Origin of the sequence: Clostridium sp. YIM B02569 (genome assembly GCF_022320765.1) — a bacterium.
GTDB classification, from domain to species: Bacteria; Bacillota; Clostridia; order Clostridiales; family Clostridiaceae; genus Clostridium; species Clostridium beijerinckii.
Map to the genome: position 1 here is coordinate 57,672 of NZ_JAKJJX010000008.1, position 57,671 is coordinate 115,342.

The 57,671-nt window shown below is 30.1% G+C and carries 46 protein-coding genes and 1 other RNA gene (1 of these 47 only partly in view); 4 read left to right on the forward strand and 43 right to left on the reverse strand.

Annotation, left to right across the window (positions count from 1 at the left end; all coding sequences use genetic code 11):
* From L3B96_RS09030 to L3B96_RS09055, 6 genes are all read right to left on the reverse strand, one after another.
* Positions 1-1,162, reverse strand: the 5' end (the start) of a protein-coding gene (locus L3B96_RS09030; RefSeq protein WP_238860453.1) for a glycogen/starch/alpha-glucan phosphorylase. The gene continues 1,199 nt to the left of window position 1, outside the view; 1,162 of the gene's 2,361 nt are visible here — the first part of the coding sequence; it begins with the start codon at positions 1,160-1,162; its stop codon lies beyond the left edge, outside the window.
* Between the two features lie 2 nt (positions 1,163-1,164).
* Positions 1,165-2,652: a 4-alpha-glucanotransferase gene (gene malQ / locus L3B96_RS09035; RefSeq protein ID WP_238860456.1), complete on the reverse strand. Its 1,488-nt coding sequence runs from the start codon at positions 2,650-2,652 to the stop codon at positions 1,165-1,167.
* 93 nt (positions 2,653-2,745) lie between these two features.
* Entirely contained in the window at positions 2,746-3,762 is a 1,017-nt protein-coding gene (locus tag L3B96_RS09040) for a LacI family DNA-binding transcriptional regulator (protein WP_238860457.1), read from the reverse strand.
* A gap of 410 nt (positions 3,763-4,172) precedes the next feature.
* Positions 4,173-5,117 (reverse strand): helix-turn-helix domain-containing protein, encoded by a 945-nt coding sequence (locus tag L3B96_RS09045; RefSeq protein ID WP_238860459.1) that lies wholly within the window; start codon positions 5,115-5,117, stop codon positions 4,173-4,175.
* Positions 5,118-5,147: 30 nt separating this feature from the next.
* Positions 5,148-6,257, reverse strand: a complete 1,110-nt coding sequence (gene ugpC, locus L3B96_RS09050; protein ID WP_011968204.1) for a sn-glycerol-3-phosphate ABC transporter ATP-binding protein UgpC — start codon at positions 6,255-6,257, stop codon at positions 5,148-5,150.
* A 270-nt stretch (positions 6,258-6,527) separates the two neighbouring features.
* Entirely contained in the window at positions 6,528-7,295 is a 768-nt protein-coding gene (locus L3B96_RS09055; protein WP_238860461.1) for a transglutaminase-like domain-containing protein, read from the reverse strand.
* Positions 7,296-7,732: 437 nt separating this feature from the next.
* Between L3B96_RS09055 and L3B96_RS09060 the strand changes: the two genes are divergently transcribed.
* The gene (locus tag L3B96_RS09060) at positions 7,733-8,485 is read left to right on the forward strand and encodes a gamma-glutamyl-gamma-aminobutyrate hydrolase family protein (protein WP_023973994.1); all 753 of its coding nucleotides are present in this window, start codon (positions 7,733-7,735) and stop codon (positions 8,483-8,485) included.
* Positions 8,486-8,626: 141 nt separating this feature from the next.
* Here L3B96_RS09060 and L3B96_RS09065 read toward each other — a convergent pair whose 3' ends face one another.
* The 14 genes from L3B96_RS09065 to L3B96_RS09130 form a co-directional block, all read right to left on the reverse strand.
* Positions 8,627-10,345 (reverse strand): S8 family peptidase, encoded by a 1,719-nt coding sequence (locus L3B96_RS09065; protein WP_238860463.1) that lies wholly within the window; start codon positions 10,343-10,345, stop codon positions 8,627-8,629.
* Entirely contained in the window at positions 10,342-12,192 is a 1,851-nt protein-coding gene (locus tag L3B96_RS09070) for a S8 family peptidase (protein ID WP_238860465.1), read from the reverse strand. The genes L3B96_RS09065 and L3B96_RS09070 overlap by 4 nt, the downstream gene beginning before the upstream one ends.
* Before the next feature lie 226 nt (positions 12,193-12,418).
* Positions 12,419-13,990, reverse strand: coding sequence for a glycoside hydrolase family 43 protein (locus L3B96_RS09075; RefSeq protein ID WP_238860467.1), 1,572 nt, complete (start codon positions 13,988-13,990; stop codon positions 12,419-12,421).
* A gap of 20 nt (positions 13,991-14,010) precedes the next feature.
* The gene (locus tag L3B96_RS09080) at positions 14,011-15,273 is read right to left on the reverse strand and encodes a response regulator (RefSeq protein WP_238860469.1); all 1,263 of its coding nucleotides are present in this window, start codon (positions 15,271-15,273) and stop codon (positions 14,011-14,013) included.
* Positions 15,266-17,071, reverse strand: a complete 1,806-nt coding sequence (locus tag L3B96_RS09085) for a sensor histidine kinase (RefSeq protein ID WP_238860471.1) — start codon at positions 17,069-17,071, stop codon at positions 15,266-15,268. Before L3B96_RS09085 ends, L3B96_RS09080 begins: the two co-directional genes overlap by 8 nt.
* A gap of 139 nt (positions 17,072-17,210) precedes the next feature.
* Complete coding sequence (locus L3B96_RS09090; protein ID WP_238860473.1) at positions 17,211-18,539, reverse strand: sugar ABC transporter substrate-binding protein; 1,329 nt, start codon at positions 18,537-18,539, stop codon at positions 17,211-17,213.
* A gap of 196 nt (positions 18,540-18,735) precedes the next feature.
* Positions 18,736-20,127, reverse strand: a complete 1,392-nt coding sequence (locus L3B96_RS09095; RefSeq protein ID WP_238860475.1) for an MFS transporter — start codon at positions 20,125-20,127, stop codon at positions 18,736-18,738.
* A 631-nt stretch (positions 20,128-20,758) separates the two neighbouring features.
* An RNA gene (gene rnpB, locus L3B96_RS09100) (RNase P RNA component class A) lies at positions 20,759-21,106 on the reverse strand.
* 70 nt (positions 21,107-21,176) lie between these two features.
* A complete protein-coding gene (locus L3B96_RS09105) occupies positions 21,177-21,482 on the reverse strand; it encodes a hypothetical protein (protein WP_011968199.1) in 306 nt (101 codons plus the stop codon).
* 156 nt (positions 21,483-21,638) lie between these two features.
* The gene (locus tag L3B96_RS09110) at positions 21,639-22,430 is read right to left on the reverse strand and encodes a Nif3-like dinuclear metal center hexameric protein (RefSeq protein WP_238860477.1); all 792 of its coding nucleotides are present in this window, start codon (positions 22,428-22,430) and stop codon (positions 21,639-21,641) included.
* An 11-nt stretch (positions 22,431-22,441) separates the two neighbouring features.
* Positions 22,442-23,134: a class I SAM-dependent methyltransferase gene (locus L3B96_RS09115; RefSeq protein WP_011968197.1), complete on the reverse strand. Its 693-nt coding sequence runs from the start codon at positions 23,132-23,134 to the stop codon at positions 22,442-22,444.
* 230 nt (positions 23,135-23,364) lie between these two features.
* Positions 23,365-24,495 carry an RNA polymerase sigma factor RpoD gene (gene rpoD, locus L3B96_RS09120; RefSeq protein ID WP_011968196.1) on the reverse strand — a complete coding sequence of 377 codons (1,131 nt, stop codon included), beginning with the start codon at positions 24,493-24,495 and terminating at the stop codon, positions 23,365-23,367.
* A 5-nt stretch (positions 24,496-24,500) separates the two neighbouring features.
* Entirely contained in the window at positions 24,501-26,291 is a 1,791-nt protein-coding gene (dnaG, locus tag L3B96_RS09125) for a DNA primase (protein ID WP_011968195.1), read from the reverse strand.
* Between the two features lie 274 nt (positions 26,292-26,565).
* The gene (locus L3B96_RS09130; RefSeq protein ID WP_017211787.1) at positions 26,566-27,591 is read right to left on the reverse strand and encodes a deoxyguanosinetriphosphate triphosphohydrolase; all 1,026 of its coding nucleotides are present in this window, start codon (positions 27,589-27,591) and stop codon (positions 26,566-26,568) included.
* A 329-nt stretch (positions 27,592-27,920) separates the two neighbouring features.
* On the opposite strand from L3B96_RS09130, the gene L3B96_RS09135 reads away from it, so the two are divergent.
* On the forward strand, positions 27,921-28,988 hold the full coding sequence (locus L3B96_RS09135) for a CotS family spore coat protein (RefSeq protein ID WP_011968193.1): 1,068 nt from the start codon (positions 27,921-27,923) through the stop codon (positions 28,986-28,988).
* 105 nt (positions 28,989-29,093) lie between these two features.
* Here L3B96_RS09135 and L3B96_RS09140 read toward each other — a convergent pair whose 3' ends face one another.
* Complete coding sequence (locus tag L3B96_RS09140; RefSeq protein ID WP_238860478.1) at positions 29,094-29,798, reverse strand: hypothetical protein; 705 nt, start codon at positions 29,796-29,798, stop codon at positions 29,094-29,096.
* 2 nt (positions 29,799-29,800) lie between these two features.
* A complete protein-coding gene (locus tag L3B96_RS09145; protein WP_238860481.1) occupies positions 29,801-31,147 on the reverse strand; it encodes a glycosyl hydrolase family 28 protein in 1,347 nt (448 codons plus the stop codon).
* A 381-nt stretch (positions 31,148-31,528) separates the two neighbouring features.
* Between L3B96_RS09145 and L3B96_RS09150 the strand changes: the two genes are divergently transcribed.
* Entirely contained in the window at positions 31,529-32,443 is a 915-nt protein-coding gene (locus tag L3B96_RS09150; RefSeq protein ID WP_238860483.1) for an AraC family transcriptional regulator, read from the forward strand.
* Between the two features lie 354 nt (positions 32,444-32,797).
* On the opposite strand, the gene L3B96_RS09155 is transcribed toward L3B96_RS09150, so the two are convergent.
* Entirely contained in the window at positions 32,798-33,781 is a 984-nt protein-coding gene (locus L3B96_RS09155; protein ID WP_238860485.1) for an aldo/keto reductase, read from the reverse strand.
* Between the two features lie 146 nt (positions 33,782-33,927).
* On the opposite strand from L3B96_RS09155, the gene L3B96_RS09160 reads away from it, so the two are divergent.
* Positions 33,928-34,539 (forward strand): TetR/AcrR family transcriptional regulator, encoded by a 612-nt coding sequence (locus tag L3B96_RS09160; protein ID WP_238860487.1) that lies wholly within the window; start codon positions 33,928-33,930, stop codon positions 34,537-34,539.
* Positions 34,540-35,018: 479 nt separating this feature from the next.
* On the opposite strand, the gene ppdK is transcribed toward L3B96_RS09160, so the two are convergent.
* From ppdK to dnaK, 20 genes are all read right to left on the reverse strand, one after another.
* Positions 35,019-37,646, reverse strand: coding sequence for a pyruvate, phosphate dikinase (gene ppdK / locus L3B96_RS09165; protein ID WP_023974002.1), 2,628 nt, complete (start codon positions 37,644-37,646; stop codon positions 35,019-35,021).
* 242 nt (positions 37,647-37,888) lie between these two features.
* Complete coding sequence (locus L3B96_RS09170) at positions 37,889-38,527, reverse strand: helix-turn-helix transcriptional regulator (RefSeq protein ID WP_011968191.1); 639 nt, start codon at positions 38,525-38,527, stop codon at positions 37,889-37,891.
* Between the two features lie 199 nt (positions 38,528-38,726).
* Positions 38,727-39,356 (reverse strand): DUF4342 domain-containing protein, encoded by a 630-nt coding sequence (locus L3B96_RS09175; protein ID WP_017211783.1) that lies wholly within the window; start codon positions 39,354-39,356, stop codon positions 38,727-38,729.
* A gap of 6 nt (positions 39,357-39,362) precedes the next feature.
* The gene (recO, locus tag L3B96_RS09180) at positions 39,363-40,112 is read right to left on the reverse strand and encodes a DNA repair protein RecO (RefSeq protein ID WP_238860489.1); all 750 of its coding nucleotides are present in this window, start codon (positions 40,110-40,112) and stop codon (positions 39,363-39,365) included.
* 64 nt (positions 40,113-40,176) lie between these two features.
* Positions 40,177-41,073, reverse strand: a complete 897-nt coding sequence (gene era / locus L3B96_RS09185; protein ID WP_238860491.1) for a GTPase Era — start codon at positions 41,071-41,073, stop codon at positions 40,177-40,179.
* 255 nt (positions 41,074-41,328) lie between these two features.
* Positions 41,329-42,030, reverse strand: coding sequence for a diacylglycerol kinase (locus L3B96_RS09190; protein ID WP_011968187.1), 702 nt, complete (start codon positions 42,028-42,030; stop codon positions 41,329-41,331).
* Between the two features lie 35 nt (positions 42,031-42,065).
* Positions 42,066-42,569 carry an rRNA maturation RNase YbeY gene (ybeY, locus tag L3B96_RS09195; RefSeq protein WP_238860493.1) on the reverse strand — a complete coding sequence of 168 codons (504 nt, stop codon included), beginning with the start codon at positions 42,567-42,569 and terminating at the stop codon, positions 42,066-42,068.
* An 8-nt stretch (positions 42,570-42,577) separates the two neighbouring features.
* A complete protein-coding gene (locus L3B96_RS09200; protein ID WP_238860495.1) occupies positions 42,578-44,680 on the reverse strand; it encodes an HD family phosphohydrolase in 2,103 nt (700 codons plus the stop codon).
* A gap of 60 nt (positions 44,681-44,740) precedes the next feature.
* On the reverse strand, positions 44,741-45,868 hold the full coding sequence (yqfD, locus tag L3B96_RS09205) for a sporulation protein YqfD (RefSeq protein WP_011968184.1): 1,128 nt from the start codon (positions 45,866-45,868) through the stop codon (positions 44,741-44,743).
* A gap of 6 nt (positions 45,869-45,874) precedes the next feature.
* Positions 45,875-46,153, reverse strand: coding sequence for a sporulation protein YqfC (yqfC, locus tag L3B96_RS09210; protein ID WP_011968183.1), 279 nt, complete (start codon positions 46,151-46,153; stop codon positions 45,875-45,877).
* 288 nt (positions 46,154-46,441) lie between these two features.
* Complete coding sequence (locus L3B96_RS09215; RefSeq protein WP_011968182.1) at positions 46,442-46,894, reverse strand: GatB/YqeY domain-containing protein; 453 nt, start codon at positions 46,892-46,894, stop codon at positions 46,442-46,444.
* Between the two features lie 30 nt (positions 46,895-46,924).
* Positions 46,925-47,101 (reverse strand): 30S ribosomal protein S21, encoded by a 177-nt coding sequence (gene rpsU, locus L3B96_RS09220; protein ID WP_008429643.1) that lies wholly within the window; start codon positions 47,099-47,101, stop codon positions 46,925-46,927.
* A gap of 142 nt (positions 47,102-47,243) precedes the next feature.
* Complete coding sequence (locus L3B96_RS09225; RefSeq protein WP_011968181.1) at positions 47,244-47,588, reverse strand: histidine triad nucleotide-binding protein; 345 nt, start codon at positions 47,586-47,588, stop codon at positions 47,244-47,246.
* Positions 47,589-47,737: 149 nt separating this feature from the next.
* Positions 47,738-49,141, reverse strand: coding sequence for a tRNA (N(6)-L-threonylcarbamoyladenosine(37)-C(2))-methylthiotransferase MtaB (gene mtaB, locus L3B96_RS09230; RefSeq protein ID WP_238860497.1), 1,404 nt, complete (start codon positions 49,139-49,141; stop codon positions 47,738-47,740).
* Entirely contained in the window at positions 49,141-49,908 is a 768-nt protein-coding gene (locus L3B96_RS09235) for a 16S rRNA (uracil(1498)-N(3))-methyltransferase (protein WP_077831054.1), read from the reverse strand. Before L3B96_RS09235 ends, mtaB begins: the two co-directional genes overlap by 1 nt.
* Before the next feature lie 206 nt (positions 49,909-50,114).
* The gene (gene prmA / locus L3B96_RS09240) at positions 50,115-51,059 is read right to left on the reverse strand and encodes a 50S ribosomal protein L11 methyltransferase (RefSeq protein ID WP_238860499.1); all 945 of its coding nucleotides are present in this window, start codon (positions 51,057-51,059) and stop codon (positions 50,115-50,117) included.
* A gap of 686 nt (positions 51,060-51,745) precedes the next feature.
* The gene (trmB, locus tag L3B96_RS09245; RefSeq protein ID WP_238860501.1) at positions 51,746-52,405 is read right to left on the reverse strand and encodes a tRNA (guanosine(46)-N7)-methyltransferase TrmB; all 660 of its coding nucleotides are present in this window, start codon (positions 52,403-52,405) and stop codon (positions 51,746-51,748) included.
* Positions 52,406-52,823: 418 nt separating this feature from the next.
* Positions 52,824-54,374: a nitrite/sulfite reductase gene (locus tag L3B96_RS09250; protein WP_238860503.1), complete on the reverse strand. Its 1,551-nt coding sequence runs from the start codon at positions 54,372-54,374 to the stop codon at positions 52,824-52,826.
* A gap of 160 nt (positions 54,375-54,534) precedes the next feature.
* On the reverse strand, positions 54,535-55,668 hold the full coding sequence (dnaJ, locus tag L3B96_RS09255; RefSeq protein WP_238860504.1) for a molecular chaperone DnaJ: 1,134 nt from the start codon (positions 55,666-55,668) through the stop codon (positions 54,535-54,537).
* A gap of 110 nt (positions 55,669-55,778) precedes the next feature.
* Positions 55,779-57,623, reverse strand: coding sequence for a molecular chaperone DnaK (dnaK, locus tag L3B96_RS09260; RefSeq protein ID WP_238860506.1), 1,845 nt, complete (start codon positions 57,621-57,623; stop codon positions 55,779-55,781).
* Positions 57,624-57,671: the final 48 nt, after the last annotated feature.

Sequence of the window (57,671 nt, forward strand, 5' to 3'; positions counted from 1 at the left end):
TTGCAATAATTCTAAAATTCCATATTGCGCCTTCGTCATATCCTTTTTGTCTTAGCTCATTCATTAATGCTTCATCAACTTGATATGCAATTTGAAGTATTCTTGGGAATAATCTTTCTATTAATCTTATATCCCACTTTTCTAGTGCCTCAGCAAGTATTGTATGATTTGTATATCCAAAAAATTCTTTAGCTATTGATAACGCTTCCGAAAATTCTACATACTCTTCATCAACCAATATTCTTATAAATTCAAGGATTGATATTGTTGGGTGAGTATCATTTAATTGTGCTACATTGTATTTTACAAATTCAGAAAAATCTGCTCCAAATTTAGCCTTATGTTTTTTTAGTATATCTTTCATAGACGCACTTGAGAAGAAATATTGTTGCCTAAGCCTTAATATCTTTCCTGCCTCTGCTGTATCATTTGGATATAATACTCTTGATATATCCTCTGCTTTATTTCTTGCTGATACAGCTTCAATATATTGTTGGTTATTGAATAGATTGAAGTCAAATTCTCTTAAAGCCTCACATTGCCATAATCTTAAAGTATTTATATTTTTAGTTCCATAACCAATTATAGGTACATCATAAGGAACTGCTTTTACTGTCATATCTGAATATCTAATTATTTGAATTTCATCATCTTTTCTAACACTCCATGAATCCCCATACTTTAACCATGTATCTTCACATTCAGTTTGAAACCCATTTTCAATGTTTTGTTTAAATAACCCATTGCTATATCTTATTCCATATCCAACTAAGGGCATGTTTAATGTCGCTGCAGATTCCACAAAACATGCTGCAAGTCTTCCAAGCCCACCATTACCAAGTCCTGCATCTTCTTCTATTTCTTCGATTCTATTTAAGTCTATATTTAACTCTTTTAAAACATCCTTAACTTCATCGTATAAACCTAAATTCATTAAATTATTACCTAGAGCTCTTCCCATTAAATATTCTGCTGATAAATAATATGCCATTCTTCCTTTGTTATAAGTTTCACTTGTTTCATTCCAATTATCAATTATCTCCTCCAAAATAGTTAATGAAAGCGCATTAAAAATTTCATAATCCTGAGCATCCTTCAACTTTACTGCATGTTTTACTTTTAAATATCTTTCTATACCATCTCTTATTCTTTGTTTATCCACACTTACTCACACCTTCCATAAATTCTAGTTAATCTATATATTTTATTTGCTAACTCATTAGTAAAAACACCGTCTTTTGCTCTCCATGTCCAATTTTCTCCAATAGTAGACGGTAAATTTATTCTAGTTTCATTTCCAAGATTTAAGAAGTCTTGCATAAGTGCAATAGATGTATCTGCAACACTGCTCCATATTCCTCTTATAAATCCCCAATTATACCCTTCTTTTTCTGTAAGATTTAAATATTCAACTGCATTCTCAACTTCATTCTTACTTCCTGTCGTTTGAATCCAACCTTTTATAGTATCATTATCATGAGTCCCAGTATATGCCACGCAATTTCTTTCATAATTATGCGGTAGATATGGATTTTCACAATCACCTGAAAAGGCAAATGCTAATACTTTCATACCTGGAAAACCAGTCTCTATTCTAAATTTTATAGTATCTTCAGTTAATAGACCTAGATCCTCAGCTATAATCTCTATATCTCCAAGTTCTTTTCTTATTGCATTAAATAATTTCATTTCTGGTCCTTTTACCCATTCTCCATTTACAGCTGTTCTCTCTCCATAAGGTATAGACCAGTATGCCTCAAAGCCTCTGAAATGATCGATTCTTATTACATCATAAAGCTTTAAGCTCTGCATGATTCTATTTATCCACCATTTATAGTTTTCTCCTTCTAAATACTCCCAATTATAAATAGGATTTCCCCAAAGCTGCCCAGTTGAAGAAAATGCGTCAGGTGGGCAGCCTGAAATTTTTATTGGAGTTAACGTTTCTTCATCTACTAAAAATACTTTTGGATTACTCCACAAATCTGCGCTATCCTCTGCAACATATATGGGTATATCACCTATAATTTTAATTCCCAATTCATTAACATAATTTTTCAAGTTTGTCCATTGTTTAAAAAATTCGTATTGGACAAATTTCCAGTATTGAATTTCATCTTTAAGTTCTTCTTTATAGTTCTTTAAAACATCATTTTTCCTTAATTTAATATCAGCATCCCATGTTTGAAAACTTTTTAGGTCAAACTTATTCTTTAAGGCCATAAATGTAGCATAGTCATCAAGCCACATATCTTCTTCTTTTTCAAAATTCTTAAAATCCTCAGATTGTTTCTGCTTAAAATTTTCATATGCCAATTTTAATACTTTCAATTTTTCTTTAAATAACAATTCATAATTTATACGCTCTGGATTATCACCAAAATTTATTTCATCATAATCGGACTTTCTTATCAAATTTTCAGACTCTAAAATATCAAAATCAATAAAATAAGGATTTCCAGCAAATGCCGAAAATGACTGGTATGGTGAATCCCCATAACTAGTCTGTCCTAAGGGAAGTATCTGCCAAAAACTTTGACCCGCTTTCTTCAAAAAATCCGCAAATTCATATGCCTCTTTTCCAAATGTTCCAATTCCATATCTACCTGGCAAAGATGCAATATGCATAATGATTCCACTACCTCTTTTCATTCTCATTCCTCCACCCTCTAGGAATATATATAATAACTTAAAGTATTATATATATTATTTTCCTTTTCAATATTCTTTAGATATCAATAACCATTACTTTAACAAATCGAAGCATGAATCCCTCTCAATTAACTTAGTTTCTAATAATATGTGTTGGTTTTCTTTTTTTTCATTAATCTGAGATATCAATAAATTTATACTCATAGTTGCCATTAGCTTGTCCGGTTGTTTTACTGTTGTTATACTAGGATTATAATATTCACTTTCATCCATGCCATCAAATCCGATTATTGATATATCCTCAGGAATTTTTAACCCACTATCAAGAATTGCTTTAGCAGCACCTATAGCCATAATATCTGAAAGAGCAAAAAATGCAGTGATATCATTTCTTCTTTTTAATAATTCCAGTGTTTCATTATATGCGCCTCTGCTTGAATATTCACCAACAATAATTAACTCATCATCAATTTTTATTTTACTTTTTTCTAATGCTTCCCTATATCCTTGCATTCTTAATATGCTTACGCCTATATCATCAGCTTCTCCTAAAATTAATGCTATTTTTTTATGACCTTTTTCTATCAGATATGAGGTTGCATCATATGAACTTTTAACATTATCTATACCAACCGATGAATAATATTCCTTGCCTTGTTTTGAAACAGTATTGACAGAAGTTAGTACTATAGGGACATTTATTTCTTTAAAACAGTCATCTGTAATATCAGCAAAATTACCGCCTAAGCAGATAATTCCTTGTAATTTCTTTTCTTTTATAAAAGCTATTAAAGTTTCAACCTCTTGGTCATTCTTATAATCATTTTGATGCAATATCATTGTATATCCATTTTCATTTATTATATTTCCTATGACATTAATCATTTGAGAAAAAAATGGATTGAATACGCCTTTTACTAAAACTCCTATATTTTTTGTGTTTTGTTGTTTTAGTATTCTAGCACTATTATTAGGTATATAATTGCTTTCTTTTATTACTTCCAAAATCTTTTGTCTTGTACTTTCTTTAACATCAGGATGATTATTTAATACTCTTGAAACAGTGCTGACTCCAACCTGTGCTAATTTTGCTATATCCTTTATATTCATATTTATCTCCTGCATCACTATTAAATTATAATAGTTCGGTATCGTTACCTTAATTTCCTGTTAATTCAAAAATCTTGATTAAATAGATATTTAAGCACACAATATTATATTCGTTTTATTCGTAATCATGTTTATATAACAATTCAGTTATTTAATTAACTTTAATAACATTTTAACAAACGCGGAATATTTATACAATAAATTCCTGAAATTATATTATATTTTCTTAATTTTCTATTTATGATTACATAATGGCTGTCTTATTAAGTATTTTTTTGTAATTACGATACTTATAAACCAACAATTTTTTTATTTATTCTTACTTGTTTATATTTATATAACTAAAAATAAAAAATCTTATCTGAAGATTACTTTTAACGATCTTCAGATAAGATTTCTAGCTATATCTATTAAATTTTATTCTTTTGAATCCAAATAAAGAAGGCTATCTTGAATAATGCAGCATCATTAAATTTCCTTATATCGTAACCTGTGTATTTTTGTATCTTATCTAATCTATAAATTAGAGTATTTCGGTGAACATACAATCCTTTTGAAGCTTCACTTAAATTTAAGTCCGATTTAAAGAAAACCTCTATAGTTTTTAACATATCTTCATCTAACTTCGAAAAACTTTCATTAAAGTTATTTAGTATTTTTTCCTTAATATCCTGATTTAAATTATCCATAACTTCTTCAAATAAAAGGCTGTTACATCCAAATACCATTTGAGATACATTATACTTTTTAGCTAAATTAATTTTATACATATTTTCATTATATAACTTGTTCAATAATTCATAATCCCCAATATGACAATAACTTATATAACACTTTTCGTAAAGTGAGAAGTATATTGTTTCACTTATACTAGATACATGCTCCTTTATATCTTCAAAAATTCCAATTAAAATGATTGTATCTTCAAATATAAGAATGGTTACATCATTATTATTATAAACATTTTTTAACGCCTCTAATGCCTCTGTTACTTTTTCTTTTAAATTTAAAGTAATTAAAAATGTTTCTTCTTTTATTGGCGGCATAATTTCCTTAATCTTTTCCTTAGATATACTTAAGCCTTGTAATAACTCAGAAACTATTTTTTCTTTTTTGTTATAACTATCTTTATACCTATCTTTGATACAAAATACTAATATTCTTATGAAATCCTTGCGGTCCCCTTCTGTTTTTATTTTGAAACTTTTGGGTCCAATAAAAAATGTATCTTCAAGTATATTTTCGCTAAAAGAATTAGGATTAGCCTTAAATATAATTTCATCGTCCACATAAACTTCAAATGGTATTTCACAATCTTCATATATTTCTTGTAAATATTTCACTAATCCCTTCATTCCCTCACCTCAATTGTCACTAATTTAATACTAGCAAATTCTCAACTCTGTTTCTTTATCAAAAACATGAATATTTTCATGTTCTACATATAATTTAATCTTGTCTTTAGGTTCTGCTTTAGTACTTCCATCAACTCTTGCAGTCATATTATTATTTCCTGACTTAAAGTAAATGTAACTTTCAGCACCCATACGTTCAACAACTTCTACATCTCCAGTTAAAGTTGCTGCAGGGTTATTTTCAATTATTTGAGCATTATCATCTAAATGCTCAGGTCTTATACCAAATACTACTTCCTTATTAACATATCCTTTTTCTTTTAATACTTTAGCTTTTTCTTCTGGCAATAATATATTATTTTCATCAAATTTACAATATAACTTTCCTTCCTTTTCACTTACAATACCATTTATTAAATTCATTTGAGGACTTCCTATAAAGCTTGCAACAAATAAATTATTTGGCGTATTGTATATGTTAAGAGGAGTATCAACTTGTTGTATTACACCGTCCTTCATTACAACAATTCTAGTTCCCATTGTCAAAGCTTCAACCTGATCATGAGTAACGTATATAAATGTTGTTCCTAAACTTTGATAAAGCTTTGATATTTCTGTTCTCATTTGAACTCTTAATTTTGCATCAAGATTTGATAAAGGCTCATCCATTAAGAATACCTTTGGTTCTCTAACAATAGCACGTCCTAATGCAACTCTTTGTCTTTGACCTCCTGATAAAGCCTTTGGCTTTCTGTCTAGCAAATGTTCAATATCTAATCTCTTTGCTGCTTCTCTAACTTTCTTATCTATTTCATCTTTAGGTGCTTTTCTTAACTTCAAAGCAAATGCCATGTTATCATACACTGTCATATGTGGATATAATGCATAGTTTTGGAAAACCATTGCTATATCTCTTTCTTTTGGTTCTACATCATTAACTAATTTTCCACCTATATATAATTCACCTTTAGATATTTCTTCAAGTCCTGCAATCATTCTTAAAGTTGTAGATTTACCACAACCTGATGGCCCTACAAAAACTATAAATTCTTTATCTTCAATTTCTAGATTGAAATCTTTTACTGCAGTTACATCCCCTTCATAAATTTTATAAATATGTCTTAGTGACAAATCTGCCATATTTATTTCCTCCCTTTTCTGCTTTAATTATCTCAATTTATATTTTATTTAATGTTTTCTGTATATTCATTTTACTATATGTAATCCTTTATATTCTATATTGAGAATTTACAAAACTCTCTTGTCTTTTTTGTGAAATAATATAAAAGGATAATAAAAAAGCATATACTAATCAAAACTAGATATATGCTTTGCTTATAATATTTTAATGTTTATATACAACACTTCGATTAAGGAGTAAGATTATGTTACAATCCCTTAAATAAAAGCTTATTTATAATATCCATTAAATGATTTAGGATATTTTTCTCTATCCCAAGTATAATTATTTTCAATTAAAGTACTATCTCCAACTAAAAAGTACTTATTCTTATAACTTGAATCATTGTTAGTAACATCTATATGATACCAATTACCTTGAATTTTTACAGCATTCCATGAATGAGAAACATCCTTAATTTTCCCGACTACAATTCTATTTTCTATTCCTGCATAGTTAAACATTCTATAAGCAGTCATTGCATACCCCTGGCATACAGCTAATGAGGTGGTCAATGCAGAATAAACACTTGTAGATTTTAGAGTATAATCATATTCGTATCTATTTATAATATACTCATTTATAGCCTGTACTTTTTCTAACTCTGACATATCCTTATTAATTAAAGAATTAGTAATTCTCTTTAATTCATTATCTACATAATTTTCCTGTTCCTTAGTTGTCAGATATTTTACATCTAAAGTTGTCTCTATACCATTTTCAGTCACCTTTGCTTTAGGCTTTATCTCTAGCCAAGATCTCTCTAAGTAATCATCTTTTGAATATGCATCCTTAATACAATTACTTATATTCTCTTCAAATTCCGACCTTGCCCCTGTATATAAAATAGTAAAATCAGTATCTCTATTTTCGAGATGATTATAAATATGATTTTCCATACTCTTCATATTATTAACTTCATCATACGCAAATGCAGTTACAGTTATAGCTTGTATAATAACGACTGCTATCATTATTGTTTTGAAAAACTTTTCCATAATTAATATGTTCCCCCATGTCATTTCAACACTTTCAATTTCATCATATGTAGACCAAACTCGCTTGCGACTCTGACGCTTGAGATTTTTTACTCATCTGCCTTTTTAAGCATATGTGAGAGAAATCTGCCACGCGAATATATTTTCCTTTTGAACGTAAATTTTAAATCAATCTTTTTCATAATTTATACTCACAAAAGGCACAATATTAGCAGATTGTCTAATACCATGACTTTCTAGAGAGTAACAAATAAGTTATCATTACTTCTATTGTACTTACTTTATTCATTTTGTAAATATAAATTAATACTTTATTTATATTTTGTTTATAAATTGTTGACTTTTCCCTATTTTTCTTCCATTTATGCACAATTGACAATCTTTATTTATACATATATATTATAAGTTATATATATGCTAAGGGAGGTATACAAATTATGAACAAACCAATTATAGGCATAAATTCAAACAGAGTTATTAAACATGAAACTCAATATTCGCACTCAGTTGTAGAATCACTTGGCAATGATTATGTTGAATCCGTAATTAAAGCAGGCGGTGTTCCAATTATACTTCCTATTCTTTCTGATGAAGAATCCATTAGAAGACAAGTCGAACTACTTGACGGCATCGTTCTTTCTGGTGGAATAGATATAAATCCTTTATTATATAATGAAGAACCATCGCCTAAATTAGGTTATATTTACCCTGATAAAGATGAGTTTGATCTTGCACTTGTAAAAATAGCTTATGAACTTAATAAACCTATTTTAGCAATTTGTAGAGGTCATCAAATTCTAAATGTAGCTTTTGGCGGCACATTATATCAAGATTTATCTGATATGAGTGGTTGTTATATAAAACATCATCAACAAACAAAAGATGGAGCGGCTAGCCATACTTTAGAAATTATTGAGGGCTCAATTTTATATGAGATCTTGGGAAATACTGCACTAATTAATTCCTTTCATCATCAAGCAATTAAAGATTTAGCTCCTGGTTTTAAAGTTACGGCTTACTCTAAGGATAAAGTGATTGAGGCTATTGAGAGTTGTGAGAAAAATTTTGTTGTTGGTGTGCAATTTCATCCTGAAATTATGACTGCTTATAACGATAAAAATATGCTTAAACTTTTTGAAGCTTTTATAAATGCTTCATATAAAAATAATTCATTAGATCATAAAAAATAATTTAAAATCCCTAAATTCAAGTTGCCTTATGCAATTAAATCTTTGTATACTTGCCTTTCATAAGATTTACTTTAGGGATTCTAAATTATCTAAAATATAAAAGAATGTGCCTATATTATACTATAAATATGGAGTTGCAATTTATCGCATATTTTGAAACATTTTCAGCACATTAAGTATTCCATACCCCCATACTGGATTGGGGTATAAATCTCCACTTCTTTGAACTGCACCTCTTTGAATATATGTTTTTATCGTTTGCGAATATATATTAGGGTCATTTCCTTCTACAATTCCCCATTGAAATAACATAGCGCAGGCCCCTGCTAATATAGCCGCTGATACACTTGTTCCATTAACAATAGCCGTTTGATTATTAGGCGCTACAGTTAATGCATTTATCCCTCCTGCAGCCACATCAATTCTATTAAGATAGTCCTCTAAAAATGCTATTCCGGAATAATCTAGAACATTATTATTTAGCTGATTATACGCTGCAGCAGTAATTGTGTATTCAGAACACGCTGGATTACTTATAGTTCCATATGGATCTGAAGAAATAAACCTAGTTCCTCCAATACTAACTCCTTCTTGAGGTATCCATGCATTAAATCTGCCATTTAGAATTGACTGTCCTGTCAGGGTAAAACGCCAAATTCCTTCTGTTATATTTAATAACCTTACTCTCATTAATTGATCACCTGTGTATTCTTCTGGAACATAGTAATTTACTACCATTGAAGTGGTTTCAAATACAAACGAATAAGTTTCTATAGCCGTTATCTCTGCATTTATAGTTCCAGTACTCTCTCCTGATGGTGATATTATATTTAATGTCATTATATTAGGTGATTCAATCCAAATATCAACTATTATATTTTTTTGCTCTGGCGATATATATAGCTGTATTGTTCTAGATTCATTAACTTGAGATATAGTACCTGATGTATGAGTTCCACTTGCGCCTTGGTTTCCTGAGCCATTAACTATTGCAATTCCACTACTTTGAGACATAAAATCCATATATTGTTCTAAAAAGCCATTTCCTTTATGTCCTCCTAAATTACTTTCTAAGGGCATATATATAACCATAGGCTTATTATTTTCTAGTGAGTATCTATTTAAAAATTCTAGTGCTGAAAAAACAGATAACATGCTGTATATAGGTATTTGTATATTATACCGTCTTTTATAAGCAATATTTTCAAGAAGCTTTATCACTACAAAATCACATTCTGGAACCATCCCCTTTAAATTAGGATTTTTTCCAACCGATCCAATTATCCCAGCCATATTTGTTCCATGACCTATTTCATCTTTGGTCGGAACTATATCATAAGGAGATTGTCCAGACCTAAAAGCATCAATTGCTTGTTGTATTGTACTTCTATTGTAGACACTTCCGAACGGAACTCCATTCTCTCCAATTTGCTGCCCTGAATTTATAGTTTGATCCCAAATATACTCTATTTTGGTCTGCCCATTTTCTCTTATAAATTCATCATTTAAATAATCAATGCCTGAATCTATAATCGCTACATTTACGCCTCTCCCTGTAAGTCTTAATGGTAATTCTAATTGCAAAAAATTAGCTTGGGATGCTTCAATTGGTGAAACTTCTTCTAGCGTAAATATATCTGGAAAAGCCCTATATATTACTGTAGAAAAAACCGGAATAGCTGTACCTGTATCAAGCTCTACAGGTGAAGATAATATGGCATATTGATTATCAATTATAGTTGCATAATACCCTGGCTGTTTCGAAACTTCATCCTCAATATTACCTTCGTATTGGACTATATAATGATAGTAATTTGCATCAGAAAAAATATTTATCGGAGCTCTAAAACCTTCCTTCATATAAATTTTCCATCTCCCGCCTTTGGAATTCTTATAAATAATTTATTTATATAATACTCGTCAAACTCATGATCTTCATTTGTATATCTTTTATCAGTGATATTCATTCGAAATCTTTGGTTGCTATTTCTATATAAACCACTAATTATATTGAAAATACCTAGCAAATCAAAATCACCATATCCTGTTTCTCTGCTAGGATATCTATTAGCCGAATTTCTGTTAGCCCCATACATTATGTATGTTCTAATCTTTTTAGTATACATAGTAGGATCATTACGGTCTACAATCCCCCATTGTAATAAAAGTGCACACGCCCCAGTCACTACTGCTGTAGCAGCTGAACTGCCTGAAAATGTTGTCACTCCTCCTCCAACTTTTGTTGTCAATATATTTACACCTATAGTTGAAATATCTGGATTAATCAATCCATTAGTATTAAACCCTTTACCAGAAGCTGCAATTAGTGCATTATTATTTCCATAATAAGATACTGTAATGACATTAACAGCTGTTGACGGTATTGTTAGAGTAGTAAATGGATCCGATTCAAGAAATATTGTATTTTCTGGCAAAGTACTTTTGGGAGGCAGCCATATGTCATACCTACCATTTGTTATATATTCACCTATCAAATTGAAAGTCCATGTTCCTGGTTTTATATTACTAAACGTAAGACTTATTACTTGATGTCCTGTGAAATGTTCTGGTGAATAGAATCTTACTAACATATCTGTATTTAAAAAAACAAATCTAACTGGTTGAACTTTATTTATTTTAGATTGTATAACTGCTGATGCTTCACCTGTCGGAGAAATTACATTTACTGATGCGATATTAGGTCTTCGTATCCATATATAAATCGGAAGGTATTTTATTTCCCTTGGTATTCTTAGTTCTATTACTTTTGTATCACCTACATTCCTTATATATCCCGATACATGACCTTGAGAATCCCCCTCATTTCCCACTCCATTTACTACACACAATCCTCTACTATTTCCAATAGATGTTATATATCTTGAAATTAAGTTGTTACCATCATGACTACCTTCAGTACTTCCAACACCTACATAGATAACCATTGGTTGCTTACGTTCTACTGCAACTCTTCTCAAGTATTCTACTCCTGCTACAATTTCAGATGCATTATATACGGGAGTATACGGAACTCCATTTTCTTGCAATTGTCTTTTAAAATTAGTGGATTCAAAAAGCTTAACAATAACAAAATCACTTGCATTTGCAATTCCTTGAAATTCAGTATTGTATCCCCTTGCTCCTATAATCCCCGCAACTTTTGTTCCATGCCCAACTTCATCTCTGGAAGGAACTATTTGATACGGATCTCCATTATTTCTTTTAGCTGCAATAGCACTATTAATTTGATCATTCGAATAAGTTTGTCCTATATATACAGCGTCACTAGTATTACTTTGAACGGATTGATCCCATATACTTATTATTCTTGATGTATCATCTTCTCTTATAAACTCATCATTTAAATAATCTATACCTGTATCGACTATTCCTATTAGCACTCCCCTCCCATTCAAATCTAAAAAGGGATTTATCTTTATGTTATTTATATTATCTACAGATGATGGTGAGATATCTTGTAATACATAAATTGTCCTAAAATCATAAAATACAATTGCTGGAACATCATTTAGGAGCCTATCAAAATCATTATTTCGTACAGATATTACTCCGATATTGCCTGTAATTATATCCCCACAAGCATAAGATAACTTATCTATTTGTTCTTTGAAATTCCCTCTATACTCAATCAAATAATTTGCCGAATTGGGATCATAATATAAATTACAGTCACGTAAATCAGACATATCTAACTCCTAATATTACTTGCATTAATATTATATATATTTTTATATTGTTTATTTGATGATTGAAATTATTTGTTCATCTCTAAATTAATAATTGTGATATTCCTTAATATTTAAATTAAATTTTTCATCCTCTTATAATTTCTAATAAAGTAATCAAAAAAAGCAACAAACATTATAATGCTTATTGCTTAAAATACTTTTAATTATATATTATTCTGAAAACTTAGTCCAAACCTTTATATTCAAACCAGTCAACATCCACATAAATACCGTTTCCCAATAAGTCCTGACAGCTAACTCCTATCATTGCCCCTGTAAAACCATTTCCATTAACATGTTCATCTGATAAAATCCTCATGTCAAGGATATAATCTAATTCAAAATATTTCTCTCCATCTATAGAATATGAGAATCTAAGTTTATCTCTATTTACACAGGCTTTTATGTAAAACCTAGAATTATCTTCAGGAAGCGAAATACATGGTGTCTCTATAACATCCCTATTATTTAATGTTGTAATTGAAATGCTTAGTCCTAATAATTCATCTCTACTTATTTTACAATAATGATAATTGTCATAATTATAGTAGCATACTAAGCCTGCCATATGATGATGACTTTCTGGATTGAACTCTAAACATACTTTACATTCATAAGAAAAATTTTGCTGTCTCCTTGCAATAAAGCTTTGATTAAATTTAGATGATAAAGAATTTCCACCTCTTATTCTTAAATATCCCTTTCGTTCAGTTAGACTCATATTAGAGCTTTTAAAAGATTTTCTTAATGTTAGAAAATCTAAAGTAATTTCCTCTCTATCAAAATCTTCTCTTACAATTTCAAGATTTTCCTCTATCCTTCTTAAATTAGTTTTAAAATTACTCATTGGTAAGTTTCCATTACTTCCATCAATCTTAAACCAGCCATCATCTGTATATTTAATATTTTGAATAGCAGTTTCTCTTCCTAAAATACTATAACCATCAACTGGCCTAGAACATAAATGGGCCATGTACCAATTACCGTTATAATCCTGAACAAGTTGTCCATGCCCTGCTCTTTGAATTGGATAGTCAACATCTGTTTTTGATGTAAGCATAGGATTATTAGGATCTATTTCATAAGCTCCTGTTAATTTCTTAGATCTAGCAATAGTTACACAATGTCCAAACTCAGTTCCCCCCTCTGCAACTGTTAAATAGTAATATCCATTATATTTAATTATGTTAGGGCCTTCTGTAGTTCCTATTTCGCTTCCATTAAATATTTTATGAATTGGACCAATTAACTTTTCTTTTTCACTATCATATTCCTGGAGTACAATTCCACTAAATCTTACCTTATCTATCCTATGATCAACCGTCATGTTAACAATCCATTTCCTGCCGTCTTCATCATGAAATAGAGATGGATCAAAACCTGAACAATTTAAAAATACAGGTTTACTCCAAGGACCCTTAATATCCGTTGATATTACCATAAAATTGTGAGTATCTTTAAATCTTGACCTATTAGTATAAACAATGGTATATATCAAATAAAATATACCATTACTATAGGTAAGGTTTGGTGCCCAAATTCCACATGCAGAATCAATGCCAGTTAAATCAAGAGCTTTCTCATCCGATAACGCATTAGAAATAACATTCCAATGTTCAAGATCTCTTGAATGATAAATACTCACTCCTGGAAACCATTCAAATGTTGATGTTGCAATATAGAAATCTTCATTAACTCTAAGAATAGATGGATCCGGATTAAACCCCTTGATTACAGGATTATTAACTATATTCATTTTTTCTTCCTTCTTTCTATCTACTTTCCACTAACTCTTTGCCTATACTCTGTAGGTGATACGCCCGCATTTCTTTTAAATAATACACTAAAATACTGAGAATTTACGTATCCTATCTCCTCAGATATTTCATATGTTTTCATATCCGTAGTCATCAATAAATACTTTGCCCTCTCAATCCTTATCTTTATAATGTAATCTGAAATATTAATGCCTTTTTCTTTCTTAAACATTGCACTGATATATGCGGGCGTTAGATGCACGTCTTTCGATATACTATCTAAACTTATATCTTTTTCCCAATAGTGTTTTTTAATGTATTCTACTATTTGTTCTACTGTTTTTTTATTGGCAGACCCAGAAACACTATCATTGCTGCTTACAATCACAGTCCTTTTATCTCTATCAAAATATTGATTCATTTGATATAAAGACATTATATAATTTGCTTCATCGTATGATTTGCTTATACCTTCCAATCCGTTATATATACTACCAACTGAGGCTTTCAAATTACATTGCCACTCTTTTTCTTTATGTTTTAGTAGGTTTTCTAATATTTTGATAAATTTATCAAATGAATCATCTGCTTCTTTGGGAAGGTTAGATATAATAAATAATTTTTGCTCCGTTTTACAGAAATAAAAATCTATTTCTAAGCCTAAAATTCTAATTTCTCTTTCAAAAAAATTATATCCTTCGGCAATACTTCTTATATGCTTGCTTTGAGTTAAGTTTCTGTTTGAAATACACGTAACAAAAAAGTTATCATATAAAAATTTTATATTACTATTAAGAAGATTCTGATATATTTCCTCAGACTTTTCATCATAAAATAATAAATCTCTCAATATTTTGTTTTCCAATAATATTTCACTTTGCTTTACTCTTTCGGCTTGGTTTAATGAAGCAGTATATTCATTTCCAGCCCTCAAAACAGCCTCTAATATTTTTTCATTCTCTTCGTATTTCATAACATATTGGCTTACTTTATAGTTTAATGCTTTTTTCGCATACTCAAACTCATCGAATGCAGTTAATAATACCACTTTTATCTTAGGATATAGCTCATAAATATGCTGGATTAACTCCATTCCATCCATGAAAGGCATCTTAATATCTGATAATATAACCTCTGGCATACATGTTTCTATCTTCTCCAAGCACTCTTTCCCATTTGCCGCAGTCCCAACTATTTTGACATCATTTAATTCCCAATCTATATTTTTTTGAATACCCTCTCTTATAATCTCTTCATCTTCAACAATAAAAAGCCTACACATATTTTTCTTCTCCTTTTTGTCCTGCTTCTATAGGAATTTCTATAATAACCTGTGTAAATTCATTTTTTATACTAAAAAAGTTCATTCTTGCTTTACTTCCAAAATACAATTTTAAGCGATTATTTACATTTCTTAGTCCAAAACTTTTTAATTGCTGATCATTTCTATTATTAATTGTTTTAATTAAATTGTCTAACTCCTGTTCACTCATTCCTAATCCATCATCATATATTTCAAATATCATTTTATCATCTTTCTTATTTCCGGATAAAATGATTGTACCAAGACCTTCTTTTCCCTTAATCCCATGATATATAGCATTTTCGATAATCGGTTGAAGAGTAAGAATTAACATTTTCTCATTCATAATGTCTTCGCTAATATTAATATAAAATTCAAATTCTTTATCATATCTCATTTGTTGAATTTTAAGATAATTTCTAATGTGTTCAATCTCTTCACTTACATAAATGATATCTCTTCCCCCGCTAAGACCTATCATATAAAATTTAGATAAAGCGGCGCACATTTCACTTGCCTTATCATTTCTCCCCATATCAATTAAGTGCTTAATTGAGCCAAGAGTATTATATAAAAAATGAGGTTTGATTTGTGACTGCATTATCAAAAGTTCCAATTTTGACTTTTGTTTTTCTTCTTGCATTACTTTTCTTAAAAGTTCAAGAACTGATTCTTTAAATCTCTCTAAGCCTTTTGATAATGTTCCCAACTCATTTTCTGTATCTATCTCAAACTTAACATTTATATTTCCAAATTCAAATTCTTTAACCTTATTTGAGAGAATCTCTATCGGCTTTGATACTCCTCTAGCTAATAGAGTGGAAATATACAATAAAACAATTGACAATATTCCTATAAATGCTATTAAAATTACTTTCAAGTTATTTGCTTCACTGACTAAGTCTTTTTTAGGAACAACACCAATTACCTTCCATAAATTATCTTCAGAACTACTATATATTGATACTTTCTCTTTTCCTATTTTCGTATCATTAATACTGCCTTTTTCAATATCACTTTTAATTCTAGCTATATCATTATCTTCTATATTAAATGTTTTTATTGTGCTATTAACTATTGCTTTCCCATCTGGACTCATAACTACTACATATCCATTTGGGCTAATATTAACCTTATCTAACAATTCCTTAAAATACTCTGTCTTAAGATTATAAATTAATATTGCTTTATTTTTTGAATCCTTAGTACCAAATTTTTTTACAATAGAGATAACATTTCTTGATGACTTTGAAGAAAAAACTTTATCCTCATGACTCTCAATCCATCCATATCCAGTTTCTGAGTAAATATCTCTATTAAACCATTCATTAAAATCTATGCCTATATTAACTGGCGTATCTCCTTTGTACATGCTTACCTCTACTCCAGTATTTGTTACAAAATATATAGAATCAATCATGTCATTAATACTGTAGTAAACAGATTCCATTTGATTATAGCAATCTAATATATCCATATATTTTCTTGATTTATCTTCCTCAGTATAGCGGTTCATGAATAGGTTTCCAACTGATACACTATCACTTTCAGCTACCATTTGCGAAAAGGGTATATTTATCTTCTCATTTACAGAGATAGCTGTTTGATTCACTGAGTTTTCAAGTAAAAAAGATGAATTTTTTTCAATTTGTTTTATTTGAAAAAGGTATGAAAAAATTCCAATTAATATAGCTGATATCAAAATGACTGGAATGTATATTAAGTTTAGCTGTTGCTTAATTGGCCTTCTCCACAAATTTTCAAACAATCTTCGCATACCTAATTTCTCCTCGAAAATGATATTTATATCTACCTAAAATTTTGTTAATGTAATTTATGATTATCGTGAGTCACCTCTATACACAAATGTTACCCAGAACTTTTATATAAATTTATATTTTTAATATTACAATCTGTTATTTCTTTACTGAATTATCGTAATCTCTTTTTGCTTTTTCAAGCAAAGCTGCCCACTGATCAAGCATCTCTTTTGCTGTCATTTGTTTAGACATCACTTTCTGAATTACTGAGTCCATTTGAGATTCTATGCTAGAATAATTTGCTAAATAGTATGGTGTATCAGTAAATCTAACTTCCTTAGACTCTTGCAAATCAACACCTATAGACATATATTGCGTATATTTAAAAAAGCTATTTTTAGTGGCCTCTATATTTGCCGGAATTTCACCATATAACTTACAATACTCAGTATTTATATCTTTATCTAAATATAATTTCATTACTTTCCATACTGCATCTTTATTTTCTGATTTAGATGACATCGATAGTCCTAAAGGCATTAGCTTTGGATGAACTATATATCCTTTAGATGAAACTGGGAATTTTGCTGCTTCAAATTTCGAGGTGTCATTATCAAATGCAGACATCATAGATTTCCCAGATCCCAAATTATGAATAACTATACCTGCTTTACTTGACTGGAATGAATTTGCCAATTCCGTCCAGCTCTTCGTCAAATCATCTTGTGCTGTAAATTTGTTATAGCACTCAAGATATTTCTCTGCAAATTCTAAGTTCTTAGGATTATTAATTGTTGCCTTACCGTCTTCTGTAAAATAATTGGTTATACCAGAATACGAATACATAAGCATTTCTAAAGTATTCGCACTTCCTGCCCCTCCACGAATAGCTAATCCATATCTATTTTTATTTTTGTCAGTTAACTTTTCAACGGTATTAAAAAATTCATCCCAATTAGTCGGTACATTTAATCCTTCCTCTTTAAGCCAATCTGATCTTACCCATAGGTTCCAAGTTTGTGAACTATATGGAAGTGCAAAAAGACCTCTACCTGATGGATCATATGATTTTGTAGCTTTAATCAAATCCTCATTAATCTTATCTTTATCTTCCCATTTATCAAAATAACTAGTTAAATCTTCATAGTAACCATTTGTTAATAGTGACGATCTAAAATCATTGGTTATATCAGGTGCTTTTCCTGATGCAATTGCAACATCTACTTTTTGTCTATACGCTGATAAGTCACCTGGTATCCCAAGAAAATCTAACTGTATATCTGGATATGTTTCACTAACCTTTTTCTGAAATTCCTTAAAAAAGACTTCTCTTTCCGGTGTTACAGATGCCGCCCAGAAAGTTACTACTGTTTTCTTTCTTAAACCTTCCCGTGAAATATCTTGCGACGTTGATTTATTACACCCTGATAAAATTAAGGTCGTACTGATAATTAATATTAGAACAATTGGTAAGAATTTTTTCATACGATTGACCTCCAAATTACCAAATATTTATTCCAGTATAACTTGATACTTATTCAAATAAACAAATATTTCTCACAAATACATATTTATAATACACTGATTAGGCTAGCGAAACAATATTCTAATACTATTTAAAAATAGTATTTATAATAATAAATTTTGTTCATTTAATCTTTTTTCTATAAATAAATTATTCTTATTCATAAATCAATTCTTTTTCCAGTTCAGCTGCATTTCTTTCTCTTAACTCTTTAGAAATTCTTGCATAAGTTTCTTTATCTAAGTTATAGAATCTCATACAAACAATTGATATACTATATAAACATATAGGAATGATTGCTGTTGCAATAAGAATACCATGAAGAGCTGTTTGTGTTTGAGCTTGCTTTGCAACATATCCACTCATGGATAAAACTATACCTGGGATCATTCCACCAAGAGCATTACCACATTTAAAGAAAAAACATACAAGTGAATATATCATTCCACCTAAACGTTTATTGGTTTTCCATTCGCCATATTCAATAGTTTCAGGAATTAATGCCCACATAAATGCACTAATCATACCGTTTCCAACTGAAGCAATTCCACGTGAAATAAATATTGTAACAAGCCAATTACTTGGTGATAAAAATAATCCAAGCATTCCAATAATATCAGTAGCTATTGATAATGTCATAAGTTGCTTTTTAGTTAATTTTCTACTTAACCAAGGTATAAACGGAATAATTAATAATGCTGGAAAAGTGCCGACCGCTGAATACCATTTAACAAGCTCTGGTTTACCTACATAATAAGTTATATAATAGATTCCAGTTGCACTTACAACAGATTTTACTCCATATATAACAAAGAAAAATACGCTTAAAACTACTAATGGACTATTAACTTTAAATTGCTCAAAGATATCACTAAATTTTATTTTGGTATGTGATGCAGGAACTTGTACTCTTTCTTCAACAGACTTAAAACAGATTAGTAATAAAATTCCTCCAACAATAGCTATTATAGCCATAGTCAATTGCCAACTTTGTCCAATGCTCATTGTTTTTGAGAATTGGCCTGCTAATAATGGCACACAAAATGCAACGACAACTTGTCCTATGTTTGCTAAAAATGTTCTATAAGTAGTTATGCTAACAGATTCATGTTGATCTCTAGTCATTGCTGAAGTTAAAGCTCCATATGGAACATTAACAAAGGTGTAGCAGACAGATAGAGCAATGTATGTTGCATAAGCATATATCATTTTTCCACCTTCACTTAGCTGTGGTGTGCTAAAACATAATATAGCTAAGATTGCGAAAGGTACTGCACCATATAATAGAAACGGTCTAAACTTACCATATTTAGTATTTGTCTTATCGATAATCATTCCTACAAGTGGATCAGAAACAGCATCCAAAATACGAACTATAAAAAACATAAATGCCGCTGCACTTGATGTTAATCCAAAAACATCAGTATAAAAGAACAGTAAATAACTAGATATGCTCGCATATACAAGATTGCATGCAAAATCTCCAAAACCATATCCGATTTTTTCTCTTGTAGAAATACTTGTATCTATCTTTTTAGTTTGATTCATAAAATTACCTCCTAGTATTTTAGATGTAACCTACAATTCCTGTAATGAAAATCAGTTTTTCTCTACTCTCCTTACAAAATATATTTAAACTAGTATTTCATATAATTTGTATATCGGTTACATTTCAATTATCTGTTATTTAACAACAATAATAAATAAACTATTTCCTGTTTGTTGTTTGTTATTTTATGTTCTTCTAATCTTTACCGAGCGAATTAAAATTTAATTAACATCACCTTGCATATGAATTTACACTAATTTTAAAAAAATAAAAACTTCGCTAAAATCTCATTTGATTTTTAGCAAAGTTTCTTTTAAATATTTTATTTCTACTTTGAAACTACAGGTTCAAAAAGTTTAATTCATTGAATTTTCCCTTAAACTATACGATAATACAAGCCAGATATTATCATAAAAATCATTATATTGTTTATAACCTATATAAAAACCTTAATTCAATGAACAACATGAGAGTCTATTTCTAAACTCTAGTTTTTTAGCTATCAAGATTATACATATTATAAAAAATCAACATCATTAAATATCTTCATGTAAATTAACACAAAAAAATAGCCGTCGGAAGAATATCGGAAGAAATTAACCTTCCATTCTCTCAACTGCCTATTTTACATATGCGAGATAAGCCATAAGCCGAGTTCTGTATTAAGCAATCATCTATCTAGGCCTACTGTTGCCAGTAAGCTCAAGCGACGCACCCGGAGGCGGGACGGGCAGCCCCTTAATTGCCTCCCTATTCGGTCTTGCTCCAAGTGGGGTTTACATAGCCGTGAAGTCTCCATCACGCTGGTGAGCTCTTACCATCACCTTTCCACCCTTACCTAAGTAAACTTAGGCGGTATATCTCTGTTGCACTTTCCTTCAAGTCGCCTTGACTGGACGTTATCCAGCACCCTGCCCTATGGAGCTCGGACTTTCCTCTCCTAGATCTAAGTCTAGCAGCGATTGCACGTCTCACTCGCAAAATCTATATTAACATATATCTTTTTAAGATGCAAATATATTTTTTATACAACATTTCTAAATTATAGTTATATTAAAAAAAATATTATTGTTAATAATAGTATTACTATTATTCCATATAAACTTACGCCACAGAATAGAAGCGTTAATAATATAAGTCCACCAACAATTAATTTAGGATAAAGTAAAAATAAAAGAGGATTCTTGCTAGGAAAAAATGGTGGAAATCTACCATTCCATCCACCATATTTACTTCTTCTGCTTCCTCCCCTAAAAAAATTTCGTATTGTTTTCTTACTATGTTTAAAGAAATTTTTCAAGTCATCTTTTAAATCTTCACTATTTTTATTATTAAAATCATGATCTTTCCCCATAATTCACCGCACAATTATTATTACACTATTAGTATATGCACCTATTCATTTTTTTAGTAAACTCTTTTTCAATTAATTATATGCATTAGAACTTAACATTTAAATAATTTAGTGCAGTTATGACTTTAATATAAAGTTTTACTAAATATTAATTTATTAAACAAACTCATAAGGATCTTCACTTTTTTTTGAAGCAATGAACTCTACATCTTTAAATTTTTCCTTTAAAAAATCCAATGTTTTTAAAAACACAAGGTACTCTGTTGAGAAATGTCCTGCATCTATTATGCTTATACCTAATTCTTTGAAATCCGATGCAAAATGATATGTTGTGTCCCCTGTTATTATACAGTCTGCACCAAGATCTTTTGCTTTATAAAAGAAATCTTGTCCACTGCCATTAATTATAGCTATTGTCCTTGCTTTATTTTTTCCCCTAACAATCCTCATATTTTTTATATTTAAATTTTTTTTAATAATTTCTATAAGATCATTCAACATTATTTCTTCGTCTAATTTAACTAGTCTTCCAATTCCGCCATCTTTATAATTATTAGATTCATTAGGTTCAATAATTTCTTGTGACTCAAATCCTAGCATTCTAACTATAGTTTCGTTAATTCCGCCTTTAGCACTATCTAAATTGGTATGGCAAGAGTATAAAGCTATATCTTCTTTAATTAGATTTATCAACTTGTTCCCCAATAAATCTCCTTTAACTATACTCTTAGGTCTTTTGAATAGCAGTGGGTGATGAGTTATTATTAACTCACATCTTAAATCCGCTGCCTCCTCAATCACTTCATTTGTGCAATCTAAAGATAATAAAACCTTGTTTATAGTCTTATCTTCATCTCCAACCATTAGGCCAACATTATCATACGATTCCATTAAAAATTTTGGTGCAAATTTTTCTATTTCTTTTCCTATATCCTTTACTTTGACCATAATCTCACCGCCTAAAAACTTTTTAGTAGCTTCTTTAACTTCTCATTTTTTTCTATTAATTCATTTCTTCTCGAAATTGCATGTTCAGTATTATCTTTAATAAAATCTATTACCTTTTCATTTTTTTCAATTTTACTTTCTATGTATGATTTAAATAGTGGTGATTTTTTATTTAATATAAATGGACTTATTTCATAAAATATATTCTCTAACTTTATATAATCACCTCTCTTATACTTAACTTTAAATATCTCATAATACTTGTCTTCATCCAAGCAAATGTCCTCTTCTAATATTTCATAATCGCTAGTATATAAATATTCTCTTAATACTTCTGGATTTTGTGCTGGTTGAAGCAATAAATAATCTAATTTTTTCACCTTATCTAAATCATTCTCTAATATATCTCTAATTAAATTGCCACCCATTCCTGCAATTATTACAGCTTGAGCTTCTTTATTTTTTAATACAGCTAGACCACTTCCTAATCTTAAATCTACCTTATCTAATACGCCATCAAGCGCTGCATTAATTTTAGCTTTTTTCAGTGGATCCTTATTAATATCTGATGCAATAACTTTTTTAGCTATATTATGTTTAACTAAATATATTGGTATATATCCATGGTCTGTTCCAACATCCATTATTATTTCTACTTTATTAATTTTTTCTATAATCCATTTTAGTCTTTTACTTAATTCCATATTTACCTCTTTTTTGTCTTACTTATAAATTTTAGATATCCAATTTAAGGATTCGACTTATTAGATGAATGTATTTACAAAGTTGCTAAAACCTTAAGTTCATATCTTCACTAGAAATCATAAATATATTTATGATTTCGGTATGTTATTACACAAGTCTAATTTTAAAGTTTGATATCTATTAATTCCTTATTTAAAAAGAAGCACCTAATTTTAGGTGCTTTTAGCTACTAATCTAGATAATCTTTTAATTTCTTGCTTCTTGACGGATGTCTTAATTTTCTTAAAGCTTTTGCTTCAATTTGTCTAATTCTTTCTCTAGTAACATTGAACTCTTTTCCCACTTCTTCAAGTGTTCTGGCTCTTCCGTCATCAAGTCCAAATCTTAATCTTAATACTTTTTCTTCTCTAGGGGTTAATGTATCTAGGACATTGATTAATTGTTCCTTAAGCATTGTAAATGCTGCTGCTTCAGCTGGTGCTGGTGCTTCATCATCTGGGATAAAGTCTCCTAAATGAGAGTCTTCCTCTTCACCTATTGGAGTTTCTAACGAAACTGGTTCTTGTGCAATTTTTTGAATTTCGCGAACCTTATCTACTGGAAGTTCCATAACCTTCGAGATTTCTTCTGGAAATGGATCTCTACCTAATTCTTGGAGCAATTGTCTTTGTACTCTAATAAGCTTATTTATAGTTTCTACCATATGAACAGGTATTCTTATTGTTCTAGCTTGATCTGCTATTGCTCTTGTTATTGCTTGCCTAATCCACCATGTAGCATAAGTCGAAAATTTATATCCTTTTCTGTAATCAAATTTTTCAACAGCTTTAATAAGACCTAAATTTCCTTCTTGAATTAAATCCAAGAATAACATACCTCTTCCAACATATCTTTTAGCTATACTTACAACTAATCTTAAATTCGCTTCAGCTAATTTTTTCTTAGCCTTTTGGTTTCCTTCTTCAATTTCTTTCGCATAAGTTATTTCCTGTTCAGAAGACAATAAAGGCACTTTTCCAATTTCTTTTAAATACATTCGAACTGGATCATCTATAGCTATACCTTCTGGGACCGATAAATCAATTTCTTCTTCAGTTTCTGTATCAGCAATTTCACCTATTATTTCAACACCTGTCATTTCCAAAACTTCATATATCTTTTCTATTTGCTCTGGGCTCAAATCAATATGATCCATAGCTTCCATAATTTCTTTATATGTTAGTGAGCCATTCTTTTTACCCTTGTCAATTAATTCCTTTACAGCCGCCATTTTAGCATTTTTATCTTTTTTATCGTCTTTTGGCTTTGTTACTTTTCCATTAGCTTTTTGTTCCATCTTATTATTGCCTCCTTCCGTCATAACCTTCAACCTCTCTCTCCCTTTTTAAGTGCTTCAGATAATTTAGTAAGCTCTATTGCAATTTTTATAGATTCTTCAATTTTCCCCTCTTTTTCGAACCTATTTTGCTTTTTCTTTAAATCCTCAATTTGCAGTTTAAGTTTAAAGCCTCTTACCTCTTTTAAATAATCTTTTATTAGTCGCTCTCTATCAGTAAAATCTAAAATCTCATGTTCCCTTATCTTGGTCAACTCTTTAGAACTTTCTATATCGTCACATCTACTTTCTACATAGGATTCTATATTACCTATATCATTAGTATCCTCACTTTTGCCTTGTAATATTAATGAATAAATTTTATTATGTGATTCTATTACAAAATCTCCTGATTTTATGGAGCTTTTAATCTCATCATAAAATTCATCTTTGAACATTAATTTTAATAATGCTCTTTCAGCCTTTAAGTATGCGGGTTCTACATATAATTTTGTTCCAAAATATTCCTTTTTATTCACAAAATTGTCTTCTTTTTGTTTTTTTGTTATTACTTGTGAAAGTAAGTCATATAATGCCTGTTCTTTAATTGCTGTTTCTTCTGAAATTTTCCTTATATATACATCTTTTTCTATAGGATTTAGATCTGCTAGAATTTCTGCAAATTTTTCTCCATATTCTACTAGATCATTTCCACTATTTAGATTTATACCTTCAGCTGCTTTCTTAATTCTATATTCAATTAAAGGAAGAGCTTCATTTGCCAACTTCAGAAATGACTCCTTTCCATGATTCCTCACAAACTCATCTGGATCTTTTCCATCTGGTACTATCAATACTTTTACATCAAATCCAGCACCTCTTAGAATTTCTAGACCTCTTAAGGTAGCAGTCTGTCCAGCCAAATCAGCATCATAAGAAATTATTACCTTATTAACATACCTTTTAAGAAGCCTTGCTTGGTTTACTGTAAGTGCAGTTCCAAGTGATGCTACAACATTTGTTATACCAGATTGGTGAAGCGATATTAAATCCATATATCCTTCAACTATAATAATGTAATCCTCTTTTAGCTTATTCTTAATTGCAAAATTTAATCCATAAAGATTTATCCCTTTTTGAAAAATCATGGTCTCTGGTGAATTTAAATATTTTGGTTTTGAATCATCTAAAACCCTACCTCCAAATCCAATAACTTTTCCTCTTACATCAAACACGGGAAACATTACTCTATTTCTAAATTTATCATAAACATTCCCTGATTTCTCACTTTTTGAAATCAATCCAGCTTCAAGTAATAGATTATCTTTATATCCTTTTGTTCTTAAGTAGTTTGTTAATCCATGCCAGCTATCTTGAGAGTAGCCTAAACCAAATCTCTTTATGGTTTCTTCTTTTATCCCTCTCTTCAAAAAATATTCTTTTGCCATTTTAATTCTTTGTAAATTAGCAAAATAATATCTAGCTGTTTCAACATTTACTTTATATAAAAATTCTTTCTTTCTAGAAACTGCGCTATTTTCATTATCATTTATCTGTAGCGGAATATTAGCTTTATCTGCTAGATATTTTGCAGCTTCTATAAAAGTGAGTTTTTTATATTTCATAACAAACGTAAGCACATTTCCTGCTTCTCCACATGAAAAACATTTGTATATCTGTTTTTCACTTGAAACACTAAATGATGGAGATTTATCATTATGGAATGGACATAATCCCATAAAATTTCTACCTGATTTTTTTAGCCTTACATCCTCTGAAATAATATCAACGATGTCATTTTGTTCTTTTATCCTTTCAAGAACTTCTTCTGATATTTGCAAGGAGACATCTCCTTCCTACTGCTTTTTTTGGCAATTATATATTATTCGACATAATAACGAGTTTTCCTTCTAAAATAATTAGAAAACTATTAATTTTTTTTAATTTAAAGTTTCACCAGTTATAAAATAATATTTATTGAATAATACTATATATTAAAGTAATTCTTTTTATTAATTTAAAATCCTCTTTTTTTATTGCAAATCTTTATTCATTGAGAATATTATTAAATTCATTATAATTTTAAACTTTCTAAGACATGAATCCCATATATAATTAGTCTATTACAAACTTAGGGATAAATATTTTATTAAATAGTGATAAGCAATAATCATCACTCATTCCCGCCACATAATCAGCAACTCCTCGTTTCAAGCCTTCGTTTTTAGCTATGCTCACATAAATATCTGGCATCTCATAAGGATTTTCCTCAAAATGTTTAATTAATTGATTTAAAACAAATTTCGCCTTATTTCTTTCAACCTTTAATGTATCCCCTAAATATATATTTTTAAACATAAATTGTCTAAGTTCAGTCATTGCTTCACTTATTTCTGGACTTAACCCAATTTCCTTTACCCCATTGTTGAGATTATCATTTGATTTTTTTATAAAATCTTTAATTAAGACATTTAATCTTTCGTTTGAAGTATCTCCAAATACTTTAACAATTTCTCTTGGAATCTCTTCTTTGCTTAATAAACCTGCTCTTATAGAATCATCAATGTCATGATTCAAGTACGCCATTTTATCGCTAAATTTCACCACTATTCCTTCTAATGTAATTATATCTTTAACGCTCCCAAGCCCACTATGATTTAATATTCCATTAATTACTTCTTCAGTTAGATTAAGTCCCTGCCCGTTATTTTCGAGTTTAGTAACAACTCTAACGCTTTGTTCATTGTGACGGAATCCATCTTCTAAGTATTCATTTAGCACTTCTTCTCCATTGTGTGCAAAAGCAACATGCCCAAGATCATGCCCTAACGCTATAGCTTCAATTAAATTTTCATTTAATCCGATTCCAGCTCCAATATTTCTTGCAACTTGAGATACCTCTAATGTATGAGTTAATCTAGTCCTATAATGATCTCCAAATGTTTTTATATATACTTGTGTTTTATGCTTGAGGCGTCTGAATGATTTGCTTTGAATAATTCTATCTCTATCAAGCATATAACAAGTTCTAATATCATCATCTTCTTCTCTAATTTTTCTGCCAATAGAATTTTTTGAAAAAGCAGCTTCTTTAATTAATGTCAAGCTTTCAAAATTTTGAATTTTTTCTCTTACATTCATATATTATCACCTCTTTTTATGTATTCTATCTATATCATTATATTCCTCTATTTATTAACTATATTTATTATTTGCAAATAACTAAAAAATAATATCTTTATATTCATTAATTTTTATTTTTTATTATTTTTAGTCTAATACTAAGATTAAATTAATATTATTTAATAATTAGGAATTTTTTTATATAGAAATCTTACCTATATATATATTTCTATATCTTAATTAAAATTTAAAAACATGTTAATTTTACTTAAAGGTATAACTTTCAATCAAAGTTTACCTTGTATCATAAAAGTTCAATAAAAATCACCTTATAAAGGAGCGTATTTATGGGTACTGAAGTTTTATCTTTACAAGAATCTAATCTTTCCCCAGAAATTATAAAACAAAATGTTTTACCATACTATAATTTACAAAACTCTCAGATTTCAATAATTAAATTTAAAGATACTGATAAGCAAAGAGCAGTTTATAGGGTAAATTATAAAGATAAAAATTACTGTCTAAAAAAAGTTTATTATAATTTGAATGACTTGCTATATGTATATTCAGCTATTGAGTGGCTATATAGAAATAATATTAGGGTCTCAAAACTTTTACCTACAATTGATAATAATAGATTTGTATCTTATCGAGATATGCTTTTTATATTAACTCCTTGGATTGAGGGTGAGAAATGTAATTTCGATAATTTGGATCATGTTTTAATCTCTGTAAGAAAACTCTCTGAGATTCATTCAGTATCTCGTAAATTTAGACCTATTTTAGGAAGTTCAGCAAAAGAAGGATTTGAGGATTATTACATATCTACCTTAAAACATTTTGAAGATTTACTTAAAGCATCAAATGAATCGTTTAAATACAAAGATTCATTTTCAAGACAATTTATTTCAAGTTTTGATATAAATTTACGCCTTGCTAAACTCTCTCTAGACATATCAAATAAAATTGACAATAATGAATTAAGTAAATCTTTATGCCATGGTGACTATGTAAACAAAAACCTAATTTTTCCTCCTGATCTAGATCCTTGGGTGATAGATTTTGATAAGTGCAAAGTAGATTACAGTGCAAAAGATCTAGCATATTTTATGCGAAGATTACTTAAACGAGAAAACACAAAATGGAATGTTGAGTTAGCTCTCTCTATATTAGATGCCTATAATGAATTGTGTCCTTTAACACACTCAGATTTACGTTACTTAATTTCTTATATTTGCTTTCCGCAAAAATATTGGAGGATATCAAGAGACTACTATAGGAATATTCACAAGTGTAATAAATCTGCTTTCTTAACTTTAATAATAAACGCGACATCAAAAACAAATCTTCAATATGATTTTGCGCTAGATATAATAAATCAAGTACAAAAAAAATTCAATATGACTTTACTTTGAAATTGTTTCTGTAAACTTAATATGAAAGGCCTCTTAAATTTATAATTTAAGAGGCCTTTTTTACTATCTTATATCAAGATAATACTGTTTTAAATAAGCAAGAATTTAACTATCAGAAATTGAAAAATAACAAGGAATTTCCAAAAAATTTTGTCCATTTGAACCAGGTAAATGAATAAAATGACTTTCGGGGCTCATGTTTGTCCAATTTTTCAGTTCAATAGATTCTTGTGATGAATTTCCTTTTAAACTAGTTATATATCGATCACGTGGTGTTTCAAAATATTGAAAAGCAATATTTTCATGTATAGCAATTGATTGATATTTATCACCTTTAAAGCATCCTTCTTTTACAATAGCGTAATGATGATATATATATGAATGCAGTTTATCAGGGTATAATATAGCAATTCGTCCGCATCTTTTATGTGGTGGGATAGGTCTTCTCCATTCTTCTAAACTTTCAGGATAAGCAAAGCAATAAATGTGGAACATTTGAACCCAAACACGATCCTCTTCGATGCCTGGCCAAACTTTTAAAAAGTTCTGAAGAGGCGCAAATATATTTTCTATTGCTTTGTGATAGATATAATTGATATCTACATCTTCTGAAATTTCTTTATCTGTAATAACTTCAATATATAAAAATGCCATACTTTTATAGTGAAACATAGCACATGTCAATATTTTACCATTACTAATTTCAAGTGAAACTCTTTGTTTACATTCTTCTAACGCTTTTTCAAAAAATCCACTATCACAATTATCTTTTAAATTTGCTCTATAATGAACTCTCAAAACTGTTTTCATAATTATTCACATTCCTTTATAGAAATATTAACGTTAGAGCAATCTTCTATTTCATAAATTCTATTCTCTACTATATTATAAGGTTCTACATATTTTACACTTCCGTCTACTTCTAAATTATCAGTAAATCTAGAGTAAACTACTGGAATCGCATGATGATAAACATTACGTTCAGAAGGCTGCTCATCGAAAATATCAGCAGGTTGAGTTCCCTGTTTTTCCATAGATAAATTAATATTTTGTATAGATATATTCTTAATACGTGAGTCTTCTTCACCTGCAATAAATATACTTGATTCACATTTCATATAAATATGATCAAATGTAATATTTCGAATCTTTCCTGGGAATTTATGCTTAGAATTTCTATAAGTAGAACTAATGAATATCGGCTCCCCTTTTCCCCACCATCTCGGAGCGAAACTTCTCTCTGGGCAATCTGCATATCGCTTAGTGTTACCTGATATATGATGCACATGAATATTTTCTATAATAGCACCATCTCTTGCCCATATTCCAACTCCACGTGAACAATCACAAAATACGCAATCACTTAATATGACATTACGAATTGCATTAAATGTTTCTGTTCCAATTTTTAGCGCACTGTCATGAGAATATAACACACAGTTGCTTATAACAATATTCTCACAACTTCCATATTTAGCTGCCATAGGCTCAGAGTTTTTTACAACTATAGCATCATCACCTGCTTTGATAATGCAGTTACTTATAACAACATCTTTGCATGTATCTGGATCTATACCATCATTATTTGCTCCGCGTTGATTGTTTAAAATTTTTATTCCATTCACGATAACATGCTCACATCCAGCCATATGTAAAGTCCAAAATGCTGCATCTTTAAATGTAATATCCTTTACAACTAAATTTTTAACATCTTCAAGAAAAGTTGTTCTTGGGCGCAGCTCTGTTCTTATATTTAAGGGACATTCATTAAAACCTCCATCTGAGTTATCATCATAAAATATTTTATCACCTTGACCGTAAATTGTTCCTAGACCTGTAATACTTATATTTTCTTCATGAAAAGCACATAGAAAACATCCGCCTTCCCATCCAATGTCTTCATTTTCATCTTTAAAATTTCTAGCAAAATCTATCATATCTTCCTGCCGAATACTACTTGTTAAAATCGCTCCACTTTCCAAGTGTAGGTCAACATTACTCTTCAAAATCAAAGTTCCACTTAAAAAGTTTCCTGCTGGAATAACAACTCTGCCACCTCCACTTTCAGTACACTCATCAATTGCTCTTTGAATAACTTCACGATTATTCGTTTTTCCATCTGGTTGTGCTCCATAATTCAAAATATCATAATCTACCATCGCTTCTCTCTCCTTTTATTATATACTGCTTCTTTCTAGCAATAATCCTATTTAACCTAAACAAAACTCTATACTAATATGCTATAATTATAGCCAATTAACACTTCAATAATCATTTTTGTTTAATACTTACATATTATGATTAACTATTGTTATATTTATGGACTCTAATTATTTACTTCCTTTTAGTTGTTATTATACTCTTAGAAATTGTATTTATATATTATCGGAATTGCTTACTTTCATGCAAATATTGCTATCCAGCAAATTGATTAACTGAATTTATAGCACAAATATTTTCAGCTTATTTTTATAATTAAAAATCTGTATTTATTAGGTTATAAAAATATTTAATAAAATTTATTACCGGGGTGAACCTTTATGAGAAAAATTACAAACAAGTATCTTTCAGAAGACGATAATCACAAGCAAATTGTTGGAAATAACTTCGAAATCTATGAAAAGCATGGCGTCCCTATGACTGTAGATACTTATCATTATCATGATTTCTATGAAGTCGTATTTATATTGGATGGAGAATGTTCTATGCTTGTAAATGATTCTACATATTACTTAAAGCGTGGTGATTTTCTTCTAATAAGTAGTGGTATAATGCATAAGTATAACTACAACGATACTATACATACCAATTCTAAACGTTTAATTTTATGGATTAGCAGATCTTATTTAGATTCACTATCTGACAGTTCATTAAAACTTTATTCATGTTTTGAATATAGTCAGAATACTAATAACTTCGCATACCACTTTCCTAGCTACTACAATGATATGCTCCAATATTCGCTAATCAAAATATCAACATTTAATTTTGATGATAAGCAAGATTTTAAAGGCAAAGATTTATTTGACAAAGCAAATTTAACTATCTTCTTCACCTGTCTATGCAATCTATGTCAAAAAAATATATATAATTTGTTATCTAATAATCATCATCGGTTAATAGATCAAGTATCTTATTTCATAGATGAACATATTACAGATGAAATTCTTATAGATGATTTAGTTAGCTATTTAAATATAAGTAAATATCATTTTATAAGAAAATTTAAGTACTTAACAGGTATCACTGTTCATTATTATATAATAAATAAAAAGATGATTTGTGCCTGCGAGGATATAAAAAATACAAATAGAACCTTTTCTTATATAAGTAGTCATTATGGTTTTGGGAACTACTCTTCTTTTCTCCGAAATTTTATAAAAATTAACGGTATCAGTCCAGCTCAATATCGTAAAATATCAGCCAACTTGTATCCTAAAATAAGTTCACCATAATAACTCAATAACATAATCATAAAAGGGCATTGTAATTAAAATCACATGTGATTTCAACTTACAATGCCCTATATTTTTATAATATAATTTGCTTTAAATATTCTTTTACTAAGATTTATATGCTACTTTATTATAATCTTTTATAGTTATCTTGTATTTTTTACTTGCGATTGTGCTGCTACAATCATAATAGACCAAGTCACTTTTTTAGCATTATAAAACACTTTTGTTATTTAGGAAAACTGTACATTTATTGCTTTATATTAAATAACCCTCGTATATCTCATAGGTCTAATGAAAAATTCCTTTTTTAGCCTTCTGTGGTAGTTTGATTTCCCCCTAATAACAATATTCTTAACGGACCATTACTCCATTTTTGAATAACAATCCATTAGATTGAGCGGCTCCAGCTATGGCACTTTCCGGTATAGCCGCTTCAATTCGTTTTACTTCATTTTCACTTAGAGTAATATCCGCAGCTTTTATTGCATCTTGGATTTGTGACACCTTTTTAGCACCAATTAGCGGTATAATGTCCTCGCCTTTTGCTAAAACCCAAGCAACAGCAATCTGTGACAAAGTAATTTGCTTTTCCTCGGCTATTTCACGTAATGCTTCAACAAGAGATAGATTTTTCTCTATGTTTTCTTTAGCAAACAATGGAATTCTGGCATTAGCACCCTCTACTTTACGTTCTTTTGACCAATTGCCTCCAAGCAAGCCATAAGCTAATGACCCAAAAGCTACAACACCAATTCCAAGTTCCCTTGCTGTAGGCAAAATTTCCGTTTCTATTCTACGATTGAAAAGAGAATATTCCGATTCTATAAAGCTTATTGGATGAACTGAATTAGCCTTTCTTAAAGTATCAGCATCAACTTCTGAAAGTCCAATATACCTTACATATCCAGCCTTAACTAAATCTGAAATGGCTCCTATAGTCTCCTCAACAGGTATTCCTAGATCAATTCTTCCAGGTTGATAAAGATCTATGTAATCCACTTTTAACCGTTTAAGAGAATAAGTGATATAGTTCTTTATTGTTAGTGGTCTTACATCCAAACCATAGTAATTTCCTTTAGGATCGCTTAACCCACCAAACTTTACAGATATAAACGCTTTGTCTCGCTTATATCCGTTCAATGCTTCTCCAATTAGCATTTCGTTATAACCGCTATTATAGAAATCTGCAGTGTTAATAAGTTGTATCCCAGCATCTAGGGCTGCATGGATTGTAGCAATGCTTTCAGATTTATTAGCATATCCAGTAGTATTTGTCATACGCATACATCCAAGTCCAAGTCTTGATATTTGAATTCCGTTTTTTTTGTAATTCATAATAAAGAACCTCCTTATTCGCTTTAGTCTTCATATAAAATTCTAGATTATGCATTAGTACGATTGTACTAACATATTGACATATTAGCACAACTGTACTAACATGTCAATATAAGAGCAGTAATTCAAATTGAGGAGATATAGCTATGAATGAAGACAGAAAAAGCGAAATCCTAGAAATTAGCAGACAATTATTTAATGAGCAGGGGTATAATAATGTTTCTATGCGAAATATCGCAGATGCCATTAATATCAGTGTTGGAAATCTTACCTATTATTTTAAAAAAAAAGAGGACTTGATTGAAGCAGTTATTCTTGAACAAAACAAGAATTTTAGTATCCCCAAAACTCCAACGACATTAGTAGAATTAAATGAATTTTTTATCCATGGAATACAGCATCAAGAAAACAACTCCTACTATTATCGTCACTTTGATCAACTCGCAAAAATAAGTCCACAAATTTATCAAATTCAGGTATCTAATATAAAGAAACGACATGAAGTACTTCAGAGTTCATTTACTATTTTGCAAAAAAGCGGATTTATTATAAAAGAGGAAATTCCAGAACAAATGAATGGTATAATTGAGGTACTAAATTTGATTAAAATATATTGGATGCCTTCCAATGATTTGTTAGGTCAAGTTGATATTATGACCTGCTTTTGGAGCATAATCTATCCTATACTCACAGAAAAAGGTAAAATAGTATTTCGTGAAGAGATACAGGCGCAGATATCTAAAACTTATAGTATCTAGAACAGATAAAGTATGGCATCCATAAAATGTCCCTTAAACAATAGTAGCCTCTCTCTAGAGGGGGGCACACTCATCATCTGCTATGAGATATGAATGTTCCTCTTCTTTTTCCATTCTCTTCTACCATGGAAAAAATCTCTTAATTCTTCTGGTATTGTGAAAACACGCTGTCCATGCCATGCCTCAACATATTTTATTGCTGTTTCTTAGCCAATTTAATAGTATAAAGCTTGTCGCATCTATTACGAAATTTACTTTTATATATAAAATATACTCTAGTTATATAAACATATGTGCTCAGCAAATCCATTCTTAATATCTGCCTAACTTTTATTGCCTTAGTATTAATATCCAAATATTATTACAATTTATCTATAATTTTCTGTAGAATAAAAATAGGTATCGACCTTAAAATTTCTTAAGGCCAATACCCATACTTTATTTTTCACTCATTCACTTTAAGCTTTAATTTCTTAAAGTTATCTTGGATTTTTTACTTGCGCTTGTGCTGCTGCAAGTCTTGCTAGTGGAACTCTAAATGGTGAACAAGATACATAGTTAAGTCCTATATTATGGCAGAATTCAATTGATGAAGGATCTCCACCATGCTCTCCACAGATTCCTAAATGGATATCTGAACGAGTAGATTTTCCTTTTTCTACTGCTATTTTAATTAGAGAACCAACTCCTGTTTGATCTAATTTACCAAATGGATCCTGTTCATAAATCTTCTTTTCATAATAAGCAGATAAGAACTTAGCTGCATCATCTCTTGAGAATCCAAATGTCATTTGAGTTAAGTCATTTGTACCAAATGAGAAGAATTCTGCTTCTTTTGCTATTTCATCAGCTGTTAATGCTGCTCTTGGAATTTCAATCATAGTTCCAACCTTATAATCTAAAGTTACTCCTTTTTCTTCCATAACAGCTTTAACTGTTGATACAATTACATCTTTAACATATTTTAATTCTTTAATTTCTCCAACTAATGGAATCATTATTTCAGGTACAATATCGTAGCCTTTAGTTGTTTTAACTTCTATTGCTGCCTCTATAATAGCTCTTGCTTGCATTTCAGCAATTTCAGGGTAAGAAACTGCAAGACGGCATCCTCTATGACCCATCATAGGATTAAACTCATGTAATTCTGAAACAGTAGATTTTAATTCCTCATAAGTTATTCCCATTTCTCTTGCTAATTCTTTTATATCTGAATCCACAGTTGGCAAGAATTCATGTAGAGGTGGATCTAATAATCTTATTGTAACCGCTTTTCCTTCTAATGCTTCATAAATTCCTATGAAATCTGACTTTTGCATTGGCAAAATCTTATCTAAAGCTACTTTTCTTTGTTCTAAGTCTTTAGATGTAATCATTTGTCTTACAGCCATAATTCTATCTTCTGCAAAGAACATATGCTCTGTTCTGCAAAGACCTATGCCTTCTGCTCCAAACTCAACAGCTTGTTTTGCATCTCTTGGACTATCTGCATTAGCTCTAACTTTCAATTTTCTTATTTCATCAGCCCATCCCATGAATGTCGCAAAATGTCCTGAAATTTCTGGTGTAACTGTTTTTATTTTTTCTCCATATACATTTCCTGAAGTACCGTCAATTGAAATGTAGTCTTCAGATGTATAAACTTTTCCGTTAACTTCTACAGTTCTCTTTACTTCATCAACTTTTATAGTTCCACATCCAGCTACACAACAAGTTCCCATTCCTCTTGCAACAACCGCAGCATGAGAAGTCATTCCCCCTCTTACTGTAAGGATACCTTGTGCTGCTATCATTCCCTCTATATCTTCTGGTGAAGTTTCAAGTCTTACAAGTACAACATCTTCTCCAAGTGCTGCTCTATCTTTAGCTTCATCAGCAGTAAATGCTATCTTACCACATGCAGCTCCAGGAGATGCAGGTAATCCTTTTGCAATTGGTGTAGCTTTCTTTAAATCTTCAGTATAAAAAGCAGGGTGTAATAATGTATCTAATTGTTTTGGTTCAACTTTTAAAATTGCTTCTTCCTTGCTTAGCATTCCTTCTTCTACTAAATCAACAGCAATCTTTAAAGCAGCTTGAGCTGTTCTCTTACCATTTCTAGTTTGTAAGAAATATAATTTACCTTCTTCTATAGTAAACTCCATGTCTTGCATATCTTTATAGTGATCTTCTAGTGTGTTAACAATTCCTTCAAATTGTGCATATATTTCTGGATTTTGTTCTTTTAATTTTCCAATTTCAAGTGGAGTTCTAATACCAGCAACAACATCTTCGCCTTGTGCATTCATTAGATATTCACCATATATAGCATTGTCACCATTTGCAGGGTTTCTTGAGAATGCAACTCCTGTTCCTGATGTTTCTCCCTTATTACCAAATACCATTTGTTGCACATTTACAGCTGTACCCCATTCACCTGGAATATCATTTAATCTTCTATATACTATAGCTCTTGGATTATCCCATGATCTAAATACCGCTGTAATTGCTTCAATTAATTGAGCTTTAGGATCGCTTGGGAATTCCTCACCCTTTTCTTTTTTGTAGATTTCTTTGAATTCACTAACTAATTCTTTTAAATCATCTGCTGTTAAATCTGTATCAAATTCAACACCTTTCTTCTCCTTAAGTTCATCAATCTTATTTTCGAATAATCTCTTTTCTATTCCCATAACAACATCAGAGAACATTTGAATGAATCTTCTGTAAGAATCATATGCAAATCTTGGATTATTGGTCAATTCTGCCATTGCTTCTACAGCTATATCATTTAATCCTAAGTTTAAGATAGTATCCATCATACCCGGCATTGAAACTCTTGCACCAGATCTTACTGAAACTAGTAAAGGATTTGTATTATCTCCAAATTTCTTACCTGTAGATTCTTCAAGCTTTGATAAACTTTCATAGATTTGACCTATTATTTCATCAGAAATCTTTCTACCATCTTCATAATATTTATTACAAGATTCTGTTGTAACAATAAAACCATCTGGCACTGGAATTCCTAGACTAGTCATTTCTGCTAAGTTAGCGCCTTTTCCTCCAAGTAGATTTTTCATTGAAGCATTTCCTTCACTAAAAAGATATACATACTTATTTGACATCTCAATACTCCCTCTTTTCTTATTATTTCTCACTATATTTACTATCGATGCCTATCCTAAGCATATTCAACAAAAAGTAAATCAGCATGCTAATCTATTTCTTGTTATACTTCGTCGGTCTGTTCACCTAATAGTCCACTATGAGATAAACAGACTTCCTTGTCTAACAAGAAATATATATCGCATCATAGACTTATTTTTTATTTCATATGCTTAAAGACTTCGTAGTTACCCTTAATTAATTAATTCTCATTTTCTCCAATTTTAACAAATAATTTTGTTATGTTAGTCTTAGAAACCTTTCCGATTATCTTCATCTGATCTTTTCCATCAGACTTTTCTATTATTTCAACAACCGGAATACTATCGATCTCATGTTCAATAATTTTCTTAGCCAAATCATATGCGTTATCATTCTTATTCGCACAAATTATATTTGGCATTCTTGTCATAATTACTCCAACAGGAACTCTATGTATATCAGTCCCCCCTATTGAAATTTTGAGAAAGTCTTTTCTAGAGACTGCACCTGTAAGCACCCCATTATTTTCTATAAATAATGTCCCTACATCATTCAGAAATAGGTATACGATTGCATCATATACCATCGTATCTTCACTGACAGTCACAGGTTTTGACATTATTTCGGATACTTTAATTTTGTTAATGTTTGAATAAATCAATCCATTAGAAGTCTTTCCTGTATATACATATCCTACCTTCGGTCTAGCATCCAAAGTTCCTATCATAGTCAGTACCGCCAAATCAGCCCTGAGCGCAGCTCTAGTAACTCCAATTTTTTCTGCAAGAGCTTCACTAGTTATAGGTGCATTTTCTTTTACTAAGCATACTATTTCTTCTTGCCTAGGTGATAATTTCAATCTTATCCCTCTTTCTGTAAATACAAGAAATATTTAGTTCAAATTCATTAATTTTTACTACTCTCTAATTATATCATGTAATTATTGTTTGACTAGACTTAATTTTCAGAAAAATCAAATAAATTCGCTAAATATTTCTTGTATATTAATTTTATATCACTGATATATCTATTTTTCTTTATATTACTCTCAATATCACTTAATTTTCTGAATTTTCTTTCTCTTCATCAAAATTAACTGTATAGGTATATACAGTATCTGAACCAGTATATACTTTTTGCTTTGAATCATCACTATGTTTACCTATGTCATTCTTCATTTCATTAACCTTAGTCTTAATTTTATCAGCAAAATCAGTAGCTTTATTTTTAACATTGCTTGCCATTTCTGAAACATACGTGTTTACAACTTCCACAGATCCATCTTCCATAGTTATCTCTATTGTAATTTGAGTCGCTATTGCCGCAATAACTCCTGCTGCAAGTATTGGTGGAATTATAATAGCTACAACTCCTGCTGCAATTCCTGCATTAACTGGAATATCTACAAGTTCCTTATCATCTTTCTTAACCTTTATCCTAGTAACATTTCCCTTTTCTATTATTTGTTTAATCAAAACCCTTAGTTCCTCTATAGATATAGGAGCCCTATTTACTTCCTCATCAACAAATTCATCATTAATATCTGATAACTTTTGAGACTTTTCAATGTATATTAAAGCCTCTAATACGTCTCCTTCGCATACTTCTAAAGCTTCCTTTGCCTTTTCATAGCTTACTCCTGTTCTCTCACGTATCATATCAACTTTTTCTAATGTTATATTTTCCATAAATCATCACTCCTTAATAAATTTTAACATCTCCAAACTTTTAGGCTTTTTAGCATAGCTATTCGATACTAAAAAAGTAATTACTTTTTCAATCTCACTTTTTATTTCATAATTTAAATTTAGTCTATATAATTTATCTATATCCATATTCATCAAAAACCTCAAGGCATTATATGCACCTTTTGAAATAAATACTCCATGTTCTTTGGGACATTCATCACATATACCTCCATAGTGGGATAAACTTATATAATTAGATGAAGATATCTTTTTTCTACATACGCTACAATTATTCAATGTTAGATTATATCCAGTTGTTTTTAATAATCTTAATTCAAATGCTCTTATTAGTAGTTCGTAATCCAGGGCATCTGTATTCAGTAGGTATAATGTTGTAATCAATGTCTTAAAAAGTTCCATATTAATTTCATTATCAGTACAAGCAATATCTATTAATTCGCATAAGTATGAGGAATATGTAAGTTTATGTAAATCATTTAAAAGTCCTTGAAAAGATTGAATTATTTTTCCTTCTTGAAGAGTGTACAAGCTCTTACCTTTATATACCATATATTCTCCATAACATAATGGCAATGTCAATGCTAAGAACTTACTTTTACTTTTTTTAGCGCCTCTAACTATAGCTGTAATTTTACCTAACTTCTCAGTATAAAACCAAACTAGTTTGTCATTCTCTTTAAAATCTTGCGTTTTTATAATTACAGCTTTTGTTTCAACTATTGACAGGTCAACCATCTCCCACTTGGAATATATAAAAAAAATAATATGTTAGGCTAATTATCTATTTCTAATTAATACTCTATCTCTTTGAATTCGCTTTATATCCTAATTCTTTTAATAAAAGCTGATTATCTCTCCATTCTTTTCTAACTTTCACCCATATTTTTAGATTAACCTTGGATCTTAAAAATCTTTCTAATTCATATCTTGAATTTTCGCCTATTCTTTTAAGTGTTTGACCATTCTTTCCAATTATTATTCCTTTATGGGAATCTTTTTCACAGATTAAATCTACTTCTATATGATATGTACCTATTTCATTTTGTTTCATTTGAATTATATCTACTGCTATACCATGAGGCACTTCATCTCTCAAGGTTCTTAAAGCTTTTTCTCTAATTATTTCTGATACTACAAACTTTTCTTGAACATCTGTTATCATGTCGTCTGGATAATATTTAGGTCCTTCTGGCATTGCTTTCTTCATAAGTTCTACTAATACATCAACGTTTTTCCCTTTTATTGCAGAAATAGGTACTATCTCTGCAAATTTAAATTCTTTTGAATACATTTCTAAACTTTTTGCCACTCTATCTTGTGTACTTTCATCAACCTTATTTAAAACTAAAAATACAGGACACTTTTTATCCCTTAAGGTTTCTAATATAAATTTATCGCCCTTTCCAATCTCCTCATCTGGATTTGTTAAGAATAATACTAAATCAACATCTTTAGTAGATTCTTTTGCCGAATTTACCATGTATTCTCCTAACTTATGTTTAGGTTTATGTATACCTGGTGTATCAACAAATATCATTTGATAATCATCACCTGTCAATATTGTTTGTATGTTATTTCTTGTTGTCTGAGGTTTATTAGAAACTATTGATAACTTTTCCCCCATTATATAATTTAATAAAGTCGATTTTCCTACATTAGGTCTTCCAACTATTGTAACAAATCCTGATTTAAACATTTTTTCCTCCTCAAAATAAGCTTAAAAAAGCTTAACTAACGTTATCCTATTTTACAAATAGTATACTCTATTTATAAGTAAATTGACAATCTACTATTCTTAATTTGATCATATAATAATTTAATAATCGCTTCCAATTGTTTCCTTATGAATTAAATCATTAATTCTTATAATTTAAGAAATAGGAGACAATATAAGTTTTATTTCATCTTATATCTTCTCCTATAAATATTATTTTTATTATTCTATATTTAATTAAAGCCTAAATAATGTAAAAATAAACAAAGTTAATAATATACCAAATATAGCTCCAACTATTACCTCTAAAATACTATGAACTTCTGAATCCACTCTACTTTGTGCAGTTATAAACGCCAATAAAAAACTCAATAGAATGCAAATTGGTTCCTCCGTTATTAATGATATTGCAGTTGCTATTGAAAATCCCAAAGCACTGTGGCCACTGGGCATTCCCCCTTTTAACGGAGTTCCTTCTCCAAATATTGCTTTCGCTATTATAGTTACTATACATACTATTACTAGAACAATCAATATCGTATATGGCTCTGAATTCTTTACTTTATTAATTAAAGAAAATGAAAATCTACTGAGCCTATCCCAAAATATAATATAACCAACTAATAATGCATTTATGGCTGTTATTAATACCGCACCTGCCGCCGCATTCTTAGCGATTTTAGCCAAAGGGTGGTAATAATTAGTTGTCATATCTATAGTCGCCTCTATGGCTGTATTTATAAGTTCAGCAGCTATTACCATAGTTATTGTAACAGCTAATATCAGAAACTCATATTTTGTTATGTCAAAGAAAAAGCTTGCAATTAGTACTACTAACGCCACTATTAAATGGATTTTCATATTTCGTTCAGTTCTTACAGTATCGATAATCCCAGTTATGGCATTATTGAAGCTTTCCAGTGTTTTTTTCATTTTCATTATTTACCCCTACTTCTATTACATAATAAAAAATATTACCCTCTGATTATGTTAAGTTTATTTAAAATATCTTCTTCTCTACTTCTCATAATTATTTTATCATCATCCTCCATATGATCGTATCCCAATAGATGCAATACTGAATGTACAACTAAGTATGAGGCTTCCCTTTCATATGAATGATTAAATTCTTTACTCTGTTCTAATGCTTTTTCTAATGAAAGAACTATATCTCCAAGTACAAGTTCATCACCATCAAAATCAGATTGAGAAAACTTATAATCTTTATACATATCCTTAAATACTTTCTTATCTTCGTATTCTAACATAGGAAAAGATAATACATCTGTTTCTCTATTTATTCCTCTTGTTTCATTATTAATTTCCTTTATTTCATTATTATCAACGAACAATAATGAAATTTCACATTTCATATTTACTTCCTCTTCTTTTAATGTAAATTCTATTACTTCTGTTAATCTTTCTATTAATTTTTCACTTGCTTCCACTTTATTTTGTCTATTATCTACATAAATCATTATTTAAATTACTCCTTAGTTTTAAATTCACCTTTATTGCTTTCATCATTGAAATCCTTCATTTTTTCTTTAGGGTATTCTATTCTTTGATGGTATATGCTATTTAACGAAGTCAAAAAACATACTCTTATTTTTTCTATATCTTTTAATGTTAAATCACAATCATTTAATTGTCCTGATGATAATTTATCATCTATAATGCAATTAACCATTTGGTTAATTGCATCCTTAGTAGGTTTCTTAATTGATCTTACAGCCGCTTCAACACTATCAGATAGCATTACTATCCCAGCTTCTTTTGAGCTTGGTATTGGGCCTTCATATCTATAATCTTCTTCTTTTATTTCCTCTGGGTTTTCAGCACTATTTTTCATAGTATAGTAAAAATACTTTACTAATGTTTTACCATGATGCTCTAATATAATATCTTGGATAACCTTAGGAAGCTTATATTTTTTAGCTAACTCCAGACCATCTTTAACATGAGATTTTATTATCATAGCACTTAAATTTGGAGGTATATTCTCATGTGGATTATCTATCCCCATTTGATTCTCTCCAAAGAAATATGGCCTCTCTGTTTTTCCAATATCATGATAATATGATCCTATCCTTGTAATTACCGAATTAGCACCAACTTCTTCTGCTGCCATTTCTGAGAGATTTGCAACAAGCATACTATGGTGATATGTTCCTGGAGCTTCCATTAATAATTTTTTTAACAGTGGTGTATTAGGATTTGATAATTCTAGCAGCTTTAATGTAGTAACCTCATTAAATGTACCTTCTAAAAACGGTAATATTCCTAATGCAAATATACCTGATAAAAGGCCTCCAATGAATGTGATTCCACCTTTTACTAACACATCTCCGAAATTGCTCGATATTAATATTCCCGTAGACAATGTAAGTATTACGGTAACAACAGCAGTATACAATGTTGAATATAGCAATTCATTTCTTTGTTGCATCTTTTTCAAAAATGCCGCTCCTAATACCGAACTTACTATTCCTAGAATAATAATCTGAACATCAAAACCATTTAATGCTCCTATAACTATTGCATTTAAAGCGCTAAGTACAAATGATATCTTATAATTTAGTAATAGCGTAAGCATCATAGGCGCGCACGCAAACGGAATTAGAAAAGGCGATATAACCCCTACAGTTCTAGCTAACACAAGTGAAATCAAATTAATTGTACTTATAAGAATAAGCTTTTTATTGTTCTTATATATTTCACCATAATTTATTCTCACATATCCATATTGAAGAAACAATATTATCATCCAAAATATTGCAAGCGCTAAATAAATATATACATAAGCTGTTACATTTTCATCGTTAAGCATTCCAAGATCTGATAGAATATCAATTTGATCTTGTGTTACAGGCTCTCCTTCTTTAACTATAATCTGATTTTGTTTTATTATTACTTTAGATACATTCTTCTTGACTTCCTGTATCTTTTCTTGTGTTTTTTCTTCATCAAAAAAAACATTGGGGTTTATTTGTGTTTGAGCTATTTGCTTTAAAGCACTTGATACATCTTTATCCAAGTTTAAATTATCTATTTGAGTTGAAACAGCTCCTTTTGCTTCTTTTAAGGCACCTTCGTCTTTTTCCTGTATATTTTTTTCATATGCATTGTCAATTATATTTACTATTTTGTCTTCTATGCCAGGCAAAGTATCTTTTGATATTCCTATCAATGCCTTACATTGTTCATCTGTTAATTGAAATATAGTTAATTTCTTAAGCTCAGCTTGCTTATCAGCTATGGTAGAGTTCGCCATATTGCTTAATGATACAAGTTTATCGAACACTGCCCTTACATTATCCTCAGCTTCTTTCTTAACTTCTGGCTTCGATGTATACTGTTTCCCTACCTTTTCAGCCGCTTGATCTTCCTTTTCCTTTGTAGCTTTTTCATCCACTATATCTCTTGGAGCTTTTATATCTACTCTTGGTATATCTCCTTCTTTTAAGCTATATTGCTTAGGAGTTATTGCGGTAACAAGCAATAAATAGCCTATACTAAATACAAGTATAAATAATAGAATTCTTTGAATTCTATTATTTTTCCATTTATTATTTTGTTTTATATCCATGTAATTCACCTTTTCATCTTAATAATAAGTAATAGGCATAAAAACAACTTTGAATACCCCTTATGATACGTTTTTAGCAATATCCTGTTCTACAGTAAATTTAACATTAATTAAGATCTTTCCGCCTTCAATATCTTCTACTGCAGTTTTCTTATCTATTATCTTTGCATCGTTGCTAAGTGTTTTTCTCAATGACCCCTCTAACTTTTCTGTAGCTTCTTTAACTGTACTTTCTTTATCTAAGTTTACATTTATACCTTTTTTTTCGAAATATGTTATCTTATTAAAGAAACCATCCTTCTCTTCTATTTTATCATAATATTCAAATTGATTTATAGCTTTTTTCAAGTAAACTTTTTTCCCAAAAAAGTTTAAGTATATATCACTATTCTTGTTACCAGTTCTCTCAAGCTTTTCTCCACTTATTTGAACCTCCATAAATTTATCATAAAAAGTATTTGCTATAACTGTTCCACTCGGTTTTACTTCCATCTGAAAGCCTTCCCTTCCTTGGATAGGCAATATTAGATCGTCACCTTTCTTTACTATATCTCCTGGCACAACTGCTGGATTTCCTGAATTCGTATATACTCTCTTTACTTCTCCATCCATTTTAGCAACAACTTGATTATATAATGTTTTTTCTGTAGACGGAGGATTTACTTTTTCCTTTATAACCAATTTTAATGTAGACCCCTCTATCCTAACCCTAATCCACATTATCTGGCTATTTAAATCTTCCATCTTTTTTTCTATTTGATATACATTAACTTGTGATTTGTTAAGCCCTGGTTTGATTCCAATTGATGAGAGCTGTTGTCTAACTTCAAATGGACTTAAATTCCTCTGTGTCTCTATATCTATAGCCCATATATAATTTGATAATATATATATCACAGCAAAAAATAATCCCATTCCTATAACTAGAGAAATCTTTCTTCTCATTTTCATAAGTAAAACTATTATTCCACTAGTTCTTACTATCTTAACTTTTCCTTTATATTTTTTTATTAATATTTCTGCATCTTTATAATCTCTGTAATATATAGTTACTCTTACCGTTGTCAAGCTTACTTTCACTATATTACAGGTATAGATTTGGCTATTCCAAAAGGCATTTAATATTTTTTCTGGCACTAAAGCATTAATTTCTATGGTTACTTGTCCCGATTTCAAGCTGCTAAACATAATATTCTACCTCTCATATGAAATACCTTTAAAGATTCCGCTTATTGTTATACTCGTTTCTGCAATAAAAAGTATTTCGAACTCTTTCCCCTCAATTATGATTGCACCTATTCTGGAATTTATTTTAACCATATTAGTTTCGAAAAATATAATGCCCTTATGATTTTCAATAGTTATTTCTCTGTTTCCCACGACTATTATCTTTGGTAGATCTAATGAAATGTCACTTGGAAAATCTAACTTGCTAAGTATCTTTTCTTTACCTCTTTGAAATTTTTCTTCCATACTTTCCTCCCACATAAACTTTCTCATTGTAATTTATGATAGGATTTGCGAATTAATTCTATAATTTAATAATAATGATAATTTCCTGCAAAAAAATAAAGCCAATCATTACTATTATGGCTTTATCTAATTCATTTACGATAATGTATTCTAGTTATATGAACCAAATATTATCCTTTCATTGCTAGTCCAATTTTAGATAACAATGAAACAGGACATAGGATACTATTTATAATCCTATGTCCTGTTATATTAGTATAAAACTCAAAACAATCTTGAATTTTATTCTTATTTATTATTTAAATATTCCTTAACAAGCTGACTTACAAGTTTACCATCAGCTTTTCCTACTACTTTAGGTTTAACAGCTGACATAACTTTTCCCATATCTTTAATGCTATTTGCACCCACTTCTTCAGCTGATTCTTTTACTAATTGTTTTATCTCTTCTTCACTTAACTGCTGAGGAAGGTATTTCAACAAAATTTCAATCTCAGCCTTAGACTGATCTATTAAATCTTGCCTATTCCCCTTTTCAAATTCAAGCATAGCTTCTCTTCTTTGCTTGATTTCTTTAGCTAATATTGTAATAACTTCATCATCTTCAAGCTTTCTATTATCAGTTTTTTCAACCAATAATACTGCAGCTTTAGCTGTACTAATTACACTAGATGTGAACTTATCTTTTGCTTTTAAAGCAATTTTCCAATCATCTTGCAATCTATCTTTAATTGATGACATTTTTGTACCTTCTTTCAAAAGAAAATATCATTATTTGAACTTTCTCTTTCTAGCAGCTTCTGATTTCTTCTTTTTCTTAACGCTTGGCTTTTCATAATGTTCTCTCTTCCTAACTTCAGAAAGAACCCCAGCTCTAGCACATTTTCTCTTAAATCTTCTTAACGCACTTTCAAGTGTTTCGTTTTCTCCAACTTTAATTTCTGACATTTACTATCCCTCCCTCCGCTAGCTTAAATTAACTCAGCTATGGGCTTAATAACACATGCTATATTATACAATATTTAAATTAATAATGTCAAGAAATTAAGAAAAAATCTCCAGTTACTATTGATCAAATAACAACTCAAATTTAGCCTGGTGGCCACTGTAAACTTCGCCCTCCAAGTACATGGAAATGAATATGTTTTACTGTCTGTCCTGCATCCTCACCACAATTATTTACAACCCTATATCCTTTATCTGATATTCCAAGATCTACTACTAATTTACCAATAACTTTAAATATATGTGATACAATATCAATATTGCTGTCATCTAAAGTATTAGCACTTTCGATATGTTCTTTTGGAATAACTAAGAAATGAGTTGGAGCTTCAGGATTTATGTCATAAAAAGCATAAACTTTATCATCTTCATATATTTTTTTACTAGGGATATCCCCACTTATAATTTTGCAAAATATACAACCTTCCATAAATTCACCTCCTTCTAAGTAACAATCTCAATTCACAAACGTAAGAATCGAGATTTTATAATTCATATTTAGAAATTCTCTTTGAATTATATATCTTATTCCAAAAATGATCCTTAATCAATCTTATCTTGATTTATATTATACCAAAACTATATAATTTTTCCAACAACATATTCCGCATCTGAGGCCATTATTTTACATAAAATTATTTTTCCTATCATGTCTCTGCTTCCATTTGGAATTTCAACTTTTACATAATTTCTTGTATACCCCTCAAATACCCCAGGCTTATTAGATACTTCTTGCTCAACTAATACATCTAGTTCTCTTCCAACTAAAGATTTACTAAAATCGCCTTCATTCTTTGCATTTAGTTCAATTAAAGCCTTACTTCTCTTGTCCTTTACATTTCCATCTATTTGATTAGGCATATCTGAAGCCTTCGTACCTTTTCTTGGGCTGAATTTGAATATATGTGTTTTAGTTAATTTAATTCTCTTTAAGTATTCATAAGTTTCATTAAATTCCTCATCAGTTTCACCGGGGAAACCTACGATTACATCAGTAGTTATTGAGGCATCTTTAAGGTTTTCTCTTATTCTATTAACTGCATCTTCGTATTCTTTAGCAGTATATCTTCTATTCATTCTTTTTAAAGTTGCATCACAGCCGCTTTGAAGTGATAAATGAAATTGTGGACATAGTTTTTTCATTTTTTTCATTTTCTCGATAACTTCATCTGTAAAGAAACTAGGCTCTATAGAACCTATCCTAACTCTTTCAATTCCATCCTGTTTCTCTATTTCTTCTAATAAAGTTATTAAAGTTACATTTCCATCTAAATCAACACCATAAGATGCTGTATGTATTCCTGATAATATTATTTCTTTAAATCCATGTTCACTTAAATTCTTTATTTCATCCAATACTTTTTGAGGGTCTTTTGAGCAAGTTGTTCCTCTGGTATAAGGTATGAGACAATATGCACAAAATCTATTACAACCATCTTGTATCTTTAAAAATGCTCTTGTTTTATCTTGATACTCTTCTATATTTAATTCTTCAAACTGTTTATTCTTTAGAACTTCTCCAACCATTAACTGAGGTTTTTGCTCATCCTTAGCCTTATTCACATAATAAACAATATCGCCTTTATTTCTAGTCCCAAGTACAACATCTACCCCTTGTATTTTAGAAACTTCTTCTGGCGCAACTTGCGAATAGCATCCAACAGCTGCAATTATTGCATTTTCATTTCTTCTTCTAGCTCTGCTAATTATTTGCCTTGATTTTTTATCACTCATATTAGTTACAGAACAAGTATTTATAACATAAACATCAGCAAAACCTTCAAAGTCAGTTACTTCATAACCTTCTCTTATGAACTTTTCCGCCATAGCCTCTGTTTCATAATGATTTACCCTGCATCCAAGAGTTGCAAAAGCCACAAGACTCTTCCCCTCTGTATTTTTTATTGGTTCTTTGTTAGATAACTTCTTAAGCTTAGTCTTGTCACTACCTGCTCTGACTAATTTCATTTGGTTCTCTCCCATTATGATAGCTTTCCTCCTAAATCTCCTAATTCATATTGAATTAATGCCGTAGCTGTAAATCCAGCCGTCTCTGTACGTAATATTCTATTTCCAAGAGTCACTATATAAGCACCTTGTTCTTTTAAAGTATCAATTTCAGATTCCTCAAATCCACCTTCAGGTCCTATCAATATTCCAACATTATTTATATTATCTAAATCCACATTATCTCTTTCTAATTTTCTCACAAGAGTTTTAATTCCAAAATCTTCGGCATTTTCATAAGGTACAATAATCAAATCCATCTTTTTTAATTCATTTATTGCCTCATTGAAATCTATAACTTCTTTAACTTGAGGAATTACACTTCTTTTTGATTGTTTGCATGCCTCAAGAGCAATTCTATTTAGTCTATCAAGCTTTTTAAATTCGCCTTTAAGTTTTACATCTACTCTTGCAGTTGTTACAGGAATAAACTCAGATACTCCAAGTTCTGTTCCCTTTTGTACTATCAGGTCCATTTTCTGACCTTTTGGTAGTCCCTGAAACAGATGTACTTTAACTTTACTTTCATTATTTATATCTAATCTTTTAATAATTTTAACTATAACTTCACTTTTAGTTATAGTTTCTATCTCACCTAGATACTCAATTCCTTCGCAATTGTTTAATACTACTTCTTCACCTTCAGATAATCTTAAAACCTTATAAATATGTTTTACATCATCTCCAAGTATTCTACCTTCAGTTTCACTAATATTATGAGGTTCTGTAAAAAACTTATGCATACGGCTCCTCTCTAATTCACAGTTCACAATGCTCAATGCACAATTAAATAATAATTGATTACGGTATATCAACTATAGATTTTCTAAAAAATCTCTTAGAAATTTCTCCCAAACTGTGCATTGTGAATTGTACATTGTGCATTATTTTCATAATTACATTTTCAAACCGTTAACCAAAATTTGCATTACAAATATCTATATTTATACTAATTAATTACTTTAGCAACTATACAGTTCCATTCTCCATCTTTATTTATCTCAATAACTTCAAAACCACATTCAACAAACTTTTCTGTAACCATATCTACCCTATCATGAATTATACCTGAAGTTATAAATAATCCACCTTCATTTAGAGCCTTTTTAACATCCTCAGTTAGTACACAAATAATTTCTGCTATTATATTTGCAACTACTATATCGGCTTTTCCATCAACTACATCTAAAAGATTTCCTTCTAATACTTCAATATTATTCAAATTATTAAAGCTTATATTTTCTTTAGAAGAATCAACAGCAACAGGATCTAGGTCAACACCAACAACATGTTTAGCTCCAAGCTTCGCTGCTGCTATCGCAAGTATTCCTGATCCACATCCTACGTCAAATACTGTTGTATCAGGCTTTACATACTTATCTAAAGCTTGAATACACATCCTTGTAGTTTCATGAGTTCCAGTTCCAAATGCCATTCCTGGATCCAACTCTATAATTAGTTCTTCATCATTTTTTTCATATTCTTCCCAAATTGGTTTAACAACAATCTTATCTGTTATTTTAACTGGTTTATAATATTGCTTCCAATTATTAGCCCAGTCCTCTTCGTGCATCTTCTTAGCTTCTACTGTACCTTCACCAATATCTATTCCAAATTCTTTAATCTCAGAAAGTTTTTCCTTAACATATTCAACAATCTCTTCAACCTTATCATCTTGAGAAAAATAAGCTTTAACTACAGCTGCATTTCCTTTATGTTCTAAGATATTTATATCTGCAAAATCCCAAGTTAATGGTCCTTGATCTCTTGAAAGTAAATCCTCCGGATCTTCTATTGCAACATTAGGGCAATTTAATCCATAAAATATTCCTGATATAGGCTCTAACGCCTCGCTCTTTGTTATTACACTAACTTCAATCCATATTCCATCCATGTTTATCAACCTTTCTAATTCAGTTTCAGTAACAGTTTGCAATTTAGGAATACATTTTTTTCAAAATTTATTAAAAATATTTTTAAATTCCATAGAATTTTTTCCTACAATTGCTCTTTGCTAACTATATAATTTTATTTTTTTAAAATCATTGTAACCCTTACAATAACTATAAATATTTACATATTTATATATTTAACATTGATATATATTTATATAGTTAACTATTTACATAGATTTCTATTTAACTACTTACATATATATCTAGTTAAATTTATATATTTTAAAATATTTTTATTGATATCCTAGTTTTATATTTAAATTTTAAAATATTAAACTTCTTAATTGTGACCAGTAAGTTCCGTATTATGCTTAAAAGATCTTAATTGTGCTTCGCACTTTTTTCATATGTGAATTGATCTTAATTGTGCTTCGCACTTTTTTCATATGTGCGTATCTTTTCATATGTTTAAATTCTTAAGTGAGAGTCCAAAAGTGATGCTTCAAATTTTGTATTTGGTTAGCAGAACTTTCTCTTCGAGCATCTTGCATTTGGTTCCTCGAACTTACCCAGCAAACACATGTGAATCGGGTAAATTCCTAAATTCTTAAATTCTTAAATTCTTAAATTCTTAAATTCTTAAATTCTTAAATTCTTAAATTCTTAAATTCTGGTTATTATAAATCTAATTATCTTTCATGGCAATCAAAAATTTTATTTTTATTCCTTGTTCACTAAACATTTTTTCATGCTCAGTCTGAACATTTCCTTCAACATCACTATTGTGAAGATCATATGTTATATATTTAATTCTAAACCCTGCTTCATTAAAATATTCAAGCGATTCCTCAAATAATTCATCATCATCAGTTTTAAAATAAATTTCTCCTTCATTCTTTAAAAATGTTTTGTACTGTTCAAGCTGCCTCATATGTGTTAATCTTCTCTTTTTATGCTTTTCCTTTGGCCACGGATTGCAAAAATTTATGTATATTCTACTTACAACATCTTCTTTACTTAAGATTTCACTGATAAGTCCTATCTCTTGAGCCATTAATTTTACATTATCAGACTTCCTATTTTTTTCTTCATAAGCCTTTTCAATATTTCTTTTTGCTAATCCTAATACCTCATCCTTTATGTCAATTGCAATATAATTTATATCTGGATTCTCAGAGGCATGAACTGCCATAAAAGTCCCCTTCCCACATCCAAGTTCTAGATATATTGGTTTATCATTACCGAAAAATTCTTTCCACTTGCCTTTATATTCTTTCGGATTTATAACAAAAAAATCGCAACCTTCAAGCTCAGGTCTTGCCCACGGTTTTTTTCTCATTCTCATGTTAGTTCACTCCATCTTTTATAAGCTTTTAAAAAAATAGCATTTCACTGCCATTAAGTTTTTTAGATCATTAAATTGAACTTATCGACACAATACCATATAAACAAGACTCTCATACCGTCTTATTGTTCTATTAATCGGCCGTATCCTTCATAATAATTATACCTATAAAAATTTATATTGCAATTTTTATCTCAAAAATATACAGGTATTGCAGATAACTCAAATATCTGTACTGAATCTTTTATCTCAAAGTATTTTTACTTTCTTAATACTAATTAAAATTTCTTGCCCCCCAAAGTTGTTTATCTAAAAAATCATCCGATTTAATACTTAACACCCTATCATTATTAAATATAAAAAATAGTACACCTCATACTTAAGAGAATGTACTATTTTAACTGCTTTATATTATGACTTATTTTTTATATTTCTCTATTATTTTTAATAGTTCTTCCTCGTTATTTTCTACAAACTCATAAAAATTCATATTTTTATTCTCTATATCTAATGATAATTCATATAAAAACTCTGGTATTTCACTAGCAGGTAAGTCACCATAAACTTTTCCGAGCCTTGCACTTCCTGTTTCAAATGATCCGTTAATATGTAATTCAAATACATCTTCAACAGCATCGCCAACTTTTTTACGTTTTCCTGTAAGTCCGATACCAACGACTTCATGAACTGCACATGAATTTCCACATCCTGATATATGAACTCTTGGAAGTATATCTTTATTATAACCTTTTTCTGCAAAGTAATTAATTATATTGTTAAGCATTTTTTGACTCTCTAAAATTCCAACTTGACATATTGGCACTCCAATACATGATACACTTTGCTGAAGAGCTGTTTCTCCTCCAATATTTTGTGTTAAATCTAAAATTTCTTTAGCTTCATCACCATTTAAATTTCTAAAATATAAACCTTCTGTCATAGTAAGTCTTATTTCTAAGTCTTTTACTACTTTTAATTTATCTAAAATTTCTCTTAATGTCTTAACAGAAATTTGTCCGCCAATTGGATGGAAATATACGCTGTATAATCCTTTTTGCTTTTGTGAATATAATCTTGAATGTTTTAATTCAATTTCTTTACCTTCTTTAGTAATTTCCTTAGATTCTACAAATAAATCTAACGCATTATTATCTAACACATATTTTAAATGTTCTTTATATGTTTCTATGAATTTCTCTTTGCCCATTCTCTCTAATATATATCTTATGCGAGCTTTATTTCTATCTTCATAGTTACCTTCTTTTATAAATAAACTAGTCATGGCTTCTACGTGGTATAATACATCACTTGGTTTTATAAGCTCATCATATTCGACTGCAACTTGAGGATTTCTTCCAATTCCGCCTCCCATAAAAACTCTAAAATACTTTTCATTATCTTTAATTGTTGCTAAAAACCCTAAATCAGCTACATTACAATGCCCCTGATCTGAATCGCTGCTTGAGAAAGATACTTTAAACTTTCTTGGAAATTTATATGATGTTATTTTGCTTAAAAAATGTTTATTTACAGCTAATGCATATGGTGTCACATCAAATGCTTCATCTTTATCTACACCTGATAGCGGAGACATAGCTACATTTCTTGGAAAGTTTCCGCCGCCTCCTCTAGAATATATATCATTATCTATACCATCCTTCATTATTCCACAAACTTGATCTATCGTTAAATTATGATACTGCACTGCTTCTCTTGTAGTTAAATGAAATTTATCTAAATTATATTTATCAGCTATATCACATAACCAATTCATATTTTCAAAGCTACTAATTCCTGAAGGAATTCTTAGTCTTATCATGAATTCTTTTTTATTACGTTCTGAGTATACCCCCATTCCCCCAGAAACTTTTTTAAAATCCATAATAGATACTTCACCAGATAAAAACTTATTTCCTAATTCTCTAAACTCTTCTATTTCAATTAATAATTTTTCCTTCAATTCCTTCACTTTTTCTCCTCCTAAATATAATTATTTTAATATATTATAACCTATATTTTAAAATATGACTATAACTATAGGTTTTGTCGGGGAATTTTTATCTAAAAAAGAAACTACTGAAATAATGCTAATTGATAGACATTATTCAAATAGTTTCTCCGATATAATTCTATTTATTTTTTCCAAATAATTTTTTCTTAGGAACATTAGCTTCATCAAACTCTTCACCAGATGCTCTCATAAAATCATATAAAGCTTCCTTTTGTTCCTTATTTAAGGTTTTAGGAATATCAACAATAACTTTTACGTATTGATCTCCTTTTCCGTTTGAGTTAACTCTTTGTATTCCTTTGCCTTTTAATCTAAACATAGTTCCTGATTGTGTACCTGGTGGAACAGTATATTTAACATTTCCATCAACTGTAGCTACAGTTATTTCTGTACCTAATGCTGCTTTAGGCATAGAAATATGAGCATCTATATAAACATCGTTTCCTTTTCTTGTAAACACCTTTGATGGAGTAACATTAATTCTTACATACAAATCTCCAGGACTTCCACCTCTTAACCCATGTTCTCCTTGTCCTCTTAAAGGCATTACATTTCCTGTATCTACACCTGCTGGTATGTTAACTTTTATCTTTCTTGTTTTTCTAATACTGCCTTTTCCTCTACACTCTGAACATGGCTTTTCAATAATTTTACCAGTACCTCTACAAGTATCACATGTAGAAGTTGATACAAAACTTCCAAGAGGAGTTTGTCTTTGAACTCTTACTTGACCTGATCCACTACAAGTTGGGCAAGTCTTCGCATTAGTTCCTGGTTCGGCTCCACTTCCATGACAATGTTCACAGTTTTCATTTCTAGTAACAGAAATTTCTTTCTCTACTCCAAAAACAGCTTCTTCGAAAGTTAATGTTATTGTATACTCAATATCATTTCCTCTTACTGGACCATTTCTTCTTCTAGAACTTGATCCTCCGCCTCCAAAGAATGATTCAAAAATATCTCCAAATCCGCCCATATCGAATCCGTCAAAGCCACCAAAGCCTCCTCCTCCGAATCCGCCACTACCATCAAAGGCAGCTGATCCGAACTGATCATATTTAGCTTTCTTTTCTGGATCCGAAAGTACTTGATAAGCTTCATTTATTTCTTTAAACTTTTCTTCTGCCTCAGCATTTCCTTGATTTCTATCCGGATGATATTTTACAGCTAATTTTCTAAAGGCTCTTTTTATTTCATCATCACTTGCACCCTTTTGAAGTCCAAGCAATTCATAATAGTCTTTATTTGCCATTCGTTTAAATTCACCACCTAGTTTTATTTACTGTAGAAAAGGGAAGACGAGCTTGCCTTCCCTATCCTATTATATTAGATAACTGTAGTTTAGTACACATAATTTATATCTTATTTATCTTCATCTACTTTGAAATCAGCATCTACTACATTATCATCATGTGGTGCACTTTGAGCTCCTCCAGCTGCTGCATTTGGATCAGCAGCTCCTTCAGCTCCACCAGCTTGTTGATACATCTTTGTAGCTATTGGATAGAATGATTGATTTACTGCTTCGATTGCAGCTTTAGTAGCTTCTACATCATCTCCATCTTTAACCTTCTTAAGATCTTCAATTTTAGCTCTTACTGCTGCCTTTTCATCCTCAGTAGCTTTATCTCCAACTTCATTTAAAGTCTTTTCTATTTGATATATAGTTTGGTCTGCGTTATTTACAGCTTCAACTTTTTCTTTTCTCTTCTTATCTTCTTCAGCAAATTTTTCTGCTTCTTTTACAGCTTTATCTACTTCATCATCACTTAAGTTAGTTGAAGCAGTGATTGTGATATTTGCTTCTTTACCAGTTCCTTTATCTAATGCAGATACTTTAACAATACCGTTAGCATCTATATCAAATGTAACTTCGATTTGAGGAATTCCTCTTGGTGCTGGAGCTATACCTGATAATGTGAATTGTCCAAGTGACTTGTTATCCATAGCCATTTGTCTTTCACCTTGAACTACATTAATTTCAACTGATGTTTGGTTATCTGCCGCAGTTGAGAATACTTGACTCTTCTTTGTTGGAATAGTTGTATTTCTTTCGATTAATGGAGTAGCTATACCACCTGCTGTTTCAATTCCAAGTGTTAATGGAGTAACATCAAGTAATACAACGTCTTTAACTTCACCAGTTAATACACCTGCTTGAATAGCTGCACCAACTGCAACACATTCATCTGGGTTAACTCCCTTAGATGGTTCTTTTCCTGTAAAGTTCTTAACAGCTTCTACTACTGCTGGAATTCTTGTTGATCCACCAACTAAGATTATTTTATCTATATCATTTAATGAAAGTTTAGCATCAGCTAATGCCTTTCTCATAGGTTCAATACTTCTTTCAACTAGGTCATGAGTAATTTCATTAAACTTAGCTCTGCTTAATGTTAAATCTATATGCTTTGGACCTGTTGCATCAGCAGTGATAAATGGTAAATTTATATTTGTTTGTTGAGATGCTGATAATTCAATTTTAGCTTTTTCAGAAGCTTCTTTTAATCTTTGAACTGCCATTTTATCTTGCATTAAGTCAATTCCATTTGAAGCTTTAAACTCATCTGCAATATATTTCATTATCTTCTCATCAAAATCGTCTCCACCAAGCTTTGTATCACCGTTAGTTGATAATACTTCAAACACTCCATCTCCAAGATCTAGAATAGATACATCGAAAGTACCACCACCTAAGTCATAAACTAGGATTTTGTGAGCTGAATCTGTTTTATCTAAACCATAAGCTAATGATGCTGCTGTTGGTTCGTTGATTATTCTCAATACTTCAAGGCCTGCAATCTTACCTGCATCCTTAGTTGCTTGTCTTTGGCTATCATTAAAGTAAGCTGGTACAGTAATAACCGCTTGAGTTACTGTTTCACCTAAATAGCTTTCCGCATCTGCTTTTATTTTTTGTAAAACCATAGCAGAAATTTCTTGTGGTGAATATTCTTTTCCATCTATATCAACTTTATATCCAGTTCCCATATGTCTCTTTATTGAAATAACTGTTTTATCTGGATTAGTAATCGCTTGTCTTTTAGCTACTTGACCAACTAATCTTTCTCCATTTGCTTGGAATGATACTACTGAAGGAGTAGTTCTAGCACCTTCTGAGTTTGCTATAACTGTTGGTTCTCCACCTTCCATAACTGCTACACATGAATTTGTAGTTCCTAAATCAATTCCTATAATCTTTCCCATGATATTTTCCTCCTAAAACTTTATTAGTTTATTTAAACTTGAATTTTT

What these genes read in the sequence shown, in the direction of transcription:
- malQ (WP_238860456.1), bottom strand. Translation starts at nt 2,652, where the DNA reads ATGAAAAGAGGTAGTGGAATCATTATGCATATTGCATCTTTGCCAGGT.
- L3B96_RS09040 (WP_238860457.1), bottom strand. Translation starts at nt 3,762, where the DNA reads ATGAATATAAAGGATATAGCAAAATTAGCACAGGTTGGAGTCAGCACT.
- L3B96_RS09045 (WP_238860459.1), bottom strand. Translation starts at nt 5,117, where the DNA reads ATGAAGGGATTAGTGAAATATTTACAAGAAATATATGAAGATTGTGAA.
- ugpC (WP_011968204.1), bottom strand. Translation starts at nt 6,257, where the DNA reads ATGGCAGATTTGTCACTAAGACATATTTATAAAATTTATGAAGGGGAT.
- L3B96_RS09055 (WP_238860461.1), bottom strand. Translation starts at nt 7,295, where the DNA reads ATGGAAAAGTTTTTCAAAACAATAATGATAGCAGTCGTTATTATACAA.
- L3B96_RS09060 (WP_023973994.1), top strand. Translation starts at nt 7,733, where the DNA reads ATGAACAAACCAATTATAGGCATAAATTCAAACAGAGTTATTAAACAT.
- L3B96_RS09065 (WP_238860463.1), bottom strand. Translation starts at nt 10,345, where the DNA reads ATGAAGGAAGGTTTTAGAGCTCCGATAAATATTTTTTCTGATGCAAAT.
- L3B96_RS09070 (WP_238860465.1), bottom strand. Translation starts at nt 12,192, where the DNA reads ATGTCTGATTTACGTGACTGTAATTTATATTATGATCCCAATTCGGCA.
- L3B96_RS09075 (WP_238860467.1), bottom strand. Translation starts at nt 13,990, where the DNA reads ATGAATATAGTTAATAATCCTGTAATCAAGGGGTTTAATCCGGATCCA.
- L3B96_RS09080 (WP_238860469.1), bottom strand. Translation starts at nt 15,273, where the DNA reads ATGTGTAGGCTTTTTATTGTTGAAGATGAAGAGATTATAAGAGAGGGT.
- L3B96_RS09085 (WP_238860471.1), bottom strand. Translation starts at nt 17,071, where the DNA reads ATGCGAAGATTGTTTGAAAATTTGTGGAGAAGGCCAATTAAGCAACAG.
- L3B96_RS09090 (WP_238860473.1), bottom strand. Translation starts at nt 18,539, where the DNA reads ATGAAAAAATTCTTACCAATTGTTCTAATATTAATTATCAGTACGACC.
- L3B96_RS09095 (WP_238860475.1), bottom strand. Translation starts at nt 20,127, where the DNA reads ATGAATCAAACTAAAAAGATAGATACAAGTATTTCTACAAGAGAAAAA.
- L3B96_RS09105 (WP_011968199.1), bottom strand. Translation starts at nt 21,482, where the DNA reads ATGGGGAAAGATCATGATTTTAATAATAAAAATAGTGAAGATTTAAAA.
- L3B96_RS09110 (WP_238860477.1), bottom strand. Translation starts at nt 22,430, where the DNA reads ATGGTCAAAGTAAAGGATATAGGAAAAGAAATAGAAAAATTTGCACCA.
- L3B96_RS09115 (WP_011968197.1), bottom strand. Translation starts at nt 23,134, where the DNA reads ATGGAATTAAGTAAAAGACTAAAATGGATTATAGAAAAAATTAATAAA.
- rpoD (WP_011968196.1), bottom strand. Translation starts at nt 24,495, where the DNA reads ATGACGGAAGGAGGCAATAATAAGATGGAACAAAAAGCTAATGGAAAA.
- L3B96_RS09130 (WP_017211787.1), bottom strand. Translation starts at nt 27,591, where the DNA reads ATGAATGTAAGAGAAAAAATTCAAAATTTTGAAAGCTTGACATTAATT.
- L3B96_RS09135 (WP_011968193.1), top strand. Translation starts at nt 27,921, where the DNA reads ATGGGTACTGAAGTTTTATCTTTACAAGAATCTAATCTTTCCCCAGAA.
- L3B96_RS09140 (WP_238860478.1), bottom strand. Translation starts at nt 29,798, where the DNA reads ATGAAAACAGTTTTGAGAGTTCATTATAGAGCAAATTTAAAAGATAAT.
- L3B96_RS09145 (WP_238860481.1), bottom strand. Translation starts at nt 31,147, where the DNA reads ATGGTAGATTATGATATTTTGAATTATGGAGCACAACCAGATGGAAAA.
- L3B96_RS09150 (WP_238860483.1), top strand. Translation starts at nt 31,529, where the DNA reads ATGAGAAAAATTACAAACAAGTATCTTTCAGAAGACGATAATCACAAG.
- L3B96_RS09155 (WP_238860485.1), bottom strand. Translation starts at nt 33,781, where the DNA reads ATGAATTACAAAAAAAACGGAATTCAAATATCAAGACTTGGACTTGGA.
- L3B96_RS09160 (WP_238860487.1), top strand. Translation starts at nt 33,928, where the DNA reads ATGAATGAAGACAGAAAAAGCGAAATCCTAGAAATTAGCAGACAATTA.
- ppdK (WP_023974002.1), bottom strand. Translation starts at nt 37,646, where the DNA reads ATGTCAAATAAGTATGTATATCTTTTTAGTGAAGGAAATGCTTCAATG.
- L3B96_RS09175 (WP_017211783.1), bottom strand. Translation starts at nt 39,356, where the DNA reads ATGGAAAATATAACATTAGAAAAAGTTGATATGATACGTGAGAGAACA.
- recO (WP_238860489.1), bottom strand. Translation starts at nt 40,112, where the DNA reads ATGGTTGACCTGTCAATAGTTGAAACAAAAGCTGTAATTATAAAAACG.
- era (WP_238860491.1), bottom strand. Translation starts at nt 41,073, where the DNA reads ATGTTTAAATCAGGATTTGTTACAATAGTTGGAAGACCTAATGTAGGA.
- L3B96_RS09190 (WP_011968187.1), bottom strand. Translation starts at nt 42,030, where the DNA reads ATGAAAATGAAAAAAACACTGGAAAGCTTCAATAATGCCATAACTGGG.
- ybeY (WP_238860493.1), bottom strand. Translation starts at nt 42,569, where the DNA reads ATGATTTATGTAGATAATAGACAAAATAAAGTGGAAGCAAGTGAAAAA.
- L3B96_RS09200 (WP_238860495.1), bottom strand. Translation starts at nt 44,680, where the DNA reads ATGGATATAAAACAAAATAATAAATGGAAAAATAATAGAATTCAAAGA.
- yqfD (WP_011968184.1), bottom strand. Translation starts at nt 45,868, where the DNA reads ATGTTTAGCAGCTTGAAATCGGGACAAGTAACCATAGAAATTAATGCT.
- yqfC (WP_011968183.1), bottom strand. Translation starts at nt 46,153, where the DNA reads ATGGAAGAAAAATTTCAAAGAGGTAAAGAAAAGATACTTAGCAAGTTA.
- L3B96_RS09215 (WP_011968182.1), bottom strand. Translation starts at nt 46,894, where the DNA reads ATGTCATCAATTAAAGATAGATTGCAAGATGATTGGAAAATTGCTTTA.
- rpsU (WP_008429643.1), bottom strand. Translation starts at nt 47,101, where the DNA reads ATGTCAGAAATTAAAGTTGGAGAAAACGAAACACTTGAAAGTGCGTTA.
- L3B96_RS09225 (WP_011968181.1), bottom strand. Translation starts at nt 47,588, where the DNA reads ATGGAAGGTTGTATATTTTGCAAAATTATAAGTGGGGATATCCCTAGT.
- mtaB (WP_238860497.1), bottom strand. Translation starts at nt 49,141, where the DNA reads ATGGGAGAGAACCAAATGAAATTAGTCAGAGCAGGTAGTGACAAGACT.
- L3B96_RS09235 (WP_077831054.1), bottom strand. Translation starts at nt 49,908, where the DNA reads ATGCATAAGTTTTTTACAGAACCTCATAATATTAGTGAAACTGAAGGT.
- prmA (WP_238860499.1), bottom strand. Translation starts at nt 51,059, where the DNA reads ATGGATGGAATATGGATTGAAGTTAGTGTAATAACAAAGAGCGAGGCG.
- trmB (WP_238860501.1), bottom strand. Translation starts at nt 52,405, where the DNA reads ATGAGAATGAGAAAAAAACCGTGGGCAAGACCTGAGCTTGAAGGTTGC.
- dnaJ (WP_238860504.1), bottom strand. Translation starts at nt 55,668, where the DNA reads ATGGCAAATAAAGACTATTATGAATTGCTTGGACTTCAAAAGGGTGCA.
- dnaK (WP_238860506.1), bottom strand. Translation starts at nt 57,623, where the DNA reads ATGGGAAAGATTATAGGAATTGATTTAGGAACTACAAATTCATGTGTA.